The sequence below is a fragment of the Mycobacterium sp. SA01 genome, assembly GCF_041287105.1.
Lineage (GTDB): Bacteria > Actinomycetota > Actinomycetes > Mycobacteriales > Mycobacteriaceae > Mycobacterium.
Genome location: NZ_JBGGNO010000008.1, coordinates 1 through 56,308 on the forward strand (window position 1 = coordinate 1; position 56,308 = coordinate 56,308).

General features: G+C 67.4%; 58 protein-coding genes and 1 pseudogene (1 of these 59 cut by a window edge). 27 read left to right on the plus strand and 32 right to left on the minus strand.

Features of this window, described 5'->3' with window-relative positions; all coding sequences use genetic code 11:
* The 4 genes from AB4879_RS00980 to fadD5 form a co-directional block, all read right to left on the minus strand.
* Positions 1-601: MCE family protein (locus AB4879_RS00980; protein WP_370506052.1), on the minus strand; the 601-nt coding region annotated here is incomplete at its 3' end.
* A 3-nt stretch (positions 602-604) separates the two neighbouring features.
* Complete coding sequence (locus AB4879_RS00985) at positions 605-1,474, minus strand: ABC transporter permease (protein ID WP_102808511.1); 870 nt, start codon at positions 1,472-1,474, stop codon at positions 605-607.
* 1 nt (position 1,475) lies between these two features.
* Positions 1,476-2,276, minus strand: coding sequence for an ABC transporter permease (locus tag AB4879_RS00990; RefSeq protein WP_102808529.1), 801 nt, complete (start codon positions 2,274-2,276; stop codon positions 1,476-1,478).
* Between the two features lie 230 nt (positions 2,277-2,506).
* The gene (fadD5, locus tag AB4879_RS00995) at positions 2,507-4,132 is read right to left on the minus strand and encodes a fatty-acid--CoA ligase FadD5 (protein ID WP_370506053.1); all 1,626 of its coding nucleotides are present in this window, start codon (positions 4,130-4,132) and stop codon (positions 2,507-2,509) included.
* A 171-nt stretch (positions 4,133-4,303) separates the two neighbouring features.
* Between fadD5 and AB4879_RS01000 the strand changes: the two genes are divergently transcribed.
* Positions 4,304-4,996, plus strand: coding sequence for a GntR family transcriptional regulator (locus AB4879_RS01000; protein ID WP_370506054.1), 693 nt, complete (start codon positions 4,304-4,306; stop codon positions 4,994-4,996).
* 12 nt (positions 4,997-5,008) lie between these two features.
* On the opposite strand, the gene AB4879_RS01005 is transcribed toward AB4879_RS01000, so the two are convergent.
* Positions 5,009-5,452, minus strand: coding sequence for an SRPBCC family protein (locus AB4879_RS01005; RefSeq protein ID WP_036342588.1), 444 nt, complete (start codon positions 5,450-5,452; stop codon positions 5,009-5,011).
* Positions 5,453-5,470: 18 nt separating this feature from the next.
* Positions 5,471-6,130: a TetR/AcrR family transcriptional regulator gene (locus AB4879_RS01010; RefSeq protein ID WP_102808507.1), complete on the minus strand. Its 660-nt coding sequence runs from the start codon at positions 6,128-6,130 to the stop codon at positions 5,471-5,473.
* A gap of 162 nt (positions 6,131-6,292) precedes the next feature.
* Between AB4879_RS01010 and AB4879_RS01015 the strand changes: the two genes are divergently transcribed.
* Genes AB4879_RS01015 through AB4879_RS01025 form a run of 3 tightly spaced genes read left to right on the plus strand, consistent with a single transcriptional unit; the run spans position 6,293 to position 8,038 of the window.
* Positions 6,293-6,403: a hypothetical protein gene (locus tag AB4879_RS01015; protein ID WP_005142555.1), complete on the plus strand. Its 111-nt coding sequence runs from the start codon at positions 6,293-6,295 to the stop codon at positions 6,401-6,403.
* 19 nt (positions 6,404-6,422) lie between these two features.
* Positions 6,423-7,571 (plus strand): low temperature requirement protein A, encoded by a 1,149-nt coding sequence (locus tag AB4879_RS01020; protein WP_199189953.1) that lies wholly within the window; start codon positions 6,423-6,425, stop codon positions 7,569-7,571.
* Positions 7,568-8,038, plus strand: coding sequence for an acyl-CoA thioesterase (locus AB4879_RS01025; RefSeq protein WP_370506055.1), 471 nt, complete (start codon positions 7,568-7,570; stop codon positions 8,036-8,038). Before AB4879_RS01020 ends, AB4879_RS01025 begins: the two co-directional genes overlap by 4 nt.
* A 28-nt stretch (positions 8,039-8,066) precedes the next feature.
* Here AB4879_RS01025 and AB4879_RS01030 read toward each other — a convergent pair whose 3' ends face one another.
* Together AB4879_RS01030 and AB4879_RS01035 are read right to left on the minus strand one after the other, a co-directional pair.
* Positions 8,067-9,278 carry a sensor histidine kinase gene (locus tag AB4879_RS01030; RefSeq protein WP_370506056.1) on the minus strand — a complete coding sequence of 404 codons (1,212 nt, stop codon included), beginning with the start codon at positions 9,276-9,278 and terminating at the stop codon, positions 8,067-8,069.
* Entirely contained in the window at positions 9,271-9,915 is a 645-nt protein-coding gene (locus AB4879_RS01035; RefSeq protein ID WP_370506057.1) for a response regulator, read from the minus strand. The genes AB4879_RS01030 and AB4879_RS01035 overlap by 8 nt, the downstream gene beginning before the upstream one ends.
* A 148-nt stretch (positions 9,916-10,063) precedes the next feature.
* Between AB4879_RS01035 and AB4879_RS01040 the strand changes: the two genes are divergently transcribed.
* The 3 genes from AB4879_RS01040 to AB4879_RS01050 all read left to right on the plus strand — a co-directional run bounded on the left by AB4879_RS01040 (position 10,064) and on the right by AB4879_RS01050 (position 12,440).
* Positions 10,064-10,231 carry a hypothetical protein gene (locus AB4879_RS01040; protein ID WP_157838252.1) on the plus strand — a complete coding sequence of 56 codons (168 nt, stop codon included), beginning with the start codon at positions 10,064-10,066 and terminating at the stop codon, positions 10,229-10,231.
* A 200-nt stretch (positions 10,232-10,431) separates the two neighbouring features.
* Entirely contained in the window at positions 10,432-11,649 is a 1,218-nt protein-coding gene (locus tag AB4879_RS01045) for an acyl-CoA dehydrogenase family protein (protein WP_370506138.1), read from the plus strand.
* A complete protein-coding gene (locus AB4879_RS01050) occupies positions 11,646-12,440 on the plus strand; it encodes a tyrosine-protein phosphatase (protein ID WP_370506058.1) in 795 nt (264 codons plus the stop codon). The genes AB4879_RS01045 and AB4879_RS01050 overlap by 4 nt, the downstream gene beginning before the upstream one ends.
* Here AB4879_RS01050 and AB4879_RS01055 read toward each other — a convergent pair.
* On the minus strand, positions 12,429-12,914 hold the full coding sequence (locus tag AB4879_RS01055; RefSeq protein ID WP_370506060.1) for a DUF456 domain-containing protein: 486 nt from the start codon (positions 12,912-12,914) through the stop codon (positions 12,429-12,431). The two genes, AB4879_RS01050 and AB4879_RS01055, sit on opposite strands and share 12 nt — an antisense overlap.
* Positions 12,915-13,263: 349 nt before the next feature.
* Between AB4879_RS01055 and AB4879_RS01060 the strand changes: the two genes are divergently transcribed.
* Both AB4879_RS01060 and pntB read left to right on the plus strand, forming a co-directional pair.
* Positions 13,264-14,796, plus strand: a complete 1,533-nt coding sequence (locus AB4879_RS01060; RefSeq protein WP_370506061.1) for a Re/Si-specific NAD(P)(+) transhydrogenase subunit alpha — start codon at positions 13,264-13,266, stop codon at positions 14,794-14,796.
* A 2-nt stretch (positions 14,797-14,798) separates the two neighbouring features.
* Positions 14,799-16,220: a Re/Si-specific NAD(P)(+) transhydrogenase subunit beta gene (pntB, locus tag AB4879_RS01065; RefSeq protein WP_370506062.1), complete on the plus strand. Its 1,422-nt coding sequence runs from the start codon at positions 14,799-14,801 to the stop codon at positions 16,218-16,220.
* Between the two features lie 15 nt (positions 16,221-16,235).
* Here the strand turns inward: pntB and AB4879_RS01070 are convergent, their stop codons facing one another.
* From AB4879_RS01070 to AB4879_RS01090, 5 genes are all read right to left on the minus strand, one after another.
* Complete coding sequence (locus tag AB4879_RS01070; protein ID WP_370506063.1) at positions 16,236-16,931, minus strand: haloacid dehalogenase type II; 696 nt, start codon at positions 16,929-16,931, stop codon at positions 16,236-16,238.
* A 37-nt stretch (positions 16,932-16,968) separates the two neighbouring features.
* The gene (locus AB4879_RS01075) at positions 16,969-17,832 is read right to left on the minus strand and encodes an SDR family oxidoreductase (protein ID WP_036342556.1); all 864 of its coding nucleotides are present in this window, start codon (positions 17,830-17,832) and stop codon (positions 16,969-16,971) included.
* Between the two features lie 79 nt (positions 17,833-17,911).
* Positions 17,912-18,847, minus strand: a complete 936-nt coding sequence (locus tag AB4879_RS01080) for a class I SAM-dependent methyltransferase (RefSeq protein WP_370506065.1) — start codon at positions 18,845-18,847, stop codon at positions 17,912-17,914.
* Between the two features lie 153 nt (positions 18,848-19,000).
* Positions 19,001-19,636, minus strand: coding sequence for a TetR/AcrR family transcriptional regulator (locus tag AB4879_RS01085; RefSeq protein ID WP_370506067.1), 636 nt, complete (start codon positions 19,634-19,636; stop codon positions 19,001-19,003).
* A gap of 309 nt (positions 19,637-19,945) precedes the next feature.
* Entirely contained in the window at positions 19,946-21,346 is a 1,401-nt protein-coding gene (locus tag AB4879_RS01090) for an aldehyde dehydrogenase family protein (protein WP_370506069.1), read from the minus strand.
* Positions 21,347-21,482: 136 nt separating this feature from the next.
* Between AB4879_RS01090 and AB4879_RS01095 the strand changes: the two genes are divergently transcribed.
* Positions 21,483-22,043, plus strand: a complete 561-nt coding sequence (locus tag AB4879_RS01095; protein ID WP_370506070.1) for a TetR/AcrR family transcriptional regulator — start codon at positions 21,483-21,485, stop codon at positions 22,041-22,043.
* Positions 22,044-22,065: 22 nt separating this feature from the next.
* The gene (locus AB4879_RS01100) at positions 22,066-24,222 is read left to right on the plus strand and encodes an FUSC family protein (RefSeq protein WP_370506072.1); all 2,157 of its coding nucleotides are present in this window, start codon (positions 22,066-22,068) and stop codon (positions 24,220-24,222) included.
* Between the two features lie 49 nt (positions 24,223-24,271).
* On the opposite strand, the gene AB4879_RS01105 is transcribed toward AB4879_RS01100, so the two are convergent.
* A complete protein-coding gene (locus AB4879_RS01105; protein WP_370506139.1) occupies positions 24,272-25,243 on the minus strand; it encodes a pirin family protein in 972 nt (323 codons plus the stop codon).
* Between the two features lie 35 nt (positions 25,244-25,278).
* The gene (gene ptsP / locus AB4879_RS01110; protein WP_370506073.1) at positions 25,279-26,973 is read right to left on the minus strand and encodes a phosphoenolpyruvate--protein phosphotransferase; all 1,695 of its coding nucleotides are present in this window, start codon (positions 26,971-26,973) and stop codon (positions 25,279-25,281) included.
* A gap of 103 nt (positions 26,974-27,076) precedes the next feature.
* Here ptsP and AB4879_RS01115 point away from each other — a divergent pair, with 103 nt between their 5' ends.
* From AB4879_RS01115 to AB4879_RS01130, 4 genes are read left to right on the plus strand one after another with little or no spacing between them, the layout of a single operon-like run.
* Positions 27,077-27,856: a DeoR/GlpR family DNA-binding transcription regulator gene (locus AB4879_RS01115; protein WP_102808493.1), complete on the plus strand. Its 780-nt coding sequence runs from the start codon at positions 27,077-27,079 to the stop codon at positions 27,854-27,856.
* A complete protein-coding gene (gene pfkB / locus AB4879_RS01120; RefSeq protein WP_370506074.1) occupies positions 27,853-28,830 on the plus strand; it encodes a 1-phosphofructokinase in 978 nt (325 codons plus the stop codon). The genes AB4879_RS01115 and pfkB overlap by 4 nt, the downstream gene beginning before the upstream one ends.
* A 16-nt stretch (positions 28,831-28,846) precedes the next feature.
* Entirely contained in the window at positions 28,847-30,841 is a 1,995-nt protein-coding gene (locus AB4879_RS01125; protein ID WP_370506075.1) for a fructose-specific PTS transporter subunit EIIC, read from the plus strand.
* Positions 30,842-30,876: 35 nt separating this feature from the next.
* Entirely contained in the window at positions 30,877-31,134 is a 258-nt protein-coding gene (locus AB4879_RS01130) for an HPr family phosphocarrier protein (protein WP_036342539.1), read from the plus strand.
* 49 nt (positions 31,135-31,183) lie between these two features.
* Here the strand turns inward: AB4879_RS01130 and AB4879_RS01135 are convergent, their stop codons facing one another.
* The 3 genes from AB4879_RS01135 to AB4879_RS01145 form a co-directional block, all read right to left on the minus strand.
* A complete protein-coding gene (locus AB4879_RS01135; RefSeq protein ID WP_370506077.1) occupies positions 31,184-32,563 on the minus strand; it encodes a rhodanese-like domain-containing protein in 1,380 nt (459 codons plus the stop codon).
* 23 nt (positions 32,564-32,586) lie between these two features.
* Complete coding sequence (locus AB4879_RS01140; RefSeq protein WP_370506140.1) at positions 32,587-33,462, minus strand: sulfite exporter TauE/SafE family protein; 876 nt, start codon at positions 33,460-33,462, stop codon at positions 32,587-32,589.
* A 145-nt stretch (positions 33,463-33,607) separates the two neighbouring features.
* Positions 33,608-35,323 (minus strand): chloride channel protein, encoded by a 1,716-nt coding sequence (locus tag AB4879_RS01145; protein WP_233209394.1) that lies wholly within the window; start codon positions 35,321-35,323, stop codon positions 33,608-33,610.
* A 245-nt stretch (positions 35,324-35,568) separates the two neighbouring features.
* Between AB4879_RS01145 and AB4879_RS01150 the strand changes: the two genes are divergently transcribed.
* Positions 35,569-37,020 (plus strand): chloride channel protein, encoded by a 1,452-nt coding sequence (locus AB4879_RS01150; protein ID WP_370506078.1) that lies wholly within the window; start codon positions 35,569-35,571, stop codon positions 37,018-37,020.
* Between the two features lie 102 nt (positions 37,021-37,122).
* Complete coding sequence (aqpZ, locus tag AB4879_RS01155; protein ID WP_370506079.1) at positions 37,123-37,887, plus strand: aquaporin Z; 765 nt, start codon at positions 37,123-37,125, stop codon at positions 37,885-37,887.
* Here the strand turns inward: aqpZ and AB4879_RS01160 are convergent.
* From AB4879_RS01160 to AB4879_RS01200, 9 genes are all read right to left on the minus strand, one after another.
* Positions 37,884-38,435 carry a Dps family protein gene (locus tag AB4879_RS01160; RefSeq protein WP_036342526.1) on the minus strand — a complete coding sequence of 184 codons (552 nt, stop codon included), beginning with the start codon at positions 38,433-38,435 and terminating at the stop codon, positions 37,884-37,886. The genes aqpZ and AB4879_RS01160 overlap by 4 nt on opposite strands.
* An 80-nt stretch (positions 38,436-38,515) precedes the next feature.
* Positions 38,516-39,427 (minus strand): DNA-3-methyladenine glycosylase, encoded by a 912-nt coding sequence (locus tag AB4879_RS01165; protein WP_370506080.1) that lies wholly within the window; start codon positions 39,425-39,427, stop codon positions 38,516-38,518.
* A gap of 4 nt (positions 39,428-39,431) precedes the next feature.
* Positions 39,432-39,809 carry a DUF427 domain-containing protein gene (locus AB4879_RS01170; RefSeq protein ID WP_102808484.1) on the minus strand — a complete coding sequence of 126 codons (378 nt, stop codon included), beginning with the start codon at positions 39,807-39,809 and terminating at the stop codon, positions 39,432-39,434.
* A gap of 77 nt (positions 39,810-39,886) precedes the next feature.
* On the minus strand, positions 39,887-41,257 hold the full coding sequence (locus AB4879_RS01175; protein ID WP_370506081.1) for an NAD(P)/FAD-dependent oxidoreductase: 1,371 nt from the start codon (positions 41,255-41,257) through the stop codon (positions 39,887-39,889).
* Between the two features lie 39 nt (positions 41,258-41,296).
* Positions 41,297-41,635, minus strand: a complete 339-nt coding sequence (locus AB4879_RS01180; RefSeq protein WP_370506082.1) for a cupredoxin domain-containing protein — start codon at positions 41,633-41,635, stop codon at positions 41,297-41,299.
* 78 nt (positions 41,636-41,713) lie between these two features.
* Positions 41,714-42,733: an NAD-dependent epimerase/dehydratase family protein gene (locus tag AB4879_RS01185; protein ID WP_370506083.1), complete on the minus strand. Its 1,020-nt coding sequence runs from the start codon at positions 42,731-42,733 to the stop codon at positions 41,714-41,716.
* Entirely contained in the window at positions 42,730-43,230 is a 501-nt protein-coding gene (locus tag AB4879_RS01190) for a nuclear transport factor 2 family protein (RefSeq protein ID WP_102808480.1), read from the minus strand. Before AB4879_RS01190 ends, AB4879_RS01185 begins: the two co-directional genes overlap by 4 nt.
* 51 nt (positions 43,231-43,281) lie before the next feature.
* Entirely contained in the window at positions 43,282-43,500 is a 219-nt protein-coding gene (locus AB4879_RS01195) for a hypothetical protein (protein WP_370506084.1), read from the minus strand.
* 277 nt (positions 43,501-43,777) lie between these two features.
* On the minus strand, positions 43,778-44,743 hold the full coding sequence (locus tag AB4879_RS01200) for a diguanylate cyclase domain-containing protein (RefSeq protein ID WP_370506141.1): 966 nt from the start codon (positions 44,741-44,743) through the stop codon (positions 43,778-43,780).
* Positions 44,744-44,940: 197 nt separating this feature from the next.
* On the opposite strand from AB4879_RS01200, the gene msrB reads away from it, so the two are divergent.
* Both msrB and msrA read left to right on the plus strand, forming a co-directional pair.
* Positions 44,941-45,414, plus strand: a complete 474-nt coding sequence (gene msrB, locus AB4879_RS01205) for a peptide-methionine (R)-S-oxide reductase MsrB (RefSeq protein ID WP_102808478.1) — start codon at positions 44,941-44,943, stop codon at positions 45,412-45,414.
* Positions 45,411-45,920 (plus strand): peptide-methionine (S)-S-oxide reductase MsrA, encoded by a 510-nt coding sequence (gene msrA / locus AB4879_RS01210; RefSeq protein WP_370506085.1) that lies wholly within the window; start codon positions 45,411-45,413, stop codon positions 45,918-45,920. Before msrB ends, msrA begins: the two co-directional genes overlap by 4 nt.
* A 64-nt stretch (positions 45,921-45,984) precedes the next feature.
* Here the strand turns inward: msrA and AB4879_RS01215 are convergent, their stop codons facing one another.
* Positions 45,985-47,337 (minus strand): cytochrome P450, encoded by a 1,353-nt coding sequence (locus tag AB4879_RS01215; protein WP_370506086.1) that lies wholly within the window; start codon positions 47,335-47,337, stop codon positions 45,985-45,987.
* Positions 47,338-47,447: 110 nt separating this feature from the next.
* Here AB4879_RS01215 and AB4879_RS01220 point away from each other — a divergent pair, with 110 nt between their 5' ends.
* Positions 47,448-48,068 carry a TetR/AcrR family transcriptional regulator gene (locus tag AB4879_RS01220; RefSeq protein WP_370506087.1) on the plus strand — a complete coding sequence of 207 codons (621 nt, stop codon included), beginning with the start codon at positions 47,448-47,450 and terminating at the stop codon, positions 48,066-48,068.
* Here AB4879_RS01220 and AB4879_RS01225 read toward each other — a convergent pair.
* Both AB4879_RS01225 and AB4879_RS01230 read right to left on the minus strand, forming a co-directional pair.
* Entirely contained in the window at positions 48,065-49,243 is a 1,179-nt protein-coding gene (locus AB4879_RS01225) for a zinc-dependent alcohol dehydrogenase (RefSeq protein ID WP_102808523.1), read from the minus strand. The two genes, AB4879_RS01220 and AB4879_RS01225, sit on opposite strands and share 4 nt — an antisense overlap.
* A gap of 52 nt (positions 49,244-49,295) precedes the next feature.
* Entirely contained in the window at positions 49,296-49,751 is a 456-nt protein-coding gene (locus AB4879_RS01230) for a hypothetical protein (RefSeq protein WP_370506142.1), read from the minus strand.
* Between the two features lie 162 nt (positions 49,752-49,913).
* Here AB4879_RS01230 and AB4879_RS01235 point away from each other — a divergent pair.
* The 3 genes and pseudogenes from AB4879_RS01235 to AB4879_RS01245 all read left to right on the plus strand — a co-directional run.
* Positions 49,914-50,096, plus strand: a pseudogene (locus AB4879_RS01235) (BatC protein); the annotation flags it as partial.
* Positions 50,097-50,109: 13 nt separating this feature from the next.
* Positions 50,110-51,318: a cupin domain-containing protein gene (locus tag AB4879_RS01240; protein ID WP_370506088.1), complete on the plus strand. Its 1,209-nt coding sequence runs from the start codon at positions 50,110-50,112 to the stop codon at positions 51,316-51,318.
* The gene (locus tag AB4879_RS01245; protein WP_370506089.1) at positions 51,315-52,238 is read left to right on the plus strand and encodes a sucrase ferredoxin; all 924 of its coding nucleotides are present in this window, start codon (positions 51,315-51,317) and stop codon (positions 52,236-52,238) included. Before AB4879_RS01240 ends, AB4879_RS01245 begins: the two co-directional genes overlap by 4 nt.
* Here AB4879_RS01245 and AB4879_RS01250 read toward each other — a convergent pair.
* Positions 52,186-52,641: a PPOX class F420-dependent oxidoreductase gene (locus AB4879_RS01250; protein ID WP_102808472.1), complete on the minus strand. Its 456-nt coding sequence runs from the start codon at positions 52,639-52,641 to the stop codon at positions 52,186-52,188. The genes AB4879_RS01245 and AB4879_RS01250 overlap by 53 nt on opposite strands.
* Positions 52,642-52,710: 69 nt before the next feature.
* Between AB4879_RS01250 and AB4879_RS01255 the strand changes: the two genes are divergently transcribed.
* The 4 genes from AB4879_RS01255 to AB4879_RS01270 all read left to right on the plus strand — a co-directional run.
* Positions 52,711-53,751 (plus strand): zinc-binding dehydrogenase, encoded by a 1,041-nt coding sequence (locus tag AB4879_RS01255; protein WP_370506090.1) that lies wholly within the window; start codon positions 52,711-52,713, stop codon positions 53,749-53,751.
* On the plus strand, positions 53,748-54,611 hold the full coding sequence (locus tag AB4879_RS01260) for an SAM-dependent methyltransferase (RefSeq protein WP_370506091.1): 864 nt from the start codon (positions 53,748-53,750) through the stop codon (positions 54,609-54,611). The genes AB4879_RS01255 and AB4879_RS01260 overlap by 4 nt, the downstream gene beginning before the upstream one ends.
* The gene (locus tag AB4879_RS01265; protein WP_370506092.1) at positions 54,598-55,245 is read left to right on the plus strand and encodes a TIGR03085 family metal-binding protein; all 648 of its coding nucleotides are present in this window, start codon (positions 54,598-54,600) and stop codon (positions 55,243-55,245) included. The genes AB4879_RS01260 and AB4879_RS01265 overlap by 14 nt, the downstream gene beginning before the upstream one ends.
* An 85-nt stretch (positions 55,246-55,330) precedes the next feature.
* Positions 55,331-56,308: the 5' portion of a GTP cyclohydrolase II gene (locus tag AB4879_RS01270; RefSeq protein ID WP_370506093.1), read on the plus strand. The gene runs 297 nt beyond the window's last position; only the first 978 of its 1,275 coding nucleotides appear in the window; its start codon is at positions 55,331-55,333; its stop codon lies off the right edge, out of view.

Sequence of the window (56,308 nt, forward strand, 5' to 3'; positions counted from 1 at the left end):
GCGGGTTGACGTCGTCGAGCACCGCGTTGCCGTTGACGATCGACTGGCCGAACTTGGTGCCCAGGCCGTTGAGCGCCTCGGCGGCCGCGCTGAGCGTCAAGTTCAGCTTGACCGGATCCACCTTCTCCGAAATCGAGGTGACCGTCTCGAACAAGGTGTTGAACTCGGTGGTGACCCCCGAGGTCTTGATGACGTCGCTGCTCGAAATCCGGGCCTTCACCGGATCTTTCGGGCTGGTGAACGACACGTACTTGTTGCCGAAGACGGTGCTGGCTTTGATCTGGGCATCGACGTTGGCCGGGATCAGCGAGATGTAGTGCGGGACAACCTCGAGCGTCAGCTCGGCCACCGACTTGCCGTCGCGGTTCACCGAGGCGACTTTGGTGACGCGGCCGATCTCGACCCCGTTGTAGGTGACCTTCGAGCCCGGGTCCATCACCAGACCGGCGCGATCGGACACCATCGTCAGGGTGGTCTTGCGGGTCAGGTCGCCCCGGAATTGCAGGTACACCAGCGTGGCCAGCACGAGGGCCAGCAGCAGGAACACCACACCCGCGAGCTTGAGCGGCGGGCGCCGGGATGAGTTGAGCGGCGTCGTCATCCGCTACACCGTGAGGTTGAAGTTCGGGTTGGTGCCGTAGAGCGCCAACGAGGCGAGGAGAACCACCGTCGCGACGGCGACCAGCGATGCGCGCATCGAGATGCCGACCGCCTCGCCGACGCCGACCGGACCGCCGCTGGCGTTGTAGCCGAAGTAGCAGTGATTGATCATCACGAACATCGCGATGATGATGGCGACGACAAACGACCAGAACACGTCGTCGGGCCGCAGGAACGTCCGGAAGTAGTGGTCGTAGGTGCCCGTCGACTGGCCGTAGAACACCGTCGTCGTGAGCTGCGCGGCCAGGAACGACAGCAGCAGCGCCATCGCATACAGCGGAATGATCACGACCATGCCGGCGAGGATGCGCGTCGACACCAGGTAGCTGATGGACTTGATGCCCATCACTTCGAGAGCGTCGATCTCCTCGGCGATGCGCATGGCGCCCAGCTCGGCGGTGGCGCCGGCGCCGACCGTCGCGGCCAGTGCGTGCCCGGAGACCAGCGGAGCGACGACACGGACGTTCACCAGTGCCGCAACGAAGCCGGTGAACGCCTCGACACCGATATTGCCCAGGGACGCATAGCCCTGGATCGCGATCAGCGAGCCGCCGGACAGCGTCACGAAACCGACGATCGCGATGGTGCCGCCGATCACGGCCATCGCGCCGGTGCCCATCCCGATCTCGGCGATCAACCGCAAGGTGGCGCGGCGGTAGTAGCGCAGCGCGTGCGGGATCTGGCCGACGGCGGTGACGGTGAACCAGGCCACGTCGCCCACCCGGTCGATGAAGCGACCGGGGGCCGATGCCCATTTGGTGGCGCTGGTGTACGCGCGGGGGTAGCGGGACCGAAGGACTGCTGCAGTACTCATCTCAGTGCCCCGTTCCGAACTTGACACCGATAGTTGTCAGGACGACGTTCACAGCGAACAAAGCGACCACGGAGAGCACGAGCGTTTCGTTCACCGCGGTGCCGAGGCCCTTGGCGCCGCCGGAGACGGTCAGGCCGCGGTAGCAGCCGACCAGGCCGGCGATGAGCCCGAAGGTGAGCGCCTTGACGATCGAGATGATGACCTCCGGCAATCCGGTGATCAGGGTGAGCGTGGAGACGTAGGCGCCTGCGGAGATGTTCTGCATGTAGACGCCGAAGATGAAGCCGCCGACCAGGCCGACGGTGATGACCGCGCCGTTGAGGAGCACGGCGACGAACGTCGCGGCAACCACCCGGGGCAGCACGAGGCGGTGGATCGGGTCGATGCCGAGAACCTCGAGGGCGTCGATCTCTTCGCGAATGGTGCGCGCGCCCAGGTCGGCGCAGATGGCCGTGGACCCGGCGCCGGCGACGACCAGCACGGTCACGATCGGGCCGAGCTGGGTCACCGCGGCCAGGGCCGCACCGGCTCCGGAGACGTCGGCTGCGCCGAACTCCACCAGCAGGATGTTGATCGTGAAGATGATGAGGATGGTGTTGGGGACCGCGACGGCGATGGTCGGCAGGAAGGTCACCCGGAACTGGAACCAGCCCTGAAGAATGAACTCGCGCCACTCGAACGGCCATTTGGTGGTCGCCTTGGCGGTGAGGACGCACATGCGGAAGAAGCCGCCGATGGCGGTGAGGGCCGGACGGGCCTTGTCCTGGAGGTAGCCGCCGACGCCAGTGGTCGCGGCGGTCACCGGTTCACCCACATGACGGGACCATGTCGGTCGTCGCGTGGCGGCAGTCCGACTGGCACGTACCCTCCTTGCCCCGACCCGTGGTGAGTGAGTGTCGTCTCCCTACTACTCAGTAGTAAGGCGGACCACAGGAATGTACCCGATGCCTCACGGGCCGTGCACCGCATCTGCACTATTGACCCTCCATCCCCACTACTCGATTTTTGTCGCATCCGTTAGCCATTCGGTCATCAGCCGGGATTGGCTGCCTCCGAACCGGTTTCATCGACGGGATCCGTTGCGGCACTGGCGCTGAACCGAATCCGCAATTCCGTCTTCAGCACCTTGCCCGCGGGGTTGCGGGGCAACGCGTCGACGATCTCAAGCCCCTTGGGGTGTTTGTAGCGTGCCAGGCGTTCGGTCAGAAATTCGTCAAGTTCTTCCAGCCGCAGCGCGGCGGCGTTGATCGCGGCGACCGCCACCGGCACCTCACCCCATTTGGGGTGGGCCCGGCCGATGACCGCCACCTCGACGATCGCCGGGTGGGCGGCCAGTACGTTCTCGACCTCGGCGCAGTAGATGTTCTCGCCGCCGGAGATGATCATGTCCTTCTTGCGGTCGACCACCCAGATGTAGCCATCGGCGTCGGCGCGGACCAGGTCGCCGGAGTGGAACCAGCCACCCGCGAACGCCTCGGCGGTGGCCTGCGGGTTGTTCCAGTAACCGGCCATGAGAGTTGGTGCGCGATAGACGATTTCGCCGACCTCCCCCACCGGGACGTCGTTCATGTCTTCGTCGACGATGCGCGCAGCGACGGTCGGGATGACCTTGCCCACCGACCCGCGCTTCCGGATCGCGTCGTCGCCGAGGAGCATGCACGTCACCGGAGACATCTCGGTCTGGCCGAACGCGGCGAGAATCTTGCTGTCCGGGAACGTCTCGGACATCTCGCGCAGCAGGGTGTCCGACGCCGGGGCCGCACCCCAGGACAGCGCCCGCAACCGGATGTCGCGCGGCTTGGCCTTCTGCGCCGCGCAGACCGCCTGCCATTGGGCGGGCACCAGGAAGATGCCGGTGACCCGCTCGGCCTCGAGCACGTCGAGCAGCTGGCCCGGGTCGAATCCGCCCAGCGGGTGGATGACCGTCGGCGTGCCGAGCATCAGGCCGCCGAGGGTGTTGCCGATACCGGCGATGTGGAACAGCGGAACCCCGATGAACCCGACGTCGCTGTTGATGTCGGGGCCGGTGGTGTACATGCCGGTCATCGCCTGACCGGCCAGATTGGTGTGGGTCAGCACCGCGCCCTTGGGCCGCCCGGTGGTGCCCGAGGTGTACATGATCAGCGCCGGACTGTCGTTGGGGATGTCCACCGGCTGGTGCTGCTCGCCCTCTTCGACGATCAGATCCTCGTAACCGAGCACCCCGTCCTCGGTCGCGCCGCCGGCGACGATCACGGCGGACAGCCCCGGTGCAAGGTCGCGCACGGCCTTGGCGACGTCGGCGAGCACCGTTTCGGTGACCAGCACGGCCGCTTCGCAGTCCTGGACCAGGAACGCCAGCTCCGGCGGTGTCAGCCGGAAGTTGACCGGCACAGCGATCGCCCCGAGCTGAGTGGCGGCGAGCGTCGCCTCGACGAACTCCGGGCGGTTCAGCATCAGGATCATCACCCGATCGCCGAAGCCGACACCGCGGCGGCTCAACGCGTCGGCCAGCTTGGTGACCCGGTGGTCGAACTCGGCCCAGGTCGTCGTGCGGCCCATGAACCGCAACGCGGTGGCGTCGGGTTGCATGAGCGCATGACGCGCCAGCTGGTTGGTCCAGTTCTGCCGGCGCGCCAGATACGGCTGCTCGGTCGTCGTGGTCAGCTGGCTGGTCACTGGTCTTCGTTGCCCTCTCAACAGTTCCGAATGGCGACAGTTCCCTATGTCGTAAAGGATGCGTGAACCCGGTGGCTGGAGAACGCAGAAATCGTTATATTTGATCAAATCTGTTGTTGCTTGGGTCACACTATTGCTTGGCCGCTCGCCACACAAGTCCCCGGAGGTCACGTGAACGCACCGGCTTCCACACGGGCCGGCAACCGCCGCGGAAGCCGTCGATCACAACTGTCCGACGAGGTTGCCGCGCACCTTCGCGAGGCGATCATGACCGGCGTCCTGCGGCCCGGGACGTTCATCCGGCTCGACGAGACCGCCGCTCGGCTCGAGGTCAGCATCACCCCGGTGCGGGAGGCGCTGCTGACGCTGCGCGGCGAGGGCATGGTCGCACTCGAGCCACGGCGCGGCTACGTGGTGCAGCCGCTGAGCCGCCAGGACATCGCCGACATCTACTGGTTGCAGGCCACCATCGCCAAGGAACTGGTGAGCAGCGCCGCCGACCGGCTGACCGATGAGCAGATCGACGAGCTCGAACGCGCCAACGAGGCGTTGGAGGCAGCGGTGGCCGAGGGCGACCCGGCCACCGTGGGTGCTGCCGAGTTCGCCTTCCACCGACTGCTCAACCGCGGGGCGGGCCGGATCAAACTGGCCTGGTTCCTGCTGCACGCCGCGCGGTACATGCCGCCACAGATCTACGTCACCGACCCGACCTGGGGAGCGGCCGCGGTGGACACCCACCGCCGGCTGATCGACGCGCTACGGCGACGCGACAAGGCCACCCTCGAAGAGCTGTCCGCGACGGAGTTCAACGACGGCGTGCACCGGCTGCTGGAACAGCTCGAGCGCAACGGGATGTGGCGTTAGCCGATCGACTGGCTACGAGCTCGCGGACAGCTGCTCGGCGCGGGTCTTGAGGTTGTCGGCCAGGTGCTCGAGCACGTCGTTGATCAGCTTCTTGACCATCACGGCAGGCACCGGCAGGGACACCTCGACCTCGAGGTCGACGGTCAGCAGGCTCGACGGCCCCATCGCGACCACCGAGAACAGCTGATCCTGCTTGGTGAACACCTCGCCCTGCTGCAGCACGGTCTGGATCTGGCCTTCGCCCGGGTAGTACACCGCCTGGATGAAGGTGCCCGACTGGCCCTGGATCTCCATGTCGAGCCGCAGCTGGCTGGGCCGGCCATCGTCATAGCGGGCCAGGACATACACGGCCTTGGCCTCGGGGTTCCATTCCGGATAGGTCTCGAAGTCGGCGACTATCCGGAGGATCGTGTCGGCATCGGCGTTGACTTCAACGGTCTTGCTGACGAGCGGCATCGGCCGATCATATCGGCCTCAGGCGGGTGCCTTCTTGGCCGCGCCGGCCACATCGGGCATGCCCAGCGGGGATTCCACCCGCACCGTTTCGTCCCGAATCAGCCCGCGCAGCAACGCGGTACTGAATTCGGCGGCGATCTCCTTGGCGGTTCGCCGGCCGTCCGGTCGCAGCCACCGGTAGGCGCCCAGCGTCATGCCGATGTAGCCGAGCGCCACCACGTGCGTATCGCACTCGAAGAACTCACCGCTGGCGATCCCGCGGTCGATCAGGCCGTGCACGTGCTCGTAGACCTGGGTTTCCTTCTCCCGCACCTCGGCGACCTGCTCCTCGGTGAACCACTCGGCGATGTAGGGCGCCTCCTGGAAATACACCGCCGCGCCCTCGGGGTTCTCGGCGATGTTCGTCAACAGCCGCACGGTGTATTGGTAGAGCGCTTCGCGGGCGGTCCAGGACGGATCGTCGTGCACGGCTTGCAAGGTGTTCTCGGCAGCACGGCGGTAGATGTCGAACAGGATCAGCGACTTACTGGCGTAATAGTGGTAGACCGTCGCCTTGTTCAGGCCGACGACATCGGCGACGTCATCCATCCTGGTTCCGTGATAGCCGCGGGCGGCGAAGAGCTTGGTGGCGACGGCCAGCAGCTCTTCGCGCCGGGTCATCCCGTTCTCGGATGCCATGATGTCCTCGCTTGTCCTGTGCCGGCCGGCACGGTGTCATTTTGTCCGCCGACAACGCCGGCTCTCTATCAACTGGTTGGATAGTTTAATGACCGGTGTCGCGGTTGGGGCCCGCGGACTAGACTCCGGTTCTATTGCGGTGACGCTCAGGAGGTGCGAGGGATGGATCCGAATCCGGACTATGACGCGAGCGACGAGGTCGAGTACTTCTTCAGCTGGCTGCCCTGGGCGCTGCGCGGCGTCTACCCGCCGCCCGCCTATCCGCCGGTTTAATCGCCGCTGAACCGTACCTTTGCCGGCCGGCCTGCGGGCGATGCTCGCCCGCGACCCCGATGAACCGCACCGCGCGGCCAGCTCCCTGGAGCTTCTCTTCGACCTCGTTTTCGTGGTCGCCGTATCTCAGTCTTCCGGTGCGCTGCACCATCTTTGGGAGGAACAGCACTTCGCCTCAGGTGTAGCGGCCTATGCGATGGTGTTCTTCGCGATCTTCAACGCCTGGATGAACTTCACCTGGTTCGCCAGTGCCTACGACACCGACGACTGGCTCTACCGGCTGACCGTCTTCGTACAGATGGCCGGCGCCCTGGTGATCGCCGCAGGCGCGCAGAGCGCGATGCTGTCCAACGACTTCGGCGCCATCGTCGCCGGGTACGTGATCATGCGGGTGGCCAGCGCAGCGCAATGGATCCGGGCGGCGATCAGCGATCCGCACTACCGCGGCACCTGCGTGCGGTACGCGATCGGCATCGTCGTCGCGCAAGTGCTGTGGGTGTCCTGGTGGTTCCTGCACGGCCCGGTCTGGTTGTTCCCGCTGCTGGCGGTGGCCGACCTGTCGGTGGCGCTGATCGCCGAGCGGTACCGGGCGACGGCCTACCACCACCATCACATCGCCGAGCGGTACGGCCTGTTCACGCTGATCGTTCTCGGCGAATCGATTCTGGCGGCGGCCAATTCGATTATCGGCGGACTGTCGAACGACGACGCCCGCGTCGGACTGATCGGGGTCGCGGTCTGCTCACTGGCGATCGTGGCCTCGATGTGGTGGATATATTTCGACCGTCCGCAGCACCACCAGACCCTGACCAGGCGCCGCTCGTTCTACTGGGGCTACCTGCACTACTTCATCTTCGCCTCGGCAGCGGCCTTCTCGGCCGGGGTGGAGGTCATCGTCGCCGAACATCTCGGCGAAGGCCACTTGCCACACACGGTCGCCGGGCTGACGTTGACAGTCCCGCTGGCGGTGTTCCTGCTGACGACGTGGCTGGTGCTCGACGCAGGACGCCGCGACGTCGTCCAGTCCGTCGGCGTCGTGCTGCTGACCGCCGCGATGCTGGCCGCGGCGCTGCTGCCCGAGCCCACGATCGCCGCGGCCCTGATCATGGTCGCGGCGGCGGCGCTGGTCAGCTGGCGGCACGCGGCCGATAAGCTTGCGCACTTGTGAGCGACTGGACAACGACCGCGGCCCGTCCGCACGAGATGCGGCTGCGGCTGGACTCCTACCCCGTGACCGGCACCGTCGAGGCGCGCTACGGCGACATGGATTCCAACGCCCACCTCAACAACCTGGCTCTGGAAGCGATGCACGAGAACGCCCGGGCGACCATGAACCGCAGCCTGTTTCCCGACATCTACGACGTGACCACCCGGCGGCTGCGCCTGGTCACCTCACAGAACGCGGTGCACTTCCTCGCCGAGGCGCACTGGCCGGGCACCATCGAGACCGGCGCTGGGGTCGGGCGGGTCGGGCGCACCTCGTTCGTGGCGTCGACCGGATTGTTCGTCGACGGCCGTTGTGTCGGGGTGTGTGACACCGTGCTGGTGCTGCTCGGCGACGACGGACCGGTTCCGATTCCCGACGACGCGCTGGCGGCGCTGGAAACCGTGCGGCTCAAATCGCCGCAGGCGTAGGCCTCGTCAGCTGAGCCTTCAACGACTGTCACTCTCGCGCAGCAGGAACATCGCCGTCGGGCACCGTCACGATGACCGTCGTACCCCCTCCGGGAGTCTCGATCAGCTGCACCGATCCGCCCATCGCTTCGACACCGACCACCAGCGACGACAGTCCGATGTGCCCCTCGGCGACCTTCTCGTTCAGAACAGCCGGGTCGAAGCCGACGCCATTGTCGACCACGCGCAGCACCAGCGAACCGGCCTCGTGATCCAGCTCCACCCGCAGCCGGGTCGCCCGAGAGTGCTTGTGCGCGTTAGCTAATAGCTCGCGCGCGGCACGGTAGAGCAGGGCTTGGGCCGCCGGCTTGCCCACTTCTTCCACCGCGCAGTCGATGGTGACGTTCCAGCGCCGCTCGTACTGGCCGACCAGCTCGCGCAGCGCCGCGCCCAGTCCGACCTGGGCCAGCACCTGGGGATGCAGCGTCGAGACCGCGCTGCGCAGCATGTTGATGGCGTCCTGCAGCGCGGTGTCGACCCGCTCGAACCCGATGGCGGAGGGTTGCTCGCGCAGGTCCTCCAGATCCAGCCGAGCGGCGAGCAGGTTCTGCAGCGGCCCGTCGTGGAGTTGTTCGGACAGTTGCCGGTTGTTGCGCTCGTCGGCCTGCATCGACTCCGAGACCAGCCGGCGCCGCACCTCGAGAAGCGAACGCACCCGGGCCCGGCGGCGGGCCAGCACCAGGCACAGCGCGGTGGTGGCCAGCGCCAGCCAGGCCAGGCAACCGACCTGGACGTAGACGACGTTGGGCAGACCCATGGTGTCGTCGCGCTTGGAGTAGATGATCCAGGCCACCAGGTACCCGACCGCCGTGCCGGCACCGATCAGCGCGGTGATCTCCGGGCGGTCCAGGAACGCGACGGTGATCGGGATCAGGAAGAAGATCGGCAGCAGCCAGCTCGTCGCGCCCCCGGAGGCGACGCACATGGCCAGCACCGCGACCACGTCGATGGCCGTCGACGCCCAGCCGAACCACCACTGCAACGGCCTGCGGAGCACGACGGTCAGCCATACCGCGGCGGTGCCGGTGTAGACGATCAGCACCGACCAGTACACGGCGGGCAGCCAGTGGTCGACGCCTTCGATCCACACCAACAGCCCGATCAGCACGATCAGCGGCAGTCGTAGGACAGCCGCGACCCGGACCGGCTCGGTACCCAGGAAATCGGCCGCGCGGCTCAGCGGGGCCGGCAGATTACTCAAGCAGCCCCCGCCGCATCGCCTCGGCGACCGCCGCCGCCCGGTCCCCCACACCCAACTTCTCGTACAGCCGCTGCACATGGGTCTTCACCGTCGACGGCGCCAGGAACAACTCCTCGGCGATCGCCGGGATACTGCGTCCGCCGGCGATCATGCCCAGCACCTCGCGTTCCCGCGAGCTCAGCGACGGCCCGGACGGCTCGGCACGGCGCCGGATCTCGACGGCCAGACCAGATGCCAGCCGGGGCGCCAGAACGTCGCGACCCTTCGCGCAGTCCAGCACCGCGTTGACGATCTCGGATCGGCTGGAGTCCTTCGGCAGGTAGCCGGCCGCCCCCTGTTGCAGCGCGTGATAAACGATTTCGGCGTCGTCGTGTGCGGAGACCAGCAGCACCCGGGTCGGCAGTTCGTCGCGGCGCACGGCGGCCGCCACCTCGGCGCCGTCCATTCCGGGCATCCGGTAGTCGAGCAGCGCCACGTCGGGCTGGTGTTCCTTGATCGCCGCCAGCGCCGACGAGCCGTCCTCGGCCTCGGCGACCACCTCGACCTCACCGCTGCCCGACAACGCCCGAACCAGTCCGTCACGGAACAGCGGGTGGTCATCGCCGACGACGACGCGCACCTTTCGGTTATCGGGCATGCCAGGAGCTTCCCACAGGGGTCCACCGATCGGGGGACAAACACTTCATCCCTCGCAGGGGCCTATCAGCGGACAGACAGCTCCCGACCTGCGCGGGATAGTCGATTCATCGCCGAAAACCATCGGCCGCAGAAGCAAGGAGACGGACATGGACCGCACATTCACTCGTCGCTTCACCACCGCCCTGGCGGGTCCCACGCTCGCGGTGGGCGTTCTGGCCGGCACCTTGATCGTCGACACCCCCGCAGCGACCGACACCATGGGCCTGAGCCTCGCCTCGGCCTCCTCGGCCGGACTGGTCGACATCCACCTCTAACTCCACTCAGCAGCCGCGAAACTGCGCGAAAGCGAGGAGGTCAGTTGGGCACTTCCCGTCACCCGTCCGCGAGATACCGGAGGTTTATTGGTCGCTAACCCTCTTACTCCACATGACAACGAGGCCCTCCCTATGGTCATAAGGGAGGGCCTCGTTGTTGTTTAGACGGGTGTCATATCGTGACGGTCATGGATTTCGCCATGTCTGCCAAGGGTGCTGACTACCACAAACGCCTCACCGAGTTCATGGTCGAACATGTCTTCCCGGCCGAGAAGGTCTACGACGAGTACCGCGAGGCCGCGGGCCCCGGTGACTTCACCGTGCCGCCGGTGGTCGAGGAACTGAAGGTACTGGCCCGCAAGCAGGGGTTGTGGAACCTGTTCCTGCCGCCCGAGTCGGGGCTGACCAACCTGGAGTACGCGCCGCTGGCCGAGTTGACCGGCTGGAGCACCGAGATCGCGCCCGAGGCGATCAACTGCGCGGCGCCCGACACCGGCAACATGGAGACGCTGCACCTGTTCGCCACCGAAGAGCAGCGCAAGACGTGGCTGGAGCCGCTGCTGGCCGGCGAGATCCGCAGCGCCTTCTCGATGACCGAACCCGCGGTGGCATCCAGCGATGCCCGAAACATCCAGACCCAGATGGTCCGCGACGGGGACGACTACATCATCAACGGCCGCAAGTGGTGGACCTCAGGCGCCAATGACCCGCGCTGCAAGGTGCTGATCGTGATGGGCCGCACCAACCCGGACGCCGCCTCGCATCAGCAGCAGTCGATGATCCTGGTGCCCACCGATACCCCCGGCGTGCAGATCCTGCGCTCGACGTCGGTGTTCGGCTGGCAGGACCAGCACGGCCACGCCGAGGTGATCTACGACAACGTGCGGGTGCCGGCATCGAATCTGCTGGCCGAGGAGGGCATGGGCTTCGCGATCGCGCAGGCGCGGTTGGGCCCGGGCCGGATCCATCACTGCATGCGTGCGATCGGCGTCGCCGAGCGTGCGCTCGCGCTGATGACCCATCGCGCCCGGACCCGCATCGCGTTCGGCAAGCCGCTGGCCGATCAGGGTGTGGTGCAGCAGCAGATCGCCTTGTCCCGCAACGAGATCGACCAGGCCCGGCTGCTCTGCCAGAAGGCCGCCTGGACCATCGACCAGCACGGCAACAAAGAGGCCCGCAATCTGGTCGCCCAGATCAAGGCCGTCGCGCCGCAGATGGCCTGCAACGTCATCGACCGCGCCATTCAGGTGCACGGTGGCGGCGGGGTCAGCGATGACTTCCCGCTGGCCCGGATGTACGGCTGGCAGCGGGCCATGCGGATCTTCGACGGACCCGACGAGGTTCACATGCGCAGCATCGCCCGCGCCGAGATCGGCGCCGAGCCAAGTGCTTTCGCGGCGGCGGTGACCGGCGCGTGAGCCATACTGCACTGTCGGGTGCGTGGAACTTTCGCGATATCGCCGACACCACAGGAATCCGGCCGGGCAAGTTCTTCCGGTCCAGTGAGCTCAGCCGGCTCGACGACGACGGCCGGGAGGCCTTCCGCCGCCTGGGTATCACCGATGTCGCCGACCTGCGCTCACCGCAGGAGTTGGAGCGCCGCGGCTCCGGTGCGGTGCCCGACGGCGTCGCCATCCATCTGCTGCCGTTCCCGGACCTGTCCAACACGACAGCCGAGGCGCCGCACGAGACCAGCTGGCAGAAGATGATGACCGAGAAGGTCGACGACGAGAACGTCGAAGACGCCGCCGAACGCTTCATGACCGGCGAATACGAGAAGTTCCCAGTCCTTGCCGGTGCGCAACGCGCAGTGCGCCAAGTGTTTTCGTTGTTGAGTGCGGGACGCCCGGTCATCACGCACTGCTTCGCGGGCAAGGACCGCACCGGCTTCACCGTCGCAGTCGTGTTGGAGTCCATCGGCGTGCCGCGCGACGCGGTGCTCGCCGACTTCCTGCGCAGCAACGACGCCGTCGAGTCGCTGCGTGAGCGGATCATGGAGTCGATCGTCGACCGGGCCGGCGAGACACCGGAGATCACCACGTTCGCCGAGGCGCGGCTGACCAACGGGGTGCTCGGTGTGCGGGAGGGCTACCTGGCCACCGCGCATCAGGTGATCGCCGAGAACTACGGCGGCCTGGATGGCTTCCTGCGCACTGCCGGGGTGTCCGAAGAGGACGTCGCGCGCACGCGCAAAGAACTACTGGGTTAGCAGCAGACCGGCCACCCACACCGCGGTGGCGATCAGCCCGCCGGTCAGCTCGACACCGACCGAGAGCGCAGCGGCCTTCAGCGCAAGGACCGTTGCCGCCCAGGCACGCCGCTGATCGCGCCTGGCTGCCAGTTCGGCGAGGTACACACCGAGCACGAACCCGAACAGCAGGCCGATCACCGGCACCACGAAGAAGCCGATGACGCCCAGTACCGCACCGGCGGCCAGCGTCCATCTGCCGACCTCGCCGGCACGCATCCGCCGGGCGGGCCACAGGTACTTGATCAACAGGCTCGCGCCGAGCACCACGGTGACCACCCCGAGCACCAGCCAGGACACCAGACTGTGCTCGACGGTGGCCCACACCGCGATAGCCGCGTAGACCAGCAGGGTGCCCGGCAGCAGCGGCACGATGACGCCGACCAGCCCGATGGCGATGGCCAACGCCACCAGAACGACGCCGCCGGTGCTCACCCGCCCGAGCCTAGGACACCATCTCGGGATTCAACTGGACACCTGTCTATTACAGGTCTGCCAGTCACTGGGCTGATCCTCGCGGCGGGAGAGTCACGCTGGACCATTGCCGCTCAGGCATACCCCAACGTTGCAGTTCATCGGTCCTACCGGCAGAAATCTGCATTCGCCGAAGTAAAATAGACAGGTGTCCATTACCTGATGAGCGAACCCCCTCGAAATTCCGATTCGGGATCTCCGGGCACCGCCACCCGCGCTCGGGGTACGGAGTTCGCGGGTGAACCCTGCCATTCCATACACTGGCATCTTCCACCCCGCCTCCGCATGACCAACAGATCGGATCGCACTGATGATCATCGGGATTCCACGTGAGTCTCTGCCTGGGGAAACACGTGTCGCCGCCACACCACAGACGGTCGGACAACTCATCAAGCTCGGGTACGAGGTACTGGTGGAGTCCGGTGCGGGTGTCGCGGCGAGCTTCTCCGACGAGGCATTCGTCGAGGCCGGTGCGAGTATCGGGACGGCCGCGGAAGCGCTGGCCACCGAGATCGTCCTCAAGGTCAATGCGCCCACCAGTGCAGAGATCGCCGCACTGCGCGACGGCGCCACGCTGATCAGCCTGATCTCCCCCGCGCTGAAACCCGAGCTCGTCGAGGAACTGTCCCGCCGTCCCATCACAGTGCTGGCGATGGACGCCGTGCCGCGGATCTCGCGAGCCCAATCTCTGGACGTCCTGTCGTCGATGGCCAATATCGCGGGCTACCGCGCCGTCGTCGAGGCAGCACATTCGTTTGGCCGATTCTTCACCGGCCAGGTGACCGCGGCGGGCAAGGTCCCGCCGGCCAAGGTGTTGGTCGTCGGCGCGGGTGTGGCCGGCCTGGCAGCGATCGGCGCCGCGGGCAGCCTCGGCGCCATTGTGCGCGCCACCGACCCGCGCCCCGAGGTCGCCGATCAGGTCAAATCCCTTGGTGGAGAATACCTTTCAATCGAATCCCCCGAGGCCGAGGTATCGGCCACCGGGTACGCCAAGGAGATGGGTGACGATTACAAGGCCCGCGAGGCGCAGCTCTACGCCGAGCAGTCCGAGGATGTCGACATCATCATCACGACGGCGCTGATTCCCGGGCGGCCCGCACCGCGCATCATCACCGCCGACATGGTCGCCTCGATGAAATCGGGCAGTGTGATCGTCGATATGGCCGCAGCCAACGGCGGCAACGTCGAGGGCACCGTCAAGGACCAGGCCGTCCTGACCGACAACGGCGTGACCATCATCGGCTACACCGACCTGGCCGGCCGGTTGCCCACCCAGGCATCGCAGCTCTACGGCACCAACCTGGTCAACCTCCTCAAACTGCTGACCCCGGACAAAGACGGCACGCTCGTCCTCGATTTCGACGACGTCGTGCAACGGTCGGTCACCGTGGTCCGCGACGGCGAAACGACGTGGCCACCGCCACCGGTACAGGTATCTGCCGCCCCGGCGCCTGCCGCGACAGCCGCCCCGGCCGTGCAGCAGACCAAACAACCGATGACGATGGGCCGGCGGCTCGGCATCACCTTCGGCGCCGCCGCCGTGCTGTTCCTACTGATCGCGTTGTCCCCGGCCGCACTGCAGGTCCACCTGACGGTCTTCGCATTGGCGATCGTGATCGGCTACTACGTCATCGGTCACGTGCACCACGCCCTACACACCCCGTTGATGTCCGTGACAAACGCCATCTCGGGCATCATCGTCGTCGGCGCGCTGCTCCAGATCGGCCACGGTGACATCATCGTCACCACATTGGCCGCCGTCGCCATCCTGCTTGCCAGTATCAACATCTTCGGTGGCTTCGCGGTGACGCGTCGCATGCTCGCGATGTTCTCGAGGAGCTAGAGTTGTTCACATTGGAAACGGCCGCCACGGCGGCCTACATCGTCGCTGCCCTGCTGTTCATCCTGGCGCTGGCCGGGCTGTCCAAGCACGAAACATCGCGGGCCGGAAACACATTCGGCATGGCCGGCATGGTTGTCGCGCTGGTCGCCACCATCGCGCTGGCGCTGGCCCGCCATATCGAGCCGTTGGGACTGGGCCTGCTGATCGCAGCCATGGCCATCGGTGCCGCGATCGGGTTGTGGCGTGCCCGCGTCGTCGAGATGACCGGTATGCCCGAGCTGATCGCCCTGCTGCACAGCTTCGTCGGCCTGGCGGCGGTGTTGGTCGGCTGGAACGGCTACCTGCACGTCGAACACGATCTGGCCGGCGCCGAGGCCGCAGTGCTGAGCAACGAGGGCATGCTCGGCATTCACTCCGCCGAGGTGTTCATCGGCGTGTTCATCGGCGCCGTGACCTTCACCGGATCGATCGTCGCCAACCTGAAACTGTCGGCGCGAATCAAATCAGCGCCACTGATGTTGCCCGGCAAGAACTTTCTCAATGTCGGTGCCCTGGTGCTGTTCTTTGCCTTCACCGTCTGGTTCGTCATCGAGCCGCAGCTGTGGCTGCTCGTCGTCGTCACGGTGTTGGCGCTGCTGCTGGGCTGGCACCTGGTCGCCTCGATCGGCGGCGGCGACATGCCCGTCGTGGTGTCGATGCTCAACAGCTATTCCGGTTGGGCTGCAGCAGCTTCGGGCTTCCTGCTGTCCAACGACCTGTTGATCGTCACCGGCGCGCTGGTCGGATCTTCGGGTGCCTACCTGTCCTACATCATGTGCAAAGCCATGAACCGCTCGTTCATCTCGGTCATCGCTGGAGGATTCGGTATCGAAGCAGGGCCGGCCGAGGACAAGGACTACGGCGAACACCGCGAGATCACCGCCGAGGGAGCCGCCGAACTCTTGTCGTCGGCCAGTTCGGTGATCATCACCCCGGGCTACGGGATGGCGGTGGCCCAGGCCCAGTACGGCGTAGCCGAACTGACTCGCAAGCTACGCGAGCGTGGTGTCACCGTGCGATTCGGTATTCACCCCGTCGCGGGCCGCCTGCCCGGACACATGAACGTGCTGCTGGCAGAGGCCAAGGTGCCCTACGACATCGTGCTCGAAATGGACGAGATCAACGACGATTTCGAGGGCACCTCGGTGGTGTTGGTGATCGGTGCCAACGACACCGTGAACCCGGCGGCGTCGGAAGATCCGAGCAGCCCGATCGCCGGTATGCCGGTGCTGACGGTCTGGAACGCCGAGCACGTCATCGTGTTCAAACGGTCCATGGCCTCCGGGTACGCCGGTGTGCAGAATCCGCTGTTCTTCCGCGAGAACACCCAGATGCTGTTCGGCGATGCGCGCGACAGGGTCGACGACATCAATGCCGCGCTGTAATTCCGGGCGTCGAACCTAGAGCTTGCCGGCCAGGTCTACGAGGTCCGTTGCGGTGACATCGAATTCGTCGGGCTCGAACGGAACCCGATAGCGCCCCGGTTGTCCCCATTCCAGCGGCCGGTCGACGTAGGCGGTCCGCAGTCCGGCATCGCGGGCGGCGCGCAGGTCACTGGGATGGGCGGCCACCAGCATGGCCTCCTCGGGCGCCGCATCCAGGATCTGCGCGCAGCCCAGGTAGGCCTCGCGGTCAGGCTTGTAGTGACCGAAGATTTCGGCCGACAGCACGCAATCCCACGGCAGGCCAGCATGTTTGGCCATGTCGGTCAGTAGCGAGACGTTGCCGTTCGACAGCGTGGTGATGATGAAGCGTTCCTTGAGCCGGTGTAGGCCTTCCACGGCGTCCGGCCACGGAGCCAACCGATGCCACGCGCGGTTGAGGTGGTCGATGTCTTCCTCGTCGGCCTGGATGTCGTCGTCGCGGAGCAACTCGTCGAGGATCCTGCGGTGCAGATCGTCCAATCGGGTCCACGGCAGCTCGCCACGGCGAACCAGATCCATCGCGGGAACGTAGCCGGCCCGCCAGCGGTCGGCGAACTTGGCCCAATCCCGTTGCAGACCTTGAGATTCACCGAACTGTTCGAGTTCGCCGATGATGCTGGAACGCCAGTCGACGACCGTGCCGAACACGTCGAAGGCCAGCACGCGGATCATGGATGCACCTGCGTGCCGGCCGACGACGCGATCACGTTCAGCCGAGCTTGAAGGAGGCGTGCTCGGCGGCTGAGAGGTCGTCGATCGTCGACCACTGTGCGGCCACGTCGTCGACGGTCGGGACATGGTCGAAGGTGACGCCCTCGTTCTGGAACAGCGCCGCGCGCTGCACCTTTCCACCGCCGACGATGAACACTGAGGCGGAGTCCGGAACCTCTTCGGTGCACAGGTAGCCGACCACAGGTGCGACGTACTCCGGGGTGAGCTTCTTGAACACCTCGGGCGGCAGGATGTCCTCGGTCATGCGGGTCGCGGCGATGGGCGCCAGCGCGTTGGCCTTGATGTTGTACTTGGCGCCTTCCTGGGCCAGCGTGTTGATCAGGCCGACGAGGCCGAGCTTGGCGGCGCTGTAGTTGGCCTGGCCGAAGTTGCCGAACAGGCCGCTGGTGGAGGTGGCGACGACGATCCGGCCGTAGCTCTGCTCGCGGAAGTGCGGCCAGGCGGCGCGGATCACGTTGTAGCCGCCGTACAGGTGGACCTTGAGCACCGAATCCCAGTTCTCGAACGGCATCTTGTGGAAGGTGCCGTCGCGCAGGATGCCCGCGTTGCTGACGATGCCGTCGATCTTGCCGAACTCCTCGATCGCGGTCTTGACGATGTTCTCGCCGCCCTCGGGCTCGGCGACAGAGTCGTAGTTGGCGACCGCGCGACCGCCGGCGTCCTTGATCTCCTGGACCACCTGGTCGGCCATGTTGTGGCCGGCGCCGGTTCCGTCACGCGCGCCGCCGAGGTCGTTCACCACGACGCTGGCGCCCTCGCGTGCCAGTGTCAGCGCGTACTCGCGACCCAGACCGCCACCGGCTCCGGTGACGACGATGACTCGATCAACAACTCCGGGCATGGGCCTTCCTCTCCTGCGACTGACGGAACGTAACTCTTGTATACGTGGGCCGCCGGAGCTGAGGGCACCCGGGTTGGCGTCAGACCTTCCGGGCGACGACGAACGTCGCGAACGCATCCGGATCGTCGGCCATCGGGATGTCGATCCAGCGGCCGAGCCTGCGCATCTCGTCGACGGCGTGCTGTCCGGTGGCCAGCCAGCCGTGTGCGTTCAACCACTCGGTGAGGTCGGCACGGTCCGGGTCGTTGTAGGTCAGGTTCTGCATGTCGATGGTGCGCTCGATGCCCAGCTGGTCGGCGAACTTCTCGAAGCGTTCCCGCATCTCTTCGCGACGCTCCTCGGAGTGGTGTCCGACCGCTTCGGCGGACACCCGGCTGCCGGGCGCGCTCAACTCCGTGACCAGTTCGAACAACCGGTCCTGAGCGTCGGCGGGCAGATACATCAGCAGTCCCTCGGCCAGCCACGCGGTCGGCTGCGACGGATCGAAGCCCTGCGTCTTCAGCGCGGCCGGCCAATCCTGGCGCAGGTCGACGGGAACCTCGCGGCGATCGGCGACGGGCTGCACGTGGTGGGCGGCCAGCTTGTCGGCTTTGTATTCGAGAACCAGCGGCTGGTCGATCTCGTAGACCCGGGTGCCTGCCGGCCAGTCCAGGCGGTAGGCCCGGGAATCCAGGCCCGACGCCAGGATCACGATCTGACGAACGCCGTCGGCCACCGCCTCGGCGAAGAAAGCATCGAAGAAATGGGTCCGGACCGCCTGATAGTTCAGCATGTGACCGAACATCGCGGCCGCCTCGGGTTCGGCGCCGGCCAGCTTGTCGGCCAACGAGTCGTCGAGGAAGTGCTCCCACATCCCGGTCCCGGCGCCCTCGACCAGGATCCGCGCGTACGGATCCTGGATCAGGGGGTCGGGCTGCTCGGTCTCGCGGGCCCGCGCGGCGGCCACCAGTACAGCGGTCGATCCCACGCTTGTCGCGATGTCCCAGGTGTCGTCATCAGTGCGCGTAGTGCTCATCGGCAGCGGTATCCCATTCGGTGTCGCTTGACTGCTGCACACTGGGTGAAGGCCCCGTTGAGGACCGGATATCAACCCAGGTCAGCCAGATTGATACGTCAAGGGTACCGAGAAACTTAGCCAGACTATGCGACTGTGGCGGAGGTCACCGGCTCAGGAGACGGTGCGCCAGGCCTGACCGCCGAGGAGCTGCAGGAACTGGTCGGTGATCGCGGTCAGACGATCCTGATCGCCGACGAACCCGGCATAGAAGCCCAGTCCCCACATCACGGCCATCAGCATCTCGGCAGCCGCCTCGATGTCGATGTCCGCGCGAACCTCGCCCGATTCGACGGCATCCTTGATGGCCGCCTTCACGTACCCGCGGGTGAACTCCCGCGAATCGTGGTTGGACTCGGCCAACTCCGGATGTCGCTCGGACTCCAGCACCGAGGTAACCAGGAAGGCCGCCACTGAGCGGTCCTGGCCCTGAGCGTGAACGGCCGCCTCGATGAAGACGCGGATCCGCCCCGCCAGGGTGTTCTCCCGTTGCGACTGGTGCACGGCGGACTCGATCACCGAGGCGTTCGTCTGATCGACGACCTCTTGATAGAGCAGCCGTTTGCTGGCGAAGTAATGATTAATCGCAGGTCGGGTCAAGTCGGCCCGGATGGCGATTGCCTGGAAGGTGGCAGCGTCATACCCCAATTCGCTGAACACCTCACGGGCAGCGCGCATGATGCGCTCGCGCGTTTCCGCTGCCTTAGCTGCTGGGGGGCGACCCGGGCCCCGACTGGCTGTATGCGGCACAGTCAAAATTGTGCCACAACTTTGCGCATATTTTTGACGGCGAACGACATTTGCTCAGGTCAACAACATTAGAAATATGTTCATGTTTTGCTTCACCTTCGGAATCCGTTGCCACATCAGGCGTTGGACTTCTGATCCGCGCCTGACATGCGGTTTCCGGTTCGGTTATCGGACAATGACAGATGCGTCATAATTTCCGACGAAGGAATTCGCACGAATATTCGCTCGATCCGTACGAACGCGCAGAAGTTCGCCTTAAAGAGATTGCTGAGCTTTTGCACGGACTTTGCTAGGGCCGTTTTCAGGGCATCAAAGAACCCTGCGCATTAGCCTGATCGCACGATCAGTATAGGGCGGGTACATCAGTTTCAGGTCAAATTTCGTCGGTTTGGCGAGCACGGCGCGTCGATGACTGAGCGTCTCGAAGCCCCACTTGCCGTGGTACGCACCCATACCGCTGGCACCGACCCCGCCGAACGGCAGTTGCGGAACCAGGCAGTGCACCGCCACGTGGTTGATCACCGCACCGCCGGACGGCATCCGGTCGACGAGGTCCCGCGCCGCTGACTGCGACTCGGTGAAGACGTACAGCGCCAGCGGCTTGGGCCGGGCATTGACGAAAGCGACGGCGGCATCCGCCGAATCGACCGAGAGGATCGGCAGGATCGGGCCGAAGATCTCATCCGACATCACCGGGTCGTCGGCGGGCGGGTCGACGATCACTGTCGGCTCGATCCGCAGGGCCGCGCGGTCCGACCTGCCACCGGTGACGACGGTGCCGCTGGTCGCGCTGATGAGGGACGCCAGGCGGTCGAACTGCCGCTCGTTGACGATGCGCAGCGACGGGTCCTGCTCTTCGGCGCGGAACTCCGCGATCGTCGCCACGATCTTGTCGGTCAGTTTCCCGACGATCGCGCGGTCGGCCAGCACGTAGTCCGGCGCGATGCAGGTCTGGCCCGAATTCATCAGCTTGATCCAGGCGATTCGACGGGCTGCCACGTCCAGGTCGGCGTCGGGGAGCACCACCACCGGGCTCTTGCCACCCAGTTCGAGGGTCACCGGCGTCAGGGTCGGTGCGGCGGCCGCCATGATCTTGCGACCGATCTCGGTGCCACCGGTGAACAGTGCGTGGTCGAAGCCCTGCGCCAGCAGATCCTGGGTGACCGCCGCGTCGCCCTCCACCACGCGGATGGCGTCGGAGTCGAGGTACTCCGGGACCAGCCGCGCGATGAGCGCCGAGGTGGCCGGCGCCAGCTCCGACGGCTTGATCACCACGCCGTTACCGGCGGCGATCGCGGCGACCAGCGGCGCCATGCACAGATAGAAGGGGTAGTTCCACGGGCCGATCACCAGGATCACGCCGAGCGGGTCGTACTGCACCCAGGCCCGGCCGGGCTGCTGAGCCAGGGGAAGCCTGGACTTGTGCGGCTTGACCCACTTCTTCAGCTGCTTGCGGGCGAACGCGGCCTCCGCCTTGGTCGAGCCGATATCGGCGAGCCAGGCTTCGAACGAGGATCGGCCCAGATCGCGGGCCAGCGCCTCGGCGATCTCGGGCTCCCGTTCGTCGCACATCCGCTCCACCGCGTGCAACTGCTCGGACCGCCACGACAAGGAGCGGGTGCGGCCGCTGTTGAATACCCGGCGCACATCGGCCAGCACGCCGGCGGCGCCGCCTTCGGTCGCGTGGTCACTGGTGATCTGAACGGTCATGCCAACTCCTCGATTCGATCGCGTGATTCCAGCTTGCCCCAATATCGACCCGCGGTCACAAGCCGCCTGCCCAACTTGGTCACGATCCCGGCCGTCAGCTCTGTCTTGTCGGGGCCCGCGCATTATCGTTTGACCCATGGCAACCGTCGCCAACCGAGAGGCGTACTTCGAGACCGGTCTCGAAGTACTGGCCGACGTCGGTTACGGCGGACTCAAACTGGCCGAGGTGTGCAACCGGCTCGGCGTCACGACCGGCTCGTTCTATCACTATTTCGCCAGCTGGCCGGCCTTCACCCGCGACCTGGTCTCCTACTGGGTGCAGGACCGGACCGTCCGGCTGATCGAGGCCATCCGCGAGGTTTCCGACCCGCGCAGCCGCATCGAGGCGATCATCCAGGTCGGGTTGTCCCTGCCGCACCGCGCCGAGGCCGCGATCCGGTCATGGAGTTCCGTCGACCCCCACGTACTGGCCGTCCAGAGCGAGGTCGACCGGGCGCGCTACAAGATCCTCTACGACTCGGCGATCGAAATCGTCGGCGATGCACGGCAGGCCGAGGTGTACGCCGCCTGGGCGGTCTACGTCTTCATCGGCTACGAACAGGCGATCCTGCCTCGCGATCCGGGGACGTTCGGCTGGATCGCCCGATACATGCTGGACGCGCTGGATTCGGGCAGTTTCGCCAGCGTGCCCCAGTGACCCAGCGTGCCCCAGTGACAGGGTGTTGACGCCGGGCGTGCTGTGGCGTCGGGCGGCCGATCGGATCCGGACGCGCGACCCCGAGAACGACGGCGCACGACGCGCGGCACGAGCCGCCATCGTCATCCCGATCGCCGCCGCGGTCAGCTTCGCGGTCGGCGGCGGGTCTCAGACGCCGCTGTTCACCATCTTCGGGTCGATCGCGCTGCTGATCGTGGTCGACTTCCCGGGCAACATGAACTCCCGGGCGCTGGCCTATGGCGGGTTGGGCTTCAACGGCGCGGTGCTGATCACTCTGGGCACGCTGGCGGCGCCGATCCCGTGGCTGGCGATCATGCTGACGTTCCTCATCGGGGTGGCCGTCACGTTCTCCGGGGTGCTCAGCGAGATCGTCGCGGCCGGCCAGCGGGCCACCCTGCTGACCTTCGTGCTGCCGGTGTGCACGCCGGTCGGTCCGCTCGGTGAGCGGCTGCTCGGCTGGCTGATCGCGCTGGCGATCTGCGTCCCGGCCGCACTGTTCCTCTTTCCCCCGCGCCATCACGGCGAGTTGCGCCGCCACGCCGCTGCTGTCTGCGCGGTGCTGGCCGACCGCATCGAGGGGACCGCGTCGGCCGCCGACGTCACCGCCGCGATGGACGCGTTGCGCTCCAACTTCCTCGGCGCCGCCTACCGGCCGGTGGCCCTGACCGCGGGCAGCCGAGCGTTGGTCCGGGTTGTCGACGACCTGCAGTGGTTGTGCGACCGCGTCACCGGCGACACCGGTGAGCTGCTCGGCCCGATCGGCGAGCCGGTGGTGCGGGTGCTGCGCGACTGCGCGCAGGTTCTGCTGATCACCCGGGCGGCGGCGCGGGCCGACGAACGCGCGCTGCTGGCCGCCGCGTTGATCGACCTGCGGACCATCGCGGTCGGGACCTACCGCCAGGACATCGTCGACATCCTCGCCGAACCCGACGACGAGGCTGCCATCGCGCTGGGTCGCACCCTGCTCAACCGGCGAACCGTCGGCGCGGCCACCGGCGTGACCGGGCGGCTCATCGCCAGCGCCGCGGCCGCCGATGCGCGGCCGGTGTGGGCGCGCGTCTTGGGCCGTCGGCTGCCTGAGACAGGAATCGCCGACCGGGTGTACTCCGAGACCGAGGCGGTCACCGCCCTGACCGGTGGGCACCTGGCCACCCGGTCGGTGACCGCCCGCAACAGCCTGCGCACCGGGCTCGGCCTGGCGCTGGCTGTGCTCGTCACGTTCGTGTTCCCGGTCCAGCACGGTTTCTGGGTGGTGCTCGGTGCGTTGTCGGTGTTGCGCAGCAGCGCGCTGACCACCGGCACCACGGTCGTGCGCGCGGTGATCGGGACGGTGATCGGGTTCCTCATCGGCGCCGTCGTCATCGAACTGCTCGGCGTGGATCCGATCGTGCTGTGGGTGCTGTTGCCGATGGTCGCCTTCGGGTCGGCGTATGTGCCCGAGATCGGCTCGTTCACCGCCACCCAGGCCGCGTTCACGATGATGGTGCTGATCGTGTTCAACCTGATCGTGCCGAGCGGCTGGGCCGTGGGCCTGATCCGGATCGAGGACGTCGTCGTCGGCGCGTCGGTGGGGGTCGTGGTGTCGCTGCTGCTGTGGCCGCGCGGCATCAAGACCGCCGTGCAGCACGCCATCGACGCGGCCCGCGAGGTGGGTTCCCGCTATCTGCGGGCAGCGGTCCTGCGGGTCACCCGCGGCGCCTTCGAGCAGGCCGAGAACCAGGTCAACGCGCTCAGCCACGAGGCGCTGACGGTGTCTCGGACGCTGGATGATGCTGTGCGTCAATATCTTTCGGAGAACGGCGGTCCAACGGATTCCCGGGCCCCGGTCGTCCGGGCGTCCAGCCGCGCGGTTCGGTTACGTGCGGCCGCCGACCTGATCGCCGACATCGTGCCGCCACCGCTGGCGGTCTACCCGCGGGCACGGGCGGTGCTCGAGGCGCATGCCGCGGCGATCTGCTCCCGCTTCGACGGCAGCGGCGGCACGGGTTTGGCCGCGCCGATCAGCGACGATCTGGTGCCCGCGTTGCGCGCCGAGGCCGGCAGCGACGGGTTGGCCGTCTCGGCGGCTCTGCCGCTGGTGACCGTCGCCGCCAATCTCGGCGAGCTGGAGCTGACCTATCCGCCGGAGCTGGCGAAGGTGGCGTCGAGATCGACCTGAGGGCTGCATCTTTCGGCGATTGACGACCTTCAGGTCGATCTCGTATGCCCTAGCCGGCTCGGTGCGGCATCAGCGCGCCGGGCGGCACCGTGCCGAACCGGCCAGCGTTGAAGTCCTCGAGCGCCTGGATGACCTCCGACTTGGAGTTCATCACGAACGGCCCGTAGTGGAACACCGGCTCGCGAATCGGCTTGCCGCCCAACAGGAGAACCTCCATCGCCGGCCGGTTGGAGTCCTGGGTCGCCGCGGCAGCGACCGTGATGCGGTCGCCCGGGCCGAGCACCGCGAGCTGGCCCTGCTCGACGGGGTGGCCGATCGGACCGACGGTGCCGCGGCCGGAGAGCACGTAGACGAGTGCGTTGTAGTTGCGCGGCCAGGGCAGATTGAGCTGCGCGCCCGCTTCGATAGTGGTGTGGGCCAACGTGATCGGGGTGTGCGTCATCCCCGGACCGGCCCAGCCGTCGACCTCACCGGCGATGACGCGCACCAGTGCCCCGCCGTCGCCGGACGACAGCAGGCGGACGGCCTGTCCCTCGATCGACTGGTAACGCGGCTCGGCGAACTTGTCGGCGCGTGGGAGATTGACCCACAGCTGCAGACCGTGGAACAGCCCGCCGCTCTCGACGAGTTCGGCCGGGGGTGTCTCGATGTGCAGGATGCCGGCACCCGCGGTCATCCATTGGGTGGCGCCGTCGGCGATCAGGCCACCGCCACCGTGCGAGTCCTGGTGGGCGAACCGGCCGTCGATCATGTAGGTGACCGTCTCGAAGCCGCGGTGCGGGTGCCAGTCGGTGCCTTTGGGCTCGCCGGGTGAGTATTCGACCTCACCCATCTGGTCCATGTGAATGAACGGGTCGAGGTCGGCGGCGCTGACGCCGGCGAACGCTCGCACGACGGGAAAGCCCTCGCCTTCGTACCCGCGCGGCCCGGTGGTGATGGACCGGACGGGTCGTTCGGTGTCGGACGGAGTGGCCGCGCTCAGGCGCGGTAGCGACAACGTATCTGCGGTGACTGCTGGCATGATCGACATAACCGGACCGCAGTCCGATTAATTCCTCATAAGACGCGCAGCGCCGCCGCGCGCGCGTCGGCCGCACTTGCCGTGGTCAATACCGCGGCGGCGGCGTCACGGCATTGCTGCAGCGTGACCGAGGCGAGCTTGGCGCCGACACCGGTCACCGCCGCGGCCGCCGCGGACAGCGAGGTGATGCCGAGCCCGGCCAGCACGCACGCCAGCAGCGGATCGGCGGCGGCTTCACCGCAGACCCCGACCGGCTTGCCGCGGTTGGCCCCGGCGCGGGCGGTCTGGGCGACCAGCGCCAGCACCCCCGGCTGCCACGGATCGGTCAGGGTGGCCAGTTCGGCCGACATCCGATCGGCCGCCATCGTGTACTGGGCCAGGTCATTGGTGCCGATCGACAGGAACTCGACGTGGTCGAGGATGTGCTCGGCCAGCAGCGCGGCGGCCGGCACCTCGATCATCACGCCGGGCACCAAGCCCCGCCGGCGGGCCCGGTCGGCGAACCGCTTAGCCTCCTCCGGGGTCGCGATCATCGGCGCCATCACCCACGGGGCGTTACCGGTCTGCTCGGCGGCCAGCGCGATCGCGTCGAGCTGGCGCTCGAGGATGTCGGGCTGGATGGCCTCGATCCGGATACCCCGAACGCCCAGCGCCGGGTTGGCCTCGTCGGGATGGCCGACGAACTTCAGCGGCTTGTCCGACCCGGCGTCCAGAGTGCGGATGACGACCTTGTGGCCGGCGAACGCGTCGAGCACCTCGCCGTAGATGGCGGCCTGCTCATCGACGGTCGGCTCGGTGTCGCGGTTGAGGAAGCACAGTTCGGTGCGGAACAGGCCGATGCCCTCCGCCGGGGTTTCGCGGGCGGCGCGCGCGGCCGAACCGTCCTGCACGTTGGCCAGGATCGCCACCGGATGGCCGTCGGCGGTGGCACCGGGACCGGTCCAGCCGGCCATCGCGGCGTTCGCGGCGTCGGCTGCCTCGACGGCTGCGGCCGCCTCGGAGGGGTCGGGTGAGACGGCGATGGTGCCGCTGGTCCCGTCGATGAGGACGTCGGTTCCCGCAGCCAGCTCGTCGAGGCCGTGCACGGCGACCACGCACGGGATGCCGAGCTGGCGGGCGATGATCGCGGTGTGGCTGGTCGGCCCGCCCAGCGTGGTGGCCAGACCGACGACGAGCGCGGGATCGAGTCCCGCGGTGTCGGCGGGGGCGAGATCTTCCGCGCAGAGGATGGCAGGGTGGTCCGGCACCGGCACCCCGGGTTCGGGCAGGCCACTCAATTCGGCGATCACCCGGTCGCGGATGTCGCGGAGGTCGGTGACGCGCTCGGCCATCAGCCCGCCCATCTTGGTGAACAGGTCGACGAATTGGGCCACGGCCTCGGCGGTGGCGCGCACCGCGGGCGTGCCCTCTTTGATGCGTTTTTCCGCCGCGCCCAGCCAGGCCCGGTCTTGGGCGAGCATCGCGGTGGCCGCCAGCACCTCCGAGGCAGCCCCCGTCGCCAGTGCGGCGCGTTCGCGCAATCGGTCGGCGACGGCGGACGCCGCGGCAGTGAACCGAGCGGCCTCGGAATCTCGCTGTTCTTCACCGATCTGTTCGCCGGAGTCGAGTTCCTCGATGGCAGGCGGCCGGCCAGGCCGGATGACCGGTGCATAGCGAACACCGGGGACAACTGGAACGCCGCGCAGCACCTGTCCGGCACCGAGTGAGGTAGGCGTGGAGGAGACGGTCATGTGAACTAGGTTACAACAATCCATTGACAAGTCAACACGATCGGGAGTAAAACAACACATATCAACATCCAATATGGCGCATAGCCCACACAAACGGAGAATCGTGTACCCGGAGGAACGTCAGCAGGCGATCGCGGACCGAGTGCTGTCCCAGGGACGGGTGTCGGTGGCAGAGCTCGCCCAGGCCTACGACGTCACCACCGAGACCGTCCGCCGGGATCTGGCCGCGCTCGACCGGGCCGGTGTGCTGCGACGCGTGCATGGCGGCGCGGTCCCGGTGCGGGCACTGCACGTGGTGGAGCCCGGGGTCGACGAGCGGGAGACCACCCGCGCCGACCACAAGGAAGCCATCGCCAGGGCAGCCGCCGATTTCCTGCCGCTGTCGGGCGCCACCGTGCTGTTCGACGCGGGCACCACCACCGCCCGGGTCGCCGCGATGCTGCCGTCCGACCGGGAGCTGGTGGTGGTGACCAATTCCGTACCGATCGCCGCGCGGCTGGCCGGCATGCCGTCGGTGAACCTGCAGCTGCTCGGCGGGCGGGTCCGGGGTCTGACCCAGGCCGCCGTCGGCGAACCGGTTCTGCGCGCACTCGACACGCTCCGGGTGGACATCGCGTTCATCGGAGCGAACGGGGTCACCGTGCGGCACGGCCTGTCCACCCCCGACAGCGAGGAAGCCGCGGTCAAACGTGCGATGGTGCGCTGCGCCAATTACGTCGTGGTACTGGCCGATTCGTCGAAGATCGGCCGGGAGGAGTTCGTCAGCTTTGCCTCGATCGACCACGTCGACGCGCTGATCACCGATCCGGAGATCAGCGCCGCCGACCGGGCCGCACTGACCGAGCAGGGCGTCGAAGTCGTCCTGGCAGGAGGGGAATCATGATTGTCACCGTCACGCCCAACCCGAGCATCGACCGGACGGTGACGCTGCCGACGACCCTCGTCCGTGGGGCCGTGCACCGCGTGCAATCGGTGACCATGGAACCCGGCGGTAAGGGCGTCAATGTCGCGCGGGCACTGACACTGGCCGGGCTCGACACCCTCGCCGTGCTGCCCGCCGCACGGCACGACCCCATCATCACAGCGCTGCTGTCGTGCGCTGTGCCGTTCTACGCGGTGCCCATCGACGGTGCGGTCCGCACCAACCTCGCGATCACCGAATCAGACGGCACCACAACCAAAATCAACGAGCCCGGTGCGGTGATCGACGAGATCACGCTCGCGGCGCTGACTCAGGCGATTCTCGATCACGCCGCCCGAGCACGGTGGGTGGTGCTGTCGGGATCACTGCCGCCCGGGGTTCCCGACGACTGGTACGCCGACGTGGTGGCTCAATTGCAGCCCTACGACTGCAAGGTGGCGGTGGACACCTCCGACGCGCCGCTGGCCGCGCTGGCCGCCGCGCTCGGTACCGCCGCCCCCGACGTGATCAAACCGAACTCCGAAGAGCTGGCCAGCCTGACCGGTGCCGACGCCCGGACTCTGGAAGATGCTCTGGCCCAAGGTGACCCGGACCCCGTGGTGGCCGCCGCGACGCAGTTGATCGACCGCGGCGCCAAGACCGTGCTCGCCACGCTGGGCGCCGCGGGTGCACTGCTGGTGAACGACACCGGAAGCTGGCTGGCCACCCCACCGCCGATCACACCCCGGAGCACCGTCGGCGCCGGTGACTCTTCCCTCGCCGGTTACGTCCGCGCCGACGTCGGTGGCGCCGAGGCGCCGGGCCGGCTGCAGATGGCCGTCGCCTACGGCAGCGCCGCTGCGGCACTCCCCGGTTCAGCATTGCCGTCGCCGGCCCAGATCGACCTCGACGAGGTGTCGGTCACCTCGATATCGCCCTACCCCGCGCGCCCCTAGACACCGAAAGGCCACCATGACGAACTCCACGATCATCAGCACCGAGTTGGTGCTGCTCGACGTCGACGCCGGCCCGGACAAGGAGTCGGTGATCGGCCGGCTCGCGACCCGGCTTGCCGAAACCGGCCGCGTCAACGACGGCGCGGCACTGCAGGCCGCGGCCATGGCGCGCGAGGCGCAGTCGGCCACCGGCCTTCCCGGCGGTATCGCGATCCCGCACTGCCGGTCCGCCGCGGTGACCTCACCGTCTATCGGGTTCGCCAGGCTGGCACCGAAAGTCGACTTCGGTGCGCCCGACGGCCCCGCGGATCTGGTGTTCCTGATCGCCGCGCCGGACGGCGCCGGCGCCGAGCACATGAAGCTGCTGTCCAGCCTGGCACGTGCGCTGGTTCGCCCCGACTTCGTGCAGTCGCTGCGGGACGCGAAGTCAGCCGACGACGTGGTGGGCCTGGTCGACGGTGTGGTCAACCCCGACGGCGCCAAGCCGGCCGCCGCACCCGCCGCCACAGCCCCTGCTGCGCAAGCGAAGTCGATCATCGCGATCACCGCATGCCCGACCGGAATCGCCCACACCTACATGGCCGCCGATGCGCTGAAGCTGGCTGCCGAACGCGCGGGGGTGAACCTCACCGTGGAGACCCAGGGCTCCTCGGGCAGCACCCCGGTGAGTGCGCAGACCATCAGTGCCGCCGACGCCGTCATCTTCGCCACCGACGTCGGCGTCAAGGACCGGCAGCGGTTCGCCGGCAAGCCGGTGATCGCCTCCGGCGTCAAGCGGGCCATCAACGAACCCGACACCATGATCGCGGAAGCCGTTGCCGCCGCGGATAACCCGCAGGCCGCCCGAGTCGAGGGCAGCGCCGCCGCCGCGGCCGGCGATGCACCCGCCGGCGGGGTCGGCTGGGGCACCCGGATCCGGCAGATCCTGCTGACCGGCGTCAGCTACATGATCCCGTTCGTCGCCGCCGGCGGTCTGCTGATCGCGCTGGGCTTCCTGTTCGCCGGCTACGACATCGCCAACACTCCGGACGGCGCCACCAAGTCGCTGGGCAACCTGATCGCCACCACCAACTCGCTGACCAACCTGCCCAGCGGTGGCTTCACCCAGTACCTCGGCGCGGTGTTGTTCACCCTCGGCGGGCTGGCGTTCAGCTTCCTGGTCCCCGCCCTGGCCGGGTATATCTCGTTCGCCATCGCCGACCGGCCCGGTATCGCACCGGGATTCACCGCGGGTGCGGTCGCGGTGTTCGTCGGCGGCGGCTTCATCGGCGGCATCGTCGGCGGCCTGATCGCCGGCTTCGCGGCACTGTGGATCAGCAAGGTGAACGTGCCGCAGTGGGCACGCGGACTGATGCCGGTGGTGATCATCCCGCTGGGCGCGTCGTTGGTGGTCGGCCTGCTGATGTTCCTGCTGCTGGGCCGCCCGCTGGCCGCGATCACCTCGGGGCTGACCAACTGGCTCAACGGCCTCACCGGGGCCTCGGTGATTCTGCTGGGGGTGATCCTCGGGCTGATGATGTGCTTCGATCTCGGCGGCCCGGTCAACAAGGCGGCATATGCCTTCGCCACCGCCGGGCTCAACGTCGCCGATCCGGCGTCGCTGCGCATCATGGCCGCGGTGATGGCCGCCGGTATGGTGCCGCCGCTGGCGATGGCGCTGGCCACCACCATCCGGCCGGGTCTGTTCAGTGAGCCCGAGCGCGAGAATGGCCGTGCCGCTTGGCTGTTGGGCGCCTCGTTCATCTCCGAGGGCGCCATCCCATTCGCCGCAGCCGATCCACTGCGGGTCATCCCGTCGATGATGGCCGGCGGCGCGGTCACCGGCGCGCTGATCATGGCCTTCGACGTGACCCTGAAGGCACCTCACGGCGGTATCTTCGTGTTCTTCGCGATCGGCAACCTGGTGTGGTTCCTGGTGGCGTTGGCCGCGGGCACCGCTGTCGGCGGGTTCGCCGTCATCGCCGCCAAGCAGTTCATCCGTACGACGGCCGCCGCTCCGGCGATCGCCTAGTCACCGAAGTTCGAGAAACGAAACAAAGGAGTCTCATGCACACCAAGACCGTCATCGTCGGCTCGGCGATCGGATTGCACGCCCGCCCCGCCGCGATCATCTCGGAAGCCGCTGTCAACGCCGGGGTTCCGGTGACGTTGGCGGTGGACGGCGGCGAGCCGGTGGACGCCGGTTCGGCACTGATGATCATGACCCTGGGCGCGGGAAACGGCGCGCAGGTGACCGTCGCCTCCGAGGACGAGGCCGCCTGCAAGGCGATCGCCGAGCTGGTGCAGCAAGATCTCGACGCCTGATCCGGCTGCTGTCAGGCACGGCCTTTGATGACGTCAGGCCTGCTGAACGTCAGGCCTTCTGAACTACGTCGTCCCACGCGGCGTAGCCGCCGAGCAGATCGCTGACGTCATCGAATCCGCGGTTGCGGAGCAGGCTCGCCGCGACCGAGGACCGATAGCCGCCGGCGCAGTACACGACGGTGGGCCTGTGCGGGTCGAGCTCGTCCACCCGGTCGGGCAGCTGGCCCACCGGGATGTTGACGGCGCCACTCACCATGCCGGCGGCCGCTTCGCCCGGATTGCGGACGTCGACCAGTTGCAGCTCCGGCACCTCGGCGATGCGATCGCCGAGGCCACTGGCGGTCAGCCGGGAGGCCACCTCGACGTCGTCGCGATGGGTGAACATCACCTCGTACGGCTCGGCGAGGTAGCCGATGACCCGGTCGAAACCGATTCGGGCCAAGCGGTTTTTCCCTTCCAGCTCCTGACCGGGCTCCGTCATCAACACGATGTCGTTGTCGGGTTTGACCACCGAGCCGGCGAATTCGGCGTAACGGCCGCCCAATCCGATGTTGATGGCGCCGCGCAGGTGACCCAGCGCGAACTCCTCGGGCGCGCGTCCGTCGACCAGAGCCGCTCCGCCCGCCACCGCCGCACGCACCTCGGCGTACGTCATCGAACGGGGCGGCTTCGTCTCGTCCAGCAGGTCGCGATGCTTGCGGTTGAGGATGGCGTCGTAGACGAAGTAGCCCGGAGCGGGTGGTTGGTTCGCGGTGACGAGGTCCATGAAGGTCGCCTTGTCGGGCGCCCGCAGCGCGTAGTTCGTCATCCGCTGCTCACCCATGGTCGACCAGAGATCGGTCGAAAGATTCTTGCCGCAGGCCGATCCCGCCCCGTGAGCCGGATAGACCCGGGTGGCATCGGGCAGCGTCATCAACTTGTCGTGCAGTGAGTCGTACAGCTTGTCGGCCAGCTCCTCACGGGTGAATCCGATGGACGCCAGCAGGTCGGGACGACCGACATCGCCGATGAACAGGGTGTCGCCGGTCAGCACGCCGTACGGTTCGGTGTCATCGGAATGCTCGTAGAGCACGATGCTCAACGACTCGGGGGTGTGCCCCGGGGTGTGCCGGAACTCCAACTGAACCTCGCCCAGGGAGTAGCGCTCGCCGTCGGCGACGCCCATGAAGTCGAATTCCGCTTCCGCGACCGAGGAGTAGACGATCTTGGCACCGGTGGCCTTGGCCAATTCCAGGTGGCCGGACAGGAAGTCGGCATGGAAGTGCGTCTCGATGACGAGTTCGATTCGCATGCCGAGTTCTTCGGCGTCGGAGAGGTATTCGGACACATCCCGCTGTGGATCGACGACCACGGCGCGGCCCGTGGATTCGTCGCCGATCAGGTAAGACGCGTGTGACAGGCAGTCCAGGTAGTACTGAATGAATTTCATTTCGGTTCCTTTCTCCGGGACGATCAGCTTGTGCCGGCCGCAGCCGTGGTTCTGGCCAGCAGGCCGTGCAGGGGGCACGCGGCAATGTGGTTGCACGCGAACATGAATGCGGGCACAAGACCGGTGAGTGCGATGCCGACGTAGCCGACGATCGGATCGAGTTGTTGTCCGAGGATGACGGAGGCCATGATCAGGACGAACCAGCCGAATGACTTGCGCAGTACCTCGGGGTTGACCTTGGTGGCGAACCTCGAACCGATCAGTGCGCCGACGACGGCAGCAGCGGTCACCATGAGTGCCGTGGCCCAGTCGATCTGCACGACCGACAGGTAGCCGGCCAGGCCGGCGAATGAGTTCATCGCGATGACCGCGAGCGACGTTCCCACGGCGGCGGGCATCGCCAGCCCGCCGAGCAGCACGAGCGCCGGAACCACCAGGAATCCGCCCCCGGCACCGACGGTTCCTGTGACCAGGCCCAGTCCGAGGCCCAGCGCGGCGGTCTTGGCGAGCAGCGCTGCGCCGGTTTGCGCAGTGACGGTCGGCGTTCTGCGACCGCGCAACATCGCGATCGCAGTCACCACCATGATCACCGCGAACGCCACGAGCAGCGCGTCGCCGGAGATGAATCGGGTCAGCTGTCCGCCGCTGTATGCGCCCACCATGGACGTCGAGCCGAACAGCAGGGCGGTCCGCCACTGGACCCGCCCGGCGCGGGCATGTGAAACCGCCCCCACGGCACTGGTCACGCCGACCACCAGCAGTGACGTCGCGATGGCGTGCTTGGCGTCCATGCCGGCCACATAGGCCAGTAGCGGCACCGTGAGGATCGAACCGCCGCCTCCGAGCAGCCCCAACGAGATGCCGACCACAACCGCCAGCGCCACCGTCAACGCCAACATCGCACTCACCGGCCTTCCGAGTTATACCAGGGGGGGTATCCCGATATCCACGGTATATACCCCTACTGGTATATGCAAGAGCGCTACGTCACACCGCGGGCACGATCGGACTCGTGAGATGCGTGGACGTAGATCGGCCGCCGGTTTACGGGTGCAGCCTGGCGAGCACCGCCTCATAGGTGACCCATCCGACAAGGCAGGTCCGGTCCGGGTTCAACACGGGCAGACCACTGCCTCCCCGGCCCTTGAGCGCATCGAGGATACGGCGGACGTCGGCGTCAGAGGCGATGGCGGCCACCGGCTTGACCAAGTCCGACACCGTCGAGGGGGCATCCGCTTCATCAAGCGCCTCGGCCACGTCCTGGGCGGTGACGCATCCGGCGTACTGCCCGTCGTTGGTCACCACCGGCAACATGCCGAACGTCGTCTGTGACAGCGCCTTGGCGGCGGCGGTCATCGAACTGTCCACCACCAGCGGCTCGGGCGCAGGAACAGCGAGATCCGCCGCACGCAGGTCGGGCAGTTCGGCCGGCGGCTTGTCGAGGTCGACGCCCCGACGCCACAGCTTGGCCGTGTAGATGGTGTCTTTGGACAGCAGGTGCGCAGTGCCGGCAGCCATTACCACCGCTGCCATCAGCGGCAGGATGATCGAGTACTCGCCGGTGAGTTCGAACAGGATCACGACCGCGGTGATCGGCGCTCGTGTCGCGCCGGCCAGGGCTGCGCCCATCCCGATCAACCCATATGCCCCGGCGCTCTCGGTGAGCGTCGGAAACAGGCTATGGGCCACTGTCCCGAACGCCGTACCCGCCATGGCGCCGACGAAGAGCGTCGGCGCGAAAACTCCGCCGGAGCCGCCGATCCCGATGGTGAGGCTGGTCGCGAACATCTTGCCCACCATGAGAAGCAGCAACATGCCGATGACGTACCGGCCTTCGACCGCGTTCTCCAGGACTGGATAACCGACGCCATACATCTGAGGCAGGGCCAGCAGGACGCCGCCGAGGAGCAGTCCACCGACCGCGGGTCGGGCCCATTCCGGCCCGCGCCACAACCAGTCGCACAGGTCCTCCACGCGGTAGAGGATCTTCGAGAACGCCACTCCGACCACGCCCACCGCTACGCCGAGCGCGGCGTAGAGGAAGTATTCGGACACACTGCGCACGGCGAACGACGGCAGCGAGAGAAACGGCTGGTTGCCGAGCATGGCCCGGCCCACCACGTCAGCGGTGACACTCGACAGCACGACCGCGCCGAACGACTGGGCGGCGAAGTCCCGAAGGATGAGTTCCATGGCGAAGAACGGCCCGGCCAGCGGCGCATTGAAGGTCGCCGAGATTCCGGCCGCGGCGCCGCAAGCGACCAGAAGCCGGACCCGTGGGGTGTCGAGCCGAAGGATCTGGGCGATCGTGGAGCCGGCCGCCGAGCCGATCTGCACGATCGGCCCTTCCCGTCCGACCGACCCGCCGCCGCCGATGCACAACGCCGAGGCCAGCGCCTTGACCAGGGTGACTTGCGGTGCAATGCGGCCGCCCTTGTGGCTGACGGCATACATCACTTCAGGCACCCCGTGCCCACGCGCCTCCGGTGCGAACTTGTGCACGATGGGGCCGTATATCGCCCCCGCGATCACCGGGGCCAGCAGCAGGAACCAGATCCCCAGAGCCGGCCAATGCGCGCTCGGTATCCGCCCCAGCCCGGAATAGTCGTCGTAACCGGTGAATAGCCTGGTGAAAAAGGTGATCAGGTATCTGAAGCCAACCGCGCCCAGACCTGTTACCGCGCCGACGGCGACCGCGAGGGCCACCAGCGCCGACGGACTGTCGCGCAACCAGCCGACGACCACGTTGCGACTGGCCATCGGGATTCTTCGCGGCATTCCGAGTCCATCTGGCACTCCTGCAGTATGGAATAGTTGCACACTGCTTCCTAATCGAGCAGTCGCCGGCGCCTCGATGGCCGGCCGGCCCAGAACGGGGTCGGCCCGGCGCAGTGGTACCCCCACCAACGACGTTGCGTGCTCGATATCCGTTGGTCTGCAATATGATTCGTGAGCTCGCGGCTGGATTCGCGTCAGTGGCCCAGCAATGCTGCTAGCCTCACACCATGCCGCGGCCGCGACAGAATGATGACGTCGTCGAACCAGGCGGTCCGGTGGGCGCTTTCATTCGCAGGTCCGGCTATCTGCGGAAATGGTTGATCCTCGGCATTTCCATCGGCATCATCGCCGGGCTGGGGGCCGTCACCTTCTATCTCGCGCTCGACTACACCGGCCAATTTTTGCTCGGTTACGTCGGCGGCTATCAGATCCCCAAGCCGGTCGGCGACGGCGGACAGCCGGGGTCACCGGGGTTCGTCCGGCCGTGGGCCATACCGCTGGTGACTTTCGGCGGCGCGCTGGTTTCGGCGTGGATCGTGGCCAAATTCGCCCCCGAAGCCGAGGGCCACGGAACAGATTCTGCCATCGAGGCGGTCCACACCGACCCTCGGACGATCAGGGGCCGCACGATCGTGGTGAAGACGATCGCCAGTGCGCTGACGATCGGTTCTGGAGGTTCGGGCGGTCGGGAAGGACCCGCCGCACAGATCTCGGCCGGCTTCGGCTCGTTGATGACGCGTTGGCTCAACCTCAGCGATGAAGACGGACGGATCGCAGTATCGCTCGGGATCGGATCGGGAATCGGCGCGATCTTCGGGGCGCCACTCGGAGGGGCGGTGCTCGCGGCCTCGATCGTCTATCGCGAGGACTTCGACTACAAGGTGCTGGTTCCGGGATTCATCACCTCGGCCACCGCGTTCTCCGTGTTCGGATCGATCCTGGGATTCGAGCCGCTGTTCGGCTACGTGGCCTCCGACTTCCGATTCCATCAACCGGCGATCCTCATCTGGTTCGTCGTATTGGGCATCGTCGCCGCGGCGTTCGGATATCTGTACGCGCGAATCTTCTACGGCACCGTCTCCGTGACCGCCAAGCTACCGGGCAACAAGGTCATCAAGCCGGCACTGGGCGGTCTCCTCGTGGGTCTGCTCGCACTCGCCATCCCGCAGGTGCTCGCCAGCGGTTACGGATGGGCGCAAAAAGCCTCCGACACAAGCACTCTGCTGTCCATCCCGCTGTGGATCGTGCTGTTGCTTCCGCTCGCCAAAATCATCGCAACGTCGTTGTCGATCGGCACGGGCGGTTCCGGAGGCATCTTCGGCCCCGGTGTCGTCATCGGCGCATTCGTCGGCGCAGCGATCTGGCGGCTCGGGCACGACATCGGGCTGCCGGGTCTACCCGCCGGCCCCGGTCTCTTCGTGGTGGTCGGCATGATGGCGTGCTTCGGCAGCGTCGCTCACGCACCACTTGCCGTGATGATCATGGTTGCGGAAATGACCGGTTCCTTCTCGGTCATACCGTGCGCCCTGGTCGCAGTCGGGATCGCCTACCTGCTGATCTCACGCACGCCGGTATCGATCTACAAGGCACAGCGACTCAATCGAGACAGCGCCGGCGCCCAACGGGTGGCCGACTCGGCGCACGAGGTGCCCCGGCCGCGCGACGACTTCGCCGGCTAACAGGTCACCGTCTCAACACGATTCAGCAAAGTTCGGTTCTTTGAGGGGACCGTCCTGCGATCATCAGGGAGATGGACCCGACCGACGAGAAGGGTTTAACCAGTGAGAGCTCCAACGATGGCGCATCGGCTGGCCGCAGAATTCATCGGCACATTCCTGTTGGTTTTGGGTGGTTGCGGCGCAGCGGTATTCGCCGCCAACCCAGCTGAGGACAATTCCGTCGGTATCGGATTCCTCGGCGTTGCGCTGGCTTTCGGTCTCACCGTGCTGGCCGGCGTCTACGCGTTCGGAACGATCTCGGGTGGCCACTTCAACCCGGCGGTCACTTTCGGTGCGGCCCTGGCACGGCGCGTCGAATGGAAGGCGCTTCCGGCGTATTGGGTGGTGCAGGTCATCGGCGGCCTGGCCGCCGGGGCGGTGATCTATTGGATCGCCAACGGCAGAGCCGGTTTCACGCCGACGGGTCACATGGCCGCCAACGGATTCGGTGAGCACTCACCGTTCCACTACTCGCTGGCCGCGGTGGTGATCGCCGAGGCGCTCCTGACCTTCCTGTTCTTGCTGGTGATCTTGGGCGCCACCGACGACCGCGCGCCAAAAGGCTTCGCGGGCTTGGCAATCGGCTTGACGCTGACGCTCATACACCTGATCTCGATCCCGATCTCGAACACGTCGGTGAACCCGGCCCGCTCGATGGGTGTCGCGTTCTTCAACGGCGACGGTGCACCCGCCCAACTCTGGGTGTTCTGGCTTGCCCCGCTCGCCGGCGCGGCCGTGGCGGGTGCTCTCTACCCGCTGCTGTTCGGCCGCGCCGAGGAGCTCGCGGACCGTCCGGTCCGCGACGACGCGCTGGAGTCGAAGGACTAGCTCTTCGCCTTCGCAGCCTTGGCTGCGCCCTTCTCCGTCGACTTGCCCTCGTGTGACAAAGTCCCACCGGCGTTTTCGAGGTGGGCACGCACGAACCACTGGAACTTTTCCAGCTCGGCGGCGTGACCGATGAGGATGTCCTGGGTCACCGGGTCGAGTTCCTCGGTCGCTTCGATGTTGTTGCGCAGGTCCTCGATGACACCGTCGTACACCAAATCGACTGCGGCGAGGTGGGCCTGCACGGTGTCGCGCCCGACGCTGTAGTCGTCCCACGTGCGGTCCTTGAGGATCGCACCCGGGGTGCCCTGCGGCGACGCGCCCAGAGTCGCGATCCGTTCGGCGACTTCGTCGGCGTAGCCGCGGACCAGGTCGACCTGCGGATCGATCATCTCGTGGACGCCGATGAAGTTGGGGCCGACCACATTCCAGTGCACATGCTTCAACGTGAGGTGCAGGTCGTTGTAGGTGCTCAACTGCTTCTGCAGGAGATCGGTCACCTTACGAGCCTTAGCTTCGGTCATTCCGGGGACGGTGAACTTGGCACGCATCAATAGCTCCTTTCGCGCGCTGGCTTCTCGTCCGCCACATACCCGGGTTGCCGTGCTGGTAACCGGATGTAAGAGCTGCGTCACAAATTGCTGATGTGCTGCACCGGCAGCCGCGCGCCGAAACGCGGCTTGTACGCAAGCCGGCTGGCTTCGAGCAATCGGATCGCTCGGTACCGATGCGGACGTTCCGGCTCCAGCAACTCCACCATGCCTGCGTCGTCGACGGGAGTGCCGATCAGCGTCCAGCCGACCATCTTCGAAATGTGGTAGTCCCCGATCGACAGCGCATCGGTGTCACCGAAGGCCCGCTGCGCGGTCTCGGCCGCCGTCCAGACCCCCACGCCCGGCAGCGTGGTGAGGGCGTCGCGCGCCGCGGTCGTGGACCGGCCGGACAACCGTTCCAGCGCGTCCGCGCGCTGTGCGCATCCGATGATCGTGCGGGCGCGGCCGGGATCGACGTTGGCGCGGTGGAACTCCCACGACGGGATGCGCCGCCAGACGTCAGCGGCCGGTGGCACCCGCATCCGTGCGGGCGCGGGGCCGGGCGCCGGGCTGCCGAACCTGGTGACCAGCAGCCGCCAGGCGCGAAACGCGTCGGCGCCCGGCACGCGTTGCTCGATCACCGCGGGGATCAACGCCTCGAGCACCCGTGCGGTGCGGCCGAGGCGCAGATGGGGCACCCGCTTGGATGCGGCATGGATGACCGGGTGCTGCGGGCGGTAGCCGCCGGGGTCGTCGTCGACGCCCAGCAGCGCGGGCAGCGCCTCGATGAACTCGTCGGCGCCGTCACCCCACGCCTGGCACCCGACGGCGTCGGGAGCGGTGCGGTAGATCCGGGCTGTCACCGGCCCGCTGGCTTGCAGGCTCGTGCGCCAGATCGCGCGCTCGTCGTCGAGTTGGTAGCACGGGTCGCCGGGTCCGCGGCGTTGCGGCGCCAACGTCAGCCCCGGGCTGGCGGGCCCGGGAAAAGTCAGGACACGCTCGACAGGCACCTGGTCAGTCCGGTGCGACGCTGATATCGGCCTTGTTCGGATAGAACGCGACGTGTCCGGCGATCGCGGCGACCGCCGGGTAGGGCTCCTCGTAGGTCCAGATCGCGTCCTCGACCGTCGCGTCCCCCGCGGTGACGCTGTAGTAGCTGGCCTCACCCTTGTACGGGCAGTACGTGCGGGTGTCGGTGCAGGCCAGCACCGCCGGGTCGACGTCGCCGAGTGGGATGTACTGCACCACGGGATAGGTGGATTCGGCCAGGCCGAGCGCGGCGCGGGTGTCGGCGACGAGTTGCCCGTTGACCCGGACCTGCACCCGGCCGGTGGTCGGGGTGATCGTGATCGGGTGATCGGCGGTCGGCTGCTTGATTTCACGTGTGCTCATCGGTGTCTCCTCCGGAGTCGGCGTAGGTGGTGCAACACCGCCCTGCCCTCACGATTCCCACGGTAGATCGCGCGGCGTCAGGGGCGCCGGGCGATCGCGTCCGCGATCACCGCGATCGGCGAGGTCGACGCCCGCCCGCCGTCTTCGTGCCGGTCGGCCAGCTTGTATGCGGTGTACATGCCACGTACCCCGAGCCAGCGCAGCGGCTCGGGCTCCCAGGTGGCCGAGTGGTGACCGACCCAGGGCAGCGCGGTGAGCGGGGTGGACCGTTTGAGCACCAGGTCGGTCAGGGTCCGGCCGGCCAGGTTGGTCGCCGTCACACCGTGGCCGACGTAGCCGCCCGCCTCCCCGAGTCCGGTGGCCGGATCGAGGCTGACACCGGCCGACCAGTCCCGGGGGACGCCCAGCACGCCGCACCAGCCGTGGGCGATCGGCACCCCCCGGGTCTGCGGCAGCGCGGTGTTGAGCACCCCGGTGAGGTAGGCGATGGTGTCCGCGCCGACCGCGCCGTCGTTGTCGATGCGGGAGGCGTAGCGGTAGGGCACCGCCCGGCCGCCGATCGCGATCCGGTTGTCGGCGGTGCGCTGGGCGTAGAAGAACCCGTGCGCCAGATCGCCCAGCGTTTCCCGGCCCGCCCAGCCGATGGTCGCCCAGACGTCGTCGGACATCGGCTCGGTCGCAATCATCGCGCTGTTCATCGGCAGCCAGCGCCGCCGCAATCCGCGCATCCGGGCGGTGAAGCCCTCGGTGGCCCGCAGCACGATCGGCGCGCGCACCACTCCCCGCGGGGTCTCCGCGCGGCCGGGGCTGATCGTGGTCACCGGGGTCTGTTCGTAGATCGTGACGCCGAGGCGCTCCACGACGTCGGCGAGGCCGCGGGCCAGCTTGGCCGGCTGGATACGGGCGCAGTGCGGGTTGAACATCCCGAGCACCAGGCTGTCCACCCGGATCCGCTCGGCCGCTTCCGCGGCGGTCAGCAGTTCGATGCCGTCGGTGCCCCACTCGCGGTCTTCGTCGGCCTCGGCGCGCAGCCGGCGGGCCTGCGAGGGGTTGCGGGCCACCTCGAGGTTGCCGCCCTTGACGATGTCGGCGTCGATGCCTTCCTGCGCGGCCACGTCGATCACCTCGTCGACGGCGGCGTTGAGGGTCTGCTGCCAGGCGACGACGTTGGCGCGGCCGTACGTCTTGGCCAGCAGCCCGCGGTGGCCGGGTGCCAGGCCGGACAGCCAGCCGCCGTTGCGGCCAGATGCGCCGAACCCGGCGAACCGGGCCTCCACAATGACGATCCGCAACGACGGGTCGGCCTTCTTCAGGTAGTAGGCGGTCCACAGTCCGGTGTAGCCCGCGCCGACGATGCAGACGTCGGCGTCGCGGTCACCGGGCAGCGCGGGACGCGGTTGGGGAAGCTCGGTGAACCAGTGCGACACGGCGCCGTTGATTGTGGCCATGGCAAGAATCTAGCGGCACGCCATGGACGTTGATCGCCCTCACTGGACGACGAGTTGTCCGTGCATCGCCGGGTGATAGGTGCAGTGGTACGGGTACGTTCCCGGCTTGCTCGGCGCGGTGAAGGTGGCCGTACCCTTCTCGCCGACCTCGACGTTGAACGCGGAGCCGGAGTCGGCGGTGACGGTGTGCTCGACGCCGTCGGAATTGGTGACGCTGACGGTGGCTCCGGGCGGAACCGGGCCGGGCGAGCCGAATGTCATGTCGGCGATGCTGATCGTCGGGCCGGCCGCGGGCGGCGCGGAGGACGGTGAGGCTGTGGTTCCCGCCGAGCACGCCGCCACCAGAAGTACTGCGGCGATGGCGATGGCGACGGACAAGGCAAAGATGCGAGGCGTCATACGCGGGACACGTATTCGCCTGCGGACGGGTTCAGTGCCCGATCGTTCCGAGCCCGATCACTCCGACCGGCTTGCCTTCGCCTGCCGTTTCGCCTCCCGCAACCCGACCCAGAAGCGTGCGGCCTCGCGGATGGATTCCTCGACGGGGCGCGGCTGCCAGCCCAGTTCCTGGACGGCCTTGCTGCAGTCCAGCGGTCCCTCGGCGCGCATCAGCCGCAGCGAGCCCAGCGACAACTTCTCGTCGGTCTTCTTCAGCCGGGCTTTGGCGGTGCCCAGCGCGGCCAGCGCGTAGGCGAGCGGCAGCGGGATCGTCTTCGTCGGCGGCGGCATGTTCGCCTCCAGGGCCGCGATGCGGGCCACTTCGGCGTTGCTGATCATCTTCTCCGAGATCAGGTAGCGCTCCCCGACCCGGCCGCGCTCGGCGGCCAGGATCATCGCGCGGGCTGCGTCGTCGACGCCGACGGCTTCGAGTTCGATACCGCCCATCACGAACGGCAGCTTGCCGAAAGCGGCCCCGGCGATGATGGCGCCGTGCGGGGTTCGCCCCCAGTCACCGCCGCCGTAGGTCGTGGACACGCACATGGCGATCGCGGGCAGGCCGTGGTCGCGGGCGTAGCGCAGCACCAGTTCTTCGGCCTGCACCCGGGACCGGACGTACGGGGTGAGTCCGCGGTCGGTGATGATGTCGGTTTCGGTGACCGTCCGGCCGCGACGGCGCCCGACGGTGACGTAGCTGCTGGTGAAGATGAAGCGGTGCAGGCCGGCGGTTCTGGCCACATCCAGGACATTGCGGGTGCCCCCGACGTTGGTGTGGAAAAGCGGTGCCGGATCGCTGAGCCAGCCGCGAGCGTCGACCACGCAGTAGTAGACGTCGTCGACGCCGGCCATCGCCTCACGCAGCACGTCGTTGTCCCAGATGTCGCCGACGAAGCGCTGCACGTCGAGGTCGTCGATCGAGATCGTGGAAGCGTTCGGCCGCACCATGACTCGCACCTGATGCCCGTCGGCGACCAGCTGCCGGGTGACGTGCGAGCCGAGGAACCCGTTGGCCCCGATGACGAGTTTCGGCTGGGTCACTTCATGCCCCCGTTGGCTTTCATCCAGGCGGCCGCCTCCTCGTCGAGGGTGCCGAGCTTCTCGGCCTTCTTGCACCACCTCATGCTGGCCTGCAGGAATTTCAGCGGGTTGTAGATGTCCTCCTGGCGCGACCAGAGGCCGTCGCCGGCGTAGGTGACGATCGAGATGTTGGTGGCGCTGATGATCGTGCCGTCACCAGGGTCGCGCATTGGGTTGTCCAGCTCGCAGATGACCCGCCCGGTCTCCTCGTCGAACACGGCCCACAGCGACGGGAACTCGGTCATGTAGCTGCCGGGGAAGCTGCCCATGGTCTTGGTGATCCAGGCGCGTACTTCGTCGCGGCCCTTCATCGTGCCCATCGCGTGCTCGATGTAGTCGACGTCGGGGGTGTAGTGACTCACCCAGGCGTCCCAGTCCTGGGTTCTGGCGGCCTCGGCGACGGTGTTCTCGAAAGTCGCGAAAGCGTCGGTCAGTTCTTCACGGGAAAATCGCGCCACAGCTTCAAACTAGAACACGTTCTATCGACCTTTGTCGAGGGCTTGCCGGTATCACGACCCGGCGGCGCGACTGCGTGATCTCCGGGACAAAACGGCTGTCAGGCCGATGCCGAGGATCGCAGCGGCCCCCACCGCAGACAGGACGATCGTCCAGATCCGCCGATCGGTCAGCTCCTTGTGGCACAACTCCACGTAGTCGGTGTTGACGATGATGTCGTCATGCGGTTCGGCCATGCCCGGCGTCTCCGGGACACCAGCCGGGCTGGGCATGTTCTTTCCGCCCTGCGCCGTCGCCGCCCGCGCGGCAGACAGGTCTGGAGCGATCGCGCTGCCACAGTCGACGTTCAGAGGTTCCGCTACGGCGGGACCTCGATTTCCGGGCCCCGCATGGACGGGAGTGGCGAGTCCGGCGATGCCTACGATCAATGCAGTCACGCCGACAAACAGAACGATCCACCGAGTAATCATGTTTGTGCCCTACCCGCTCTCGCCGGTTTCACGCCCCTCGACGGCACTTCGCCGCCGCCACCGCCCACGCGGTCGCGACTCAGCGGTCGGTCTTGCGGCGGTTGCGGCCCTTGGCGGCATACAACTCCGCGTCTGCGGCGGCGTAGAGCGCCGCGATGTCGGCGGTGTCGCCGGGCTGCGACGCCTCCCCGACGCTGGTGTCTGGAGTGTGCAGCCCGACGTCGGCGACGAACCGTTGCGCCGACGACGCATCACGGTCGGCTATGCATGCGGCGAACTCGTCACCGCCCAGCCGCGCCAGCACGGCGTCGCGCGGCAACAGGTCGCGCCACCGGCGCGCGTGTTCGGCCAGGTGCTCATCACCCGCCAGATGCCCGCGAGTGTCGTTGAGCTGCTTGAAACCGTCGAGGTCCATGACGACGACTGTGATGATGGGCTTCGCTGAGCGCCCGCGCGCCAGGAGCTCTCCGGTGGCGATCTCCCAGCCGGCGCGGTTCAGCAGACCGGTCAGCGGATCCGTGCACGCACTCGTGACCAACGCGCGCATCACCAGCCCGAACGACTCCCCCGCGCCGACGATCGCGATGACCCAGATCAGGTAGTCGATCCCCAGCTTGGGCGCCGGCGAGATGGCCAGCGCCAGCACTGCTGCCACCGTGAGCAAGCCGATGAGCACCGCCGCCCGCCGGGGTGGATAGAACGCCCGCAGATACATCGCCAGAAACATCGGCGCGACCAGGCAGATGATCTCCGCTGCGATCGCGATGTGGAACGCCATCACCACCGGGGTGGCGATGATCGCGGCCAGGGTGGCCGGCGCCGGCTTGTCAGGCTTGACGGCCAGCCAGGCCAGCGCCGCGACGCCGAGCACGATGGCCAGCACGCCTCCGAGCGGATTCGCGTAGATCAATTCCGGATGCAGCGGCCAGATCGTGAACACCACGCCGTAGACGTAGAGGAACGTCGTGAGGCTCAAATAGATGCGCAGCAACCGGATCTGCTGGGCACCGTGGAAGTCGCTGCCGGAGAGCGCGAGCATCTTCACCCGATACACGAGGTCCCACCCCTGTGCATGGGGGTGCAAATCAGGCGAAGCCGCATCGAGTCAAACTTTCCTGCTCAGAACCGGCGCCAGTGCCGACCGACAATTGTGACACCGCGACGCACGCGCCGCAGCGCGCGCCAGTCCTGACGGATCTCTGACATGGGAACTATCTGAACAACCATTGAGGTTAAACCGACATGGCGCATGACTATCACCGCAATCCCGCCGCCGTTTCCGCGCTGTCCCCGGAGCAATATCGGGTAACCCAGGAGAACGGGACCGAGCGGCCCTTCACCGGCGAGTATTGGGACAACCACGAACCGGGCATCTACGTCGACGTCGTCTCGGGCGAACCGTTGTTCGCCTCGACCGACAAGTTCGAGAGTGGATCCGGCTGGCCCAGTTTCACCAAGCCGATCGAGACGTCCCCCGGAAAAGTCAACGTCGTCACGAAACGGGACTTCAGCCACCTGATGGTCCGTACCGAGGTTCGCTCGGCGGCCGGCGACAGCCATCTGGGGCACGTATTCAAAGACGGCCCTCGCGCGCAGGGAGGGTTGCGCTACTGCATCAACTCCGCTTCGCTGAGATTCATCGGGCTCGACGACCTCGAGGCGCAGGGCTACGGCGAGTACAGGCATCTGTTCGAGACTTCCAAGGAGGACGCGTGAGCAACACCAAGAGGGCGATCCTGGCAGGCGGTTGCTTCTGGGGCATGCAGGATCTGATCCGCAAGCAGCCCGGCGTGGTGTCCACCCGGGTGGGCTACACCGGCGGCCAGAACGACCACCCCACCTACCGCAACCATCCCGGCCATGCCGAGGCGATCGAGATCGAGTACGACCCGGCGCAGACCGACTTCCGCGCGCTGCTGGAGTTCTTCTTCCAGATCCACGATCCGAGCACGAAGAACCGGCAGGGCAATGACGTCGGGACCAGCTACCGGTCGGCGATCTTCTACCTCGACGACGAGCAGAAGCAGATCGCGCTGGACACCATCGCCGACGTCGACGCCTCCGGGCTGTGGCCGGGCAAGGTGGTCACCGAGGTGACGCCGGCCAGTGACTTCTGGGATGCCGAGCCCGAGCATCAGGACTACCTGCTGCACTACCCGAACGGCTACACCTGCCACTTCCCGCGGGCGGGGTGGAAGCTACCGAAGCGGGCTCAGGTCTAGCCTTCGCTTTCGAGCCCTCGCGCCGAGTGTGCGGATTCGTACGTGACACACCGTTGTTCGCGTATCAGGACGCACGCTCGGCGCGCTGTTGGGCCCGTCGGTGCACGACGACGCGTCCACCCTTTTTCGGCGTGAATGCCACGCCCCGGGAGTGCCACTTCTCCCCCGGCGCGCTGGTGGTGGCAATGGTGAAGTGCCGCAACACCGTACGCAGGACGACGTCCATCTCCATGTTGGCGAAGGCCGCGCCGATGCAACGCCGGGTTCCGCCACCGAACGGCACCCAGGCGAAGGTGTTGGGCCTGGTGTCGAGAAACCGCAGCGGGTCGAAGCGCTCCGGATCGGGGAACATCTCCGGGTTCTCATGCAGCTGACACAGGCTGACCATCACTGAATATCCTTGCGGCACCACCCATTCACCGAGTTCGTAGCTCGGCACCTGGACATGACGACCGGAGAAGTCGATCACCGTCCGATTGCGCTGAACCTCCAGGATCGTGGCCTGCCGGTAGGAATTGTCCTCGGTGTCGGCCTCGGCAACCAGGCGGCTCAGCACCTCGGGGTGGCGCGAGATCCGCTCGAACGCCCATGCCAGCGTGGACGCGGTGGTCTCGTGCCCCGCGGCCAGCAGTGTCAGCAGTTCGTCGCCGATTTCGCCGCGCGTCATCGGCGAGCCGTCGTCATAGGTGCTCCGCAGGAACAGCGACAGCACGTCGGTGCGGTCCTCGAGATTGGGGTCGCTCTGCGCCCGGCTGATCAGGGTGTCCACCAGGCCCTCGTACTCCCGACGGTATCGGACCAGCCTTCCCCATGGCGTCCAGGGCCTTTCGCGTTTCGGCGAAGGCAGCACGGCCAGGCGTGATCCCAGGGTCACCCACTTCGGGATGAGCTCACGCAGGCGCTGCAGTTCGACACCGTCGGCGCCGAAGATCGCGCGCAGGATGATGTTGAGGGTGATGTGCATCATCGGCTCGAGCGTCGCGAATTCGGTTCCCTGCGGCCATGATTCGATCTCGCGCAGGGTTTCCTCCACCACGATCTGCTCGTAGGCCCGGATGCTCTTGCCGTGAAACGGCGGGGTGAGCAGCTTGCGCCGCGCGCGATGCTCGGCCCCGTCCAGAGCGAATACCGAGCCCGGGCCCAGCAGCCTGCTCAGGTTTGGCTGGATGTTGTAGAGGATGTCCGGACTGGTGGTGAAGATCTGCTTGGTGAGCGCGGGATCCGAGACGGCGACGGTGTTCCCGAAGACCGGGATCCGCACCGTGACACAACGGCCGTAGCGTCGGGTCAGCCACTCGGTGGTGGGCCGGCGGGCCACCATGAACGCGAGGCTGACCAGCGCGTTCGGCACTCCCGGCGATGGCGGCAACTTCGGTTCGGCGCGGACCGGCGCGGCCACGGTTGACGCTTGGCTCATCGGTGAGGCCCTCCCAGACATAGCGTGGTACTGCGTTGTACCACTGGCTTGTGAGGTACGGTACCCTTCGGTACCAGCCCTGACAAGACCAGAGCGCGAAAGGAGGTCGGGTGACCACGGCAGCCGTTCCCGACGCTCCTGCCGTCGGCCGCAACGACGACTTCCGGCGGCGACTGCTCGACGGCCTCGCCGCGTCTATCGAAGAACGCGGCTACCGCGACTCCACCGTCGCCGACATCGTCCGGTACGCCCGCACGTCCAAGCGCACCTTCTACAGCGAATTCGCCACCAAGGAAGACTGTTTCGCCGAGCTGCTCACAGCCAACAACGACGAACTCGTCGAAACCATCAGCGCTGCCGTCGACCCGAGCGCCCCCTGGCACGAGCAGATCCGCCAAGCCGTCGTCACCTACGTCGAGCACATCGACGAGCGGCGGGCCATCACGCTGAGTTGGATCCGGGAGCTTCCCGCCCTGGGTGAGTACGCCCGGCCGACCCTGCGCCGCGGGTTCGCCCGGCTCGCGACGATGATCGTCGACCTATCCGGCAACGACGGATTCCGGGCCGCCGGCCTGCCGCCGATCTCCCATGCCGTGGCCGTCATCCTGGTGGGCGGCCTGCGCGAACTCACCGCGCAAACCATGGAGGACGGCGATCCGGCCAGCGACATCATCGAGCCCGCGCTGTCCGTGTCGCTGGCGCTGCTCGGTCCCAAACCGGCCCAAACCTAAGGTTTGAGAACCACTTTGAACATGCCGTCGGCCTTCTTCTGGAAGGTCTCGTAGGCTTTCGGCGCGTCCGATAGCGGAAGCCGATGGGTGGCGAAGGTGTCCACGCCCAGCGGATCATCATCGGTGAGCAGCGGCATGATGTCGGGGATCCAGCGCTTCACGTTGGCCTGCCCCATTCGGAGCTGAATCTGCTTGTCGAACATCACCATCAGGTTGATCGGATCCGCGGCGCCGCCGTAGACGCCCGACAGCGACACCGTCCCGCCTCGGCGAACCACCGCGATCGCGGTGTGCAGCGCCGCCAACCGGTCCACTCCGGCGTTACGCATGACCGCCCGCCCAACCGGTGACGGCAGGTATCCCGCTGCGGTCTGGGCGAATTCGGCGACAGGCGACCCGTGCGCCTCCATCCCGACGGCGTCGATCACGGAGTCCGCGCCGCGGCCGTCGGTCAGATCCAGCACGCGTTCCACCACATCACCCTCGCGAAGGTCGATGACCTCCTCGCAGTAGGGACGGGCCCGCTCCAGCCGATCGGGCACCAGGTCGATGCCGATAACCCGGTGCCGGTTGCGATGGGCGGCCATCCGGCACGCCATCGATCCGATCGGTCCCAGTCCGAGTACTACCAGGGTGCCGCCGTCCGGCACGTCCGCGTACTCCAAACCTTGCCAGGCGGTGGGCAATACGTCGGACAGATACACGTAGCGGTCGTCGGAGCCGCCGACCGGGACCTTGATGTGGGTGTAATTGGCCTGGGGCACCCGCAGATACTCGGCCTGGCCGCCGGCCACTTCCCCGTACAGCTTGGAGTAGCCGAACAACGCCGCACCGGTGCCCTGGTCCCGGTTTTGCGTTGTCTCACATTGGCTTTGCAGGCCCTGCCCGCACATGAAGCAGTGGCCGCAGGAGATGTTGAACGGAATCACCACGCGGTCACCGACTTTGAGTTCGGAGACCTGATCGCCAACCTCTTCGACCACACCCATGGCCTCGTGGCCGAGGATGTCCCCCGGCGACATGAAGGCCCCGAGCACCTCGTAGAGGTGCAGGTCGGAGCCGCAGATGTTGGTGCTGGTGACGCGGATGATCGCGTCGGTGGGCTCCTTGATCTGCGGATCGGGGACGGTGTCGACCGAGACGTTGCGGCGGCCGTGCCAGGTCACTGCGCGCATGGGATCCTCCTCCACTTGGGTTCAGGTGCCCGCATGCCCGTTCGGTACGTCCTCAAACACAGCGCGGAGTGACGAACGCGAACGGCCGTGCAAAACCCAGCCGCGCCAACCGACTGCGACGGATGTCGTCGATGGCGATGTCCAGCAGTGCGCCGGAGGACGGCTCGTAACAACGCAGGGTGGCGCCCTCGATCTCGACCAGCAGCACCCAATGCCGCGGCAGCACCGCACCGATCAGCATCGCCACCGGCCAGCCCGCGGCCACCGCATCGCAAACATCGGCCAGCCGGTCGTCGCACCGGGCCGGTCGCCAGCGGTAGCGCACGCCGCGGGAGATGCTGTGCTCGGTCATGGCCCGCGCCACACCGGCCGGGGTGGCGCCCAGGGCGTGCGGCCACACCGCGTTGATCGCGCGGTGCACCCGCGCCTGCTCGGCGTCGAACCACCGCTGCGGCTGTCCGGTGTGCAACGGGGCGCCGTACTCGGCGTCGAGCAGTGCACCCGCCATCACGGCCACGCTCGGCCCGCAGCTGACGCCGTCACGCTGGCGGGGCCACCCGGACACATCCACTCGCTTCCGACGGTTTCATTCGGTTTCGGCGCGGCAACTCCGCTCGCACCTATCCCTGCACACTGTGCCGCGCTTTTGCGGTTCGAGAAAGGATCTTTCATGGCGCTCGACGACGACGACATCACGACCTCCACCCCGGGCGGCGAGGGCACCGCCGACGGTGGCTCCAATCCCGAAGGCCACGACGGCGGCGCTGACGGCACAGCCGGCGGTGGCGGTGAGGGTCCCGCCGACGGCGGCTCGAACCCCGAGGGCCACGACGGCGGCGCCGACGGCTCAGCCTGACCCCCGTTTCATGCTGAGCCGCTGCAGTGTGGTCGACGCGCAGACGTTCGCCGACCAGTACTGGGGCCGCAGGCCGCTCCTGAGCTCAGCCGTCGACCTGCCCCGGGATTTCAGCGATCTGCTGTCTCCCGGGGCGGTCGACGAGTTGATTGCCGAGCGCGGCATCCGCGCGCCGTTCATCAGGTTGGCTCGCGACGGCGAGATCCTGACCAAAGACTGCTACCTCGGCCCGGCCGGGTTCGGCGCGGAGATCGGCGATCAGGTCGACTCGGCCAAGGTCCTTGCCGAATTGGCCGCTGGCGCAACGGTTGTTCTGCAAGGTCTGCACCGGTTGTGGCCGCCGCTGATCGACTTCGTCCGCGACGCCGTCGACGATCTCGGACATCCCGCACAGGCGAATGCCTACATCACGCCGCCGGGCAGCCGTGGTTTCGACCCGCACTACGACGTGCACGACGTCTTCGTGCTGCAGGTATCCGGACAGAAACGCTGGGTGGTGCACGAACCGGTGCACACCCATCCGCTGCCGTCCCAGCCGTGGACCCAGCACCGAGCGGCAATCGACGAACGGGTCCAGACCGAGCCGGTGATCGACACTGTCTTGAACGCCGGCGACGCGCTGTACCTGCCCAGAGGCTGGCTGCACGCGGCGCAGGCGCTCGACACCACGTCGATTCACCTAACCATCGGTATCTCGGCCACCACAGCTCTCGACGTAGCGCGCACTGTGCTCGACGAGCTGTCCACTGTCGAGGCCTTTCGCCGATCCCTGCCAATGGGTTTTGCTGCCGCTGATCAGGACGAGGCTCTCGCCACGGTCACCAAGGTGATGGCCGAGGTGGTGACGGCGCTGCGGGACAACGCGGCAACACTGGGTACCGGCGCGGCCGTACGGCTGTCCGACCGGCACGCCGGGCTGACCCGTCCCGTTGCGGTTCGGCCGCTGGCCACGCTGAGCGCCGCCGCCGACGCCGAGGTCGACGTGTGCTGGCGCCGTGGGCTGGTGGCCGGCCTGGACAGATCCGACGGGCGGGTTGTGCTCCGGCTTCCCGACCGGACCATCACGTTCCCCGCATCCTGCGCCGAGGCGCTGTACGCGCTGCACCGCGGTGAGGTGGCGCGGGCCGCCGCCCTGCCGGGGCTGGACCCCGCGGACGGTGCGGTTCTGATTCGGCGCCTGCTCAAGGAAGCGGTCGTCGTCCCCGCTGCTGCGCGATGAGTAGAGCCGGACAGGGCTGCAGCGACCAGTCGCTGGCTCGCAACGATCCGATGTACGGGACGGCGTCGGCCGGTTCCTCGTGGCTGTTGCTCGAATTGTCAGGCGGCTGGGGACGATCGGCCTTCCTGGACTCACCGGCCTGCATCGACCCGAAGCTGGGGTTGGCCGTCGTGCGGCGCGCGGAAGCCGCGGGCATGCGGATCGCGGCGATCCGCAAGCACGGCCGCCGGGCGGCCACACCCCGGTGGCGCTGGTTCGTCGCGCAGTGCGCCGTCGGAGGCGAAGCGCTGCACGGCGGCGAGGTCACCGACCCGCGCGAGTACCTCGACATCGCGCTGGATGGATCCGACGGCACCGCCTCGACCGACCCGCTCGTCGCGGTCTGTGCCCACGGCCGCCACGACATGTGCTGCGCCGTGCGCGGCCGGTCAGCTGCCGCGGCGATCTCGGCCGCGTATCCCGAATTCGCCTGGGAATGCTCCCATCTGGGCGGTGATCGGTTCGCGGCGACCATGCTCGTGCTGCCCGCCGGATTGTGTTACGGGCGGGTGGACCAGGCCGACGCGGCCGGGCTGGTGAGCCGCTACCTCGATGGTCGGCTGGACAACCGGTTCCTGCGGGGTCGGACGTCGCTTCCCCACGCTGTGCAGGCCGCACAACATTTCGCCCGCGAGGAGTTCGGCGACGACCGCATCGCCGCCTTCCCGCCGCTGAGTGCCGAGCCGGGTGACGGCACCATCCGGGTGGTGCTCGACGCCGACCCCGCCCCGGTCGAGGTGGTGCTCAACGAGGAGCTCTCGGAGCCACTGCTGTCGCAATGCCACGCCACCGTGCCCGGCCGGGTTCGGGTCTACACACTGGCCTCGCTCACGACGGCGGGAAGCCGCCCGTCGCCACCGGACCCCAGCGCTGCGGAGTGACCCGGATCAGGCACTTGCCCTGCTTGACCATCGCCGCCCGATACTCGTCCCAATCCGAGTGCTCACCAGCGACCGCGCGGAAGTAGTCGACCAGCGGTTCCACAGCGTCGGGCAGGTCGATCACCTCGGCGGGCCCGTCGATCTGCACGTAGGCGTCATTGAACTCGTCGGAGAGCACCACCACACTCGCGCGCCCGGTGCGGCGGATGTTCACCGACTTGGCGCGACGTGGATAGCTGGCGATCACCAGGCGGCCCTGCTCGTCCACGCCGCCGGTCACCGGGGAACTCTGCAGCGAGCCGTCGGCGCGGAAGGTGGTCAGCACCATGCGATGGCGGGGCCGGACGAACTCGAGCAGCGTGTCGAGGTCCACGGAGTCGGCGGTGGCGATCTTGGGCGACATATTCCCCACTCTAGGCCTGATCCGGGCGACACCGGGCGTACGTTTGTCTTTCGACCTCAGGAGGACACCATGGGCACCATGCGGGCGGAACGCTTCTACGCCGACACGAAAACCGTTGCGCTGGAAGATGTCCCGATCCCCGAACCAGGTGAGGGTGAAGTTCTGGTCAAAGTGGCGTTCTGCGGCATCTGCCATTCCGACCTCAGCCTGATCAACGGCACCTTCCCTGCCCAGCGTCCGGTCGTGATCCAGGGACACGAGGCATCCGGGACGATCGCCAAGATCGGGCCCGACGTGACCGGGTGGTCCGAGGGTGACCGGGTGGTCGTCGCCGCGGGCCGGCCCTGCGGACAGTGCGCCAACTGCCGTCGCGGGGACATGGCCACCTGTCTGCGGATGCAACTCATGGCGTTCGCCTATGACGGCGCTTGGGCGGAGTACACCGTCGCGCAGGCCGCCGGGCTGACTCGCGTTCCGGACAACGTGCCGCTGGAGCAGGCCGCGATCCTCGCCGACGCGGTGTCCACCCCGTTCGGCGCGGTGGTGAACACCGGCAAGGTGGTCATCGGTGAATCGGTCGGCGTGTGGGGCGTCGGCGGTGTCGGCACGCACATCGTCCAACTGGCGCGGCTGGTCGGAGCGGTTCCGATCGTCGCGGTCGACCTCAACCCTGCGGTCCGCGACCGTGCGCTGGAACTCGGCGCCGATTACGCATTCGATTCGCGTGACCCGGATTTCGCCGACAAGCTGGCGCAGGTGACCGGCGGGCGCGGACTCGATGTCGCGTTCGACGCCGTCGGGCTGAAGGTGACTTTCGAGCAGGCGCTGAACTCGCTGACCGGCGGCGGCCGGCTGGTGGGGGTCGGCATGAGCGCCGAATCCCCCACCGTGGGACCGACGTCGATGTTCGGTCTGACCCGACGCCAGGTACTCGGGCATCTCGGCTACCACAACAAGGACATCGAGACGCTCGCTCAGCTGGTGTCCACCGGCCGATTGGATCTGTCGCGCTCGATCAGCCAGATCATCCCGCTCGAGGACATCGCCGACGGCATCCGCATTCTCGACGAGGCCGAAGGAAATCCGATCAGGGTGCTCGTACAACCGTGAGCGACGCCGCCGCTCAGACCGCTCTCGGCCCGATGGTCATCGTGGCCGCGGACCAGCATGAGCCGGCACCTCTGGTGCACGACCCGTGGGCCGCACGTCTGCTGCCCGCTCCGACCCGCTTCATCGCAGCAGCCACTCGCTGGTCGCCGGTGCGCCGTGTCCTGCACGCCGCCACCGACAAGCGGATCGACGGCGGCTGGGCAAACTTCCTGTGCCGCAAGCGATACATCGACGATCGCCTCGACGCGGCGGTCGCCAAAGGTGTTGATGCTGTGGTAATTCTCGGCGCCGGTTATGACACCCGGGCGTACCGGCTGCCGGCCCTCTCCGGGGTTCCTGTGTGCGAGGTCGACCTGCCGACCAATACTGCGCGCAAGGCCGCCGCGGTGCGTCGTACATTCGGCCGCGTCCCGGACAACGTGACGCTGCTACCGGTGGACTTTGAGACCGATGATCTGGCAGACGTCCTGCAGCGCAACGGCTTCGGCAACCAGCGGCGCACATTCTACGTATGGGAGGCGGTCACCCAATACCTGACCGAACCGGCAGTGCGCAGGACGTTGGACCACCTCTCGCACGCAGGGCCCGGCAGCGGACTGGCGTTCACGTTCATCCGTGCGGACTTTTTGACCGGGCGGCAGTTGTACGGCGCGGAGCGGGCCCGCACACAGTTCGTGGTCAAGGACGCGCTGTGGCGGTTCGGGCTCGACCCCGCCGACGTCGCGCCGCTGCTGGCCGACTACGGCTGGCGTGAGATCGATCAGGCCGGGCCGGCTGAGTACACGGCCCGCTACCTGCGGCCGGCTGGACGCACCGACGCGGTGTCCGAGATCGAACGGGCTGTGTATGCCGAGCGCTGATCCGCCGTTCGACGCCCGGGAGCGGGCGGCGCTGTGCGATCTCTTCGACCGCCTCGGCCCGGACGCGCCCACCTTGCTCGACGGGTTCACCACCAAAGTCCTCGCCGCCCACCTGCTGCTGCGCGAGCGGGACCCGATTGCCGCGCCCTGCCTGGTTCTCCGCGGGGCCCCCGCGCGATTCGCCGAGCGGCGCACCGCGGCAATGGTCGAGCACCGGGAGTTCGGCTGGCTGGTCGACCGGCTGCGGTCGGGTCCGCCCTTCGGCTTCTTCCGGCTGGGCTGGGTGCGCGACTTCCCCAGCCTCAACGAGTTCTTCGTCCACCACGAGGACGTCCGGCGCGCCAATGGGCTGGGCCCCCGGGAGAACCTGACCGCCGACCTGCAAGCAGCGCTCTGGCGAAATGTCGAGCGCGGCAGCCGTTATCTGAGCCGTCGGGTACGCGGCACCGGGGTGGACCTGGTGTGGGGTGCGCACCGCTGTCGCGCCCGTACCGGCACCCCCGACGTCGAGCTCAGCGGCGCGCCCGGTGAGCTCCTGCTCTACCTGTTCGGCCGTCAGGACGCGGCACGCGTCGATGTCCTCGGGCCGCCGGAGGCCGTCGCGGCAGTGCGGCGCACCCGTTTCGGGATGTGAGCGGCGCCGACCGCTGCGCGCGAACGTGACGCTCGGCAGAAAGTGGGGATCGTGACTAGGCTGGCGGCTTGCGGAAGGAGCGCACATGTCCGCCGAAGCGCCGTCACCGGCCGCGCCCAAGGGCCAGCCCGGTCACATCCGGCTGACATCCCATCGTGGTGCCGACGGCGCCCCGCCGATCACGTGGGGCGCGGCCACCCCCGGCGAGCGCGGCCCGCTGATCGGCACCACCAGTACTCGCAGTCACCGCAACGTCGTTGGTACCCATAGCGGTTCCTACAGCGTGTATCGCGCGCTGGCGGTGGCGGCCGGCGCGCTGTCCCGGGAGCATCGGGCGGACCTGACCAACACCGCGCCCACCGACAGCATCGGCCCATATCCGCAGTGGAGCCGGCCCGAGGCGATCGTCAGCCTGGACCCGTGGGGGGCGATGGTGGCCGATGCGTTCGCCGCCGAACTGGCCGCCGGCCACGACATCCGACCGACCATCGCGGTCACCAAAGCTCACGTGATCCTCCCGGAGATCGCCGACGCCATCGACAAGGGGCGGCTGGTCCCGGACGGCCGATTCCTGCTGCCCGGCGGAGCGGCGCTGGTGACCAAGGCCGCGATCGAGCCGGTCTGGTATCTGCCGGGCGTCGCCGAGCGTTTCGGATGCAGCGAGGCGCATCTTCGCCGGGTCCTGTTCGAAGAGACCGGCGGCATGTATCCCGAGCTGGTCACACGCAGCGATCTCGAGGTCTTCCTTCCCCCCATCGGCGGGCAGACCCTCTACATTTTCGGCGACCCACACGATCTCGCCGACCCCTCGGTGGAATTGACGGCCCGAGTTCACGACGAGTGCAACGGCTCCGATGTGTTCGGATCCGACATCTGCACCTGCCGGCCGTATCTGACCCACGCGATCGAGGAATGCATCCTCGGTGCCCAGCGCGGCGGCGTGGGGTTGGTCGCCTACTCCCGCAAGGAAGGTCGCGCGCTCGGCGAGGTGACCAAGTTCCTGGTCTACAACGCCCGCAAACGACAGCAGGGCGGCGACACCGCCGAGGCATACTTTGCACGC

Bases quoted from the DNA above. Each gene is read 5' to 3' on its own strand.
- AB4879_RS00985 (WP_102808511.1), bottom strand. From the start codon at position 1,474: ATGAGTACTGCAGCAGTCCTTCGGTCCCGCTACCCCCGCGCGTACACC.
- AB4879_RS01005 (WP_036342588.1), bottom strand. From the start codon at position 5,452: ATGCCGCTCGTCAGCAAGACCGTTGAAGTCAACGCCGATGCCGACACG.
- AB4879_RS01010 (WP_102808507.1), bottom strand. From the start codon at position 6,130: ATGGCATCCGAGAACGGGATGACCCGGCGCGAAGAGCTGCTGGCCGTC.
- AB4879_RS01015 (WP_005142555.1), top strand. From the start codon at position 6,293: ATGGATCCGAATCCGGACTATGACGCGAGCGACGAGGTCGAGTACTTC.
- AB4879_RS01035 (WP_370506057.1), bottom strand. From the start codon at position 9,915: ATGCCCGATAACCGAAAGGTGCGCGTCGTCGTCGGCGATGACCACCCG.
- AB4879_RS01040 (WP_157838252.1), top strand. From the start codon at position 10,064: ATGGACCGCACATTCACTCGTCGCTTCACCACCGCCCTGGCGGGTCCC.
- AB4879_RS01045 (WP_370506138.1), top strand. From the start codon at position 10,432: ATGTCTGCCAAGGGTGCTGACTACCACAAACGCCTCACCGAGTTCATG.
- AB4879_RS01060 (WP_370506061.1), top strand. From the start codon at position 13,264: ATGATCATCGGGATTCCACGTGAGTCTCTGCCTGGGGAAACACGTGTC.
- AB4879_RS01070 (WP_370506063.1), bottom strand. From the start codon at position 16,931: ATGATCCGCGTGCTGGCCTTCGACGTGTTCGGCACGGTCGTCGACTGG.
- AB4879_RS01075 (WP_036342556.1), bottom strand. From the start codon at position 17,832: ATGCCCGGAGTTGTTGATCGAGTCATCGTCGTCACCGGAGCCGGTGGC.
- AB4879_RS01080 (WP_370506065.1), bottom strand. From the start codon at position 18,847: ATGAGCACTACGCGCACTGATGACGACACCTGGGACATCGCGACAAGC.
- AB4879_RS01090 (WP_370506069.1), bottom strand. From the start codon at position 21,346: ATGACCGTTCAGATCACCAGTGACCACGCGACCGAAGGCGGCGCCGCC.
- AB4879_RS01095 (WP_370506070.1), top strand. From the start codon at position 21,483: ATGGCAACCGTCGCCAACCGAGAGGCGTACTTCGAGACCGGTCTCGAA.
- AB4879_RS01105 (WP_370506139.1), bottom strand. From the start codon at position 25,243: ATGCCAGCAGTCACCGCAGATACGTTGTCGCTACCGCGCCTGAGCGCG.
- ptsP (WP_370506073.1), bottom strand. From the start codon at position 26,973: ATGACCGTCTCCTCCACGCCTACCTCACTCGGTGCCGGACAGGTGCTG.
- pfkB (WP_370506074.1), top strand. From the start codon at position 27,853: ATGATTGTCACCGTCACGCCCAACCCGAGCATCGACCGGACGGTGACG.
- AB4879_RS01125 (WP_370506075.1), top strand. From the start codon at position 28,847: ATGACGAACTCCACGATCATCAGCACCGAGTTGGTGCTGCTCGACGTC.
- AB4879_RS01130 (WP_036342539.1), top strand. From the start codon at position 30,877: ATGCACACCAAGACCGTCATCGTCGGCTCGGCGATCGGATTGCACGCC.
- AB4879_RS01135 (WP_370506077.1), bottom strand. From the start codon at position 32,563: ATGAAATTCATTCAGTACTACCTGGACTGCCTGTCACACGCGTCTTAC.
- AB4879_RS01140 (WP_370506140.1), bottom strand. From the start codon at position 33,462: ATGTTGGCGTTGACGGTGGCGCTGGCGGTTGTGGTCGGCATCTCGTTG.
- AB4879_RS01145 (WP_233209394.1), bottom strand. From the start codon at position 35,323: ATGGCCAGTCGCAACGTGGTCGTCGGCTGGTTGCGCGACAGTCCGTCG.
- AB4879_RS01150 (WP_370506078.1), top strand. From the start codon at position 35,569: ATGCCGCGGCCGCGACAGAATGATGACGTCGTCGAACCAGGCGGTCCG.
- AB4879_RS01160 (WP_036342526.1), bottom strand. From the start codon at position 38,435: ATGCGTGCCAAGTTCACCGTCCCCGGAATGACCGAAGCTAAGGCTCGT.
- AB4879_RS01170 (WP_102808484.1), bottom strand. From the start codon at position 39,809: ATGAGCACACGTGAAATCAAGCAGCCGACCGCCGATCACCCGATCACG.
- AB4879_RS01175 (WP_370506081.1), bottom strand. From the start codon at position 41,257: ATGGCCACAATCAACGGCGCCGTGTCGCACTGGTTCACCGAGCTTCCC.
- AB4879_RS01195 (WP_370506084.1), bottom strand. From the start codon at position 43,500: ATGCCCAGCCCGGCTGGTGTCCCGGAGACGCCGGGCATGGCCGAACCG.
- msrB (WP_102808478.1), top strand. From the start codon at position 44,941: ATGGCGCATGACTATCACCGCAATCCCGCCGCCGTTTCCGCGCTGTCC.
- AB4879_RS01215 (WP_370506086.1), bottom strand. From the start codon at position 47,337: ATGAGCCAAGCGTCAACCGTGGCCGCGCCGGTCCGCGCCGAACCGAAG.
- AB4879_RS01225 (WP_102808523.1), bottom strand. From the start codon at position 49,243: ATGCGCGCAGTGACCTGGCACGGCCGCCGCAACGTCTCGGTCGACACC.
- AB4879_RS01230 (WP_370506142.1), bottom strand. From the start codon at position 49,751: ATGGCGGGTGCACTGCTCGACGCCGAGTACGGCGCCCCGTTGCACACC.
- AB4879_RS01240 (WP_370506088.1), top strand. From the start codon at position 50,110: ATGCTGAGCCGCTGCAGTGTGGTCGACGCGCAGACGTTCGCCGACCAG.
- AB4879_RS01245 (WP_370506089.1), top strand. From the start codon at position 51,315: ATGAGTAGAGCCGGACAGGGCTGCAGCGACCAGTCGCTGGCTCGCAAC.
- AB4879_RS01250 (WP_102808472.1), bottom strand. From the start codon at position 52,641: ATGTCGCCCAAGATCGCCACCGCCGACTCCGTGGACCTCGACACGCTG.
- AB4879_RS01255 (WP_370506090.1), top strand. From the start codon at position 52,711: ATGGGCACCATGCGGGCGGAACGCTTCTACGCCGACACGAAAACCGTT.
- AB4879_RS01265 (WP_370506092.1), top strand. From the start codon at position 54,598: ATGCCGAGCGCTGATCCGCCGTTCGACGCCCGGGAGCGGGCGGCGCTG.